We start from the raw sequence: 57,319 nt of genomic DNA on the forward strand, positions 1-57,319 counted from the left end.
CCCGGGACTGCTCGGCGCGGCGCCGGGCCCGCTGGGCGGCCACCTCGCGGGCGTGCCGCTCCGCCTTGGCGGCCCGCTCGAGGGACTCGGCGCGGCCGGCGATCGCGCGAACCCGCTCCTCCACGGTGCGCAGCACGAGCCGGGCGTCGGTCTCCCTGGCGCGGGCGGCGGTGGCGGCCGCCGCCGTCTCGTCCCGAGCACCGGTTGCGCCCTCCAGATCGGTGGCCGCCTGGTCCGGTTCCCGCTGGGCGTGCTGGAGCCGCTCGGCGATCTCCGCCAGTTCCTCGGCGTACGTGGTCCGCTTGGCCTCGGCGGCTTCGATGGCCGGCCGGATCCGTTCCGCCTCGGCGGTGGCCGCACGCAGCGTGGAGCCGTGCTGGCCGAGCTTCTCGGAGACCGCGGCGAGCTGGGCGTCGGAGTCGTGCAGGGCGTTCAGGGTGTGGTCCGCCTCGGCCCTGGCGTCCGCCTGTGCCTGCGTCGCCGGACCGAGCGCGAACCGGGTCTGCTCGGCCCGGGCGATCGCGGCCGTGAGCTCGGTGTGCGCCTCCTCGCGGGCGGCGTGCACCTCGAGCACGCTCGGACCGCCGGCGCTGCCGCCGCGGGCGTCGGTATGGCTGAGCACGTCGCCGTCGCTGGTCACCACGACCAGTGCGGCGCCGTCGGGCTCGTCGTGGCCACCGGCGCCGGCCAGCGCGGCTCGGGCCGAGCGGAGGTCATCGACCACCACGACCCCGTGCAGGAGCCGGGCGACGGTCCCGGCCATCGGCCCCTCGACCCGCACGAGTTCACTCGCCCACCGACCACCCGCGGGCGCCGGGCCCGAGGACGTCAGCGAGCCGGCGCCGTCGGGCAGGTTCGGCGCTGCCGCGATCATGAGCCGGGCCTGCCCGGCGTCCTGCTCCCGGACGTGCCGGAGCGCGTCGACGGCGACGTCCACCGACTCGACGGCGGCCGCGTCGGCGAGCTGGCCGAGCGCGGCGGCGATCGCGTTCTCGAAGCCTGGTTCGACCGTGAGCAGGTCTGCGAGCGAGCCGAGCACGCCCGGCACCGGGTTCCCCTCGAGCAGCGAGCCGGTGCCGTCCTTGCGGGTCAGGGACAGGTCGAGGGCATCGCGCCGCGCGGTCCAGGTGGCGCGGGCACCCTCGGCCTCCCGCTCGGCCTCCTGCAGTTCGCGGACCTTCTCGGTGGCGACCTCGAGCGCGGCGAGCGCGGCTTCGTGGGCCTCGTCGAGGCCCTCCTCGCCCTCCTGGGCGCCGACCGCCTGCTGCTCGAGGCTCGCGAACGCCTGCTGCGCGGTCTCCGCGCGTTCGACGGCGGAGTCCAGGTTCGCGCGCAGGCGCTGCATTTCGGCCTCGGTCGCCTCGAGCCGGCTACGCCGGGCGCCGACCTGGCCGGTCAGCTGGGCGAGGCCCTCCCGGCGGTCCGCCACCCCGCGGTGCACGGCGGCGAGAGCACGTTCGGCCTCGGCGGCCTTCTCCTCGACGTGCCGGCGCTCCGTGGTCGCCGCCTCGAGGTCGGCGCGAGCCTTGCCGATCTCGGTGTCCAGGTCGGCCTCGGCCTGGCGGGCGCGGCGGGCCTGGGCGTCCAGGTCGTCGGGATCCCGGCGCTGCTGCTCGGTCTCGACCGGACCGCCGAGCAGCCGGCAGCGTTCGGCGGCGAGGGTGTGCGTGCCGCGCAACCGTTCGCGCAGGCTGGACAGCCGGTACCACTGCTCGGTGGCGTCGGACAGGTGCGGGGCCGCGGCCGCGGCGGCCGCCTCGAGGTCGGTGAGCCGGGCCCGGGCCCGCTCCTGCGCGGTCTCCACCTCGGCGCGCTTGGCCCGCAGCGCGGTCTCGTCGGCGACCTCCTGGGCGAGGGTGGAGGTGAGCTGGACGAGGTCGTCGGCGAGCAGCCGGGCGCGGGCGTCGCGCAGGTCGACCTGCACCACCTGGGCCCGTCGGGCCACGTCGGCCTGTTTCGCCAGCGGTCCGAGCTGGCGCCGGATCTCGGTGGAGAGGTCGCTGACCCGGGCGAGGTTCGCAGCCATCGCCTCGAGCTTGCGGAGCGCCTTCTCCTTGCGCTTGCGGTGCTTGAGGACCCCGGCCGCCTCCTCGATGAAGCCCCGACGGTCCTCGGGACTGGCCTGGAGCACGGAGTCGAGGCGGCCCTGCCCCACGATCACGTGCATCTCCCGGCCGAGCCCGGAGTCCGAGAGGAGGTCCTGGATGTCCAGGAGCCGGCAACCGGAGCCGTTGATGGCGTACTCGGAGCCGCCGTTGCGGAACAGCGTCCTCGAGATGGTGACCTCGGAGTACTCGATCGGCAGGGCGCCGTCGGTGTTGTCGATGGTCAGCGACACCTCGGCGCGGCCCAGCGGCGGGCGCGAGGAGGTGCCGGCGAAGATGACGTCGGCCATGTTGCCGCCGCGCAGGGTCTTCGCACCCTGCTCCCCCATCACCCAGGACAACGCATCCACCACATTCGACTTGCCCGACCCGTTCGGTCCGACCACGCAGGTGATACCCGGCTCGAGGTGAAGCGTGGTCGCCGACGCGAAGGACTTGAATCCTCGCAGGGTCAGCGTCTTCAGGTGCACCCCCGCAGCCTAACGCCGGGCCCGCGCCGGCGGAGATCCACCCCTAGACCTCGGGGACCCGACGCCATAGAGTCGAGTTCGTCCGGACATATGGACATGGCACGGTCGGGGAGGACCGAGAGCAGCATGCGGCAACACGGGGGAACTCACTGGGGCGGCACCGTCATGCCGACGCGGGGGTCGGGTTCACCGCACATCATCAGCACCGCGGCGCCCGGGCGACGTGGACGATTCTCGGAGGATCGAGCATGAGACGGAACTTGGCAGCGATCATCGCCGGCACGGCCGCGGCGGCCCTGGTGCTCGGCGCGTGCGGCAACGACGGTGGGTCGGACGACCCTACCGACGGCGGCGGTGACACGGGCGGCGACGGCCCAGTCACCCTGACCATCACCCTGAACGCGATCGCCGGCGGCAAGAACGCCGCCGAGGCGGACTGGATCGAGAACTGGGTGATCCCCGAGTTCGAGGCGGCCATGGCCGCCGACGGCACCGAGGTCACGGTCGAGTTCGAACCCCAGGGCGTCGACGACGAGGACTACAAGACGAAGATCTCACTCGACCTGCAGTCCGGTGGCGGCGCCGACATCATCGGCATGGACGGGATCTGGGTCGGCGAGTTCGCCGAGGCCGGGTACATCCAGCCGCTGACCGCGGTCGGCGGCGCGGCCGTGGACGACTGGGACGGCTGGGACCAGATCTCCGAGGCGGTGCAGAACGCCCTCTCCTTCAACGGCGAGCGGTACGGGATACCGCAGGGCGCGGATGGCCGGGTGCTCTACTACAACAAGGACCTGTTCGCCGCGGCCGGGCTGCCCGAGGACTGGCAGCCGACCAGCTGGGAGGAGATCCTCGAGGCCGGCCGCGCCCTGGCCGACTCCGGCGTGCCGATCCCGCTTCAGATCAACGCCGGCACGGCCATGGGCGAGGCGACCACCATGCAGGGACTGCTGCCGTTGCTCGTCGGCACCGGGGCCGAGGTGTACGCCGACGACCAGTGGATCGGTGGCACCGACGAGCTCCGCGAGGTGCTCGAGTTCTACCGCACGGTCTACGTCGACGAGCAGCTCGGTGACGCCGTGCTCCAGCAGGAGGCCTCCGGTCGGGACACCTCGTTCGCGCAGTTCGCGGCGGGCGAGATCGGGGTCCTGCTCGAGGGCGACTACTTCTGGCGTTCGGTGATCAACCCGGCCGAGGGCGTCGGCACCGCCCCGATGGAGAACCGCGACGAGGTAGTCGGCTACACGCGGATCCCGGCGACCGAGCCGGGCAGCGGCATCAACGGCCAGGACTTCGTCTCGATGTCCGGTGGGACCGGACGGGTGCTGAACCCGAACAGCGAGAACCCCGAACTCGCCTGGGAACTGCTGGCCTTCATGAACTCCCCGGAGGCCTTCGAGGCTCGGGCCGCGGGCACGCTGAACATCACCCCACGTGACGACGTCAACGCCGAACTCCTCTCCAGCGACCCGATGCTCACCTTCGTCAGCGACGAGGTGCTGCCGATCACGGCCTACCGGCCCGGTCTGGCCGCCTACCCGGAGGTCTCGATCGCCCTGCAGGAGGCCACCGAGGCCGTCGTGGCCGGAGACCCGGTCGACGACGCCCTCACGGACTACGCGGACGCCGTCGCGGGCATCGTCGGGGAGGAGAACGTCAACAATGACTGACGCTCACCGCCCGGCCGGCCACCGGCCCACGCGTTGAGCGCGACCGGCACGGCGGCGGGGCCCGGGCTCCGCCGCCAGCCGGGCCGTCGCCGTCGCGCCGACGACGTCGCCGGGCTCGGACGGGTCCGGGCCGGCCTGTTCGTCGCCCCCGCGCTCGCTCTGATCGGACTCTTCCTCGTCTTCCCGGCGGTCTGGACGATCTACCTGGGCATGACCGACTACCGGCTCACCGGCCTCGCCGCGGCGAACCCGGAGTTCGTGGGCCTGGACAACTTCGCCACCGCGCTCGGTGACGACGAGTTCTGGCACTCGCTGTGGCTGACCCTGATCTTCGTCCTCGTCTCCGGGGTGATCGGGCAGACCCTGCTCGGGTTCTCGGTGGCCTGGGCCCTGCGGCGGGTGCGTGGCTGGGTCAAGTCGGTCATCGAGACGCTGGTGCTGGCCGCGTGGGTGGTGCCGGCGTCGGTCGCCTCGTTCCTGTGGCTGGCGTTGCTCGACCGGCGCACCGGCACCCTGAACGCGTTGCTCGGCACCGAGGGCACGGCCTGGCTGATCGAGTACCCGATGGTCGCCATCATCGTGTTCAACGTGTGGGTGGGCACGGCCTTCTCGATGCTGCTGTTCTCGTCGGCGCTGGCCGCGGTGCCACCCTCGCAGTTGGAGAGCGCCCGGATGGTCGGTGCGGGCTCCTGGCAGCAGTTGCGGGACGTGGTCCTGCCGAACATCCGCGGGCACATCCTGACCAACACGCTGCTGATCACCCTGTGGACGTTCAACACGTTCACGCCCTACCTGCTCACCGCCGGCGGCCCGCGCGATGAGTCGGCGATCCTCGCCGTGTACATCTACACGACCGCGATCCCGGGCGGGCAGCTGGGCATGGGCGCCGCGATCTCCCTGATCATGCTGTTGATCAACCTGGTCATCGCGCTCGGCTACCTGCGCGTGGCCCGGGCCGCCTCGGGAGGCAGGAGATGAGCGCTCCCCCGCCCTCCCTCGGCCGCCGAATGGTGCGGCACTACCTCTCCCGCGTGCTGTTCGTGGTCGCGATGGGCCTCGTGCTCGTGTTCTTCGCGCTGCCGATGCTGTGGCTGGTCACCGCCCCGTTCGACGCCGATCCGTCGCTCACGGTCGGCTGGCCGGACTGGACCCTGGCGAACTTCGCCCAACTCGCCGAGAACCGGTACGCCCTGGGATCGCTGCGGAACTCGCTGATCCTCGGCGTGGGCACGATGGTGCTGGTCCTCGCACTCGGCTCGTTGGCGGCCTATGCGCTGTCGCGGGTGCGGATCCCGGGCCGGGACGGGCTGCTGTACGCGCTGCTGCTGCTCTCCTCGATCGTGACCGGCACCGCCGCGATGGTGCCCACCTTCCAACTGATGACCCAGATCGGGCTGATCAACACCCAGATCGGGGTGATCCTGGTACTCGCCGGTGGGGTGCTGCCGACCGTCGTGTTCATCCTCAAGGACTTCATGGACTCGATCCCGAAGTCCTATGAGGAGTCCGCGCGGCTGTACGGGGCGAGCCCGCTGCAGATCCTCACGCATGTGGTCGTACCCACCGCCCGCCCGGGTCTGGCGTTCGTGGCGGTCTGGACGGTCGTGCAGGTCTGGGGCAACTTCCTGGTGCCGTTCCTGCTGCTGCGCACGCCCGAGTCCCAGCCGGCCGCGGTGCTGATGTACACGTTCTACACCGAGGGCGGCCAGCCCGATCTGCGGCTGCTCTCGGCCTTCTCACTCGTGTTCTCCGTCCCGGTGATCGCGATGTACTTCCTCGTCAACCGCCGGTACGGATTCCGGTTCCACGGAGGGATCAAGTCCTGATGGCAGCCATCACCACCACCGCCCTGGTCAAGGAGTACCCGGGCGGGGTCCGCGGGGTCGACGGCGTCGACGTCACCGTCGCCGACGGCGAGTTCTTCGCGCTGCTCGGCCCGTCGGGCTGCGGCAAGACCACCCTGCTCCGCTCGATCGCGGGCCTGGAGTCGATCACCGAGGGCACCCTGCAGATCGGCGACCGGGACGTCACCCACCTGGAGCCCGGCGAGCGCGGCGTGGCCATGGTGTTCCAGGACTACGCACTGTTCCCGCACATGGACGTCGCGGACAACATCGCCTACCCGCTGAAGATCAAGCGGGTCGGCAAGGGCCCACGGCGCACGACGGCCACCGAGGTCGGCGAGGGGCTGTCGCTGCACGGGCTGATGCAACGCCGGCCGGCTCAGCTCTCGGGTGGGCAGCAGCAGCGGGTGGCGCTGGCCCGCGCCGTCGCCACCCGTCCGGAGGTGCTGCTCCTGGACGAGCCGCTGTCCAACCTGGACGCCCGGCTGCGACTCGAGGCGCGCACCTTCCTCAAGGAGCTCCAGCGCGAGCTCGGCGTCACGACCGTGTTCGTGACGCACGACCAGGCGGAGGCGCTCGCCCTGGCCGACCGGATCGCGGTCATGAAGGCCGGCCGGTTGCAGCAGGTCGGCACGCCCCGGGAGGTCTTCTCCCGCCCCGTGAACACCTTCGTGGCCGGGTTCATCGGGTCCACCCCGATGAACCTGGTCGAGGCCGAGACGGCCGACGGCGGGGTCCGGGTCGCGGGGGCCATCGCGCCGTTGCCCGTGGGTGCGCAGGGCGCGGTCGCCGACGGCGCGCCGGTGGTCTGGGGCGCCCGCCCGGAGTACCTGCGCTGGTCGACCGAGCCGGTGGACGGCGGGATCGAGGCCGAGGTGAGTGTCATCGAGAACCTCGGGGCGTCCGTGCTGGTCTCGGCGCACAGCGGCGAGGTCCGGCTGCAGCTGGTTGTGGCCGAGGACGACGAACCCAGCCCGGGCGACCGTGGCTGGGTGGTCGCCACCCCTCGCCGTAGCCTGCTGTTCGACTCCGAGTCCACCGACCTGATCGGCTGAGCCTTGACGACCACGCACCGCCTGCACCTGACCATCGACGACCAGATCGCCGGCCGTTACCACCCGGTCGCCTTCGAGGTGGCGCCGGGGACGGAGTCGGTGGAGGTCCGCCTGGACTACGACACCTCCGCCGGCGTCCTGGACCTCGGCTGTGAGGGTGCGTCCGGGTGGCGCGGCTGGTCCGGCGGGGCCCGGAGCCGGTTCGTGATCGCACCGACAGCGGCCACCCCCGGGTACCTGCCCGGCGAGCTCGAGCCCGGCGAATGGCACGTGATCCTCGGCCTGCACCAACTGCCCGCCACGGGTCTCGACGTCGTCCTCGAGATCGACATCCCGGCGACCGGCGCCGTCGAGACCGAGCCGCGTGCCGCCGTCGGGCAGGGCGCCCCACGCGGGTCCACCCGCGACCTGCCCGCACCGGACGGGCTGACCTGGTTCGCCGGCGACTTCCACGCCCACACCCTGCACTCCGACGGCGCGGAGAGCATCGACCAGCTGGGCGCCCGGGCCGCCGCCGCCGGCCTGGACTTCCTCGCCGTCACCGACCACAACACGGTCAGCCACCACGCGCACCTGCCCGGCGTCGGCACCCGGCACGGCGTGACCCTGCTCCCGGGCCAGGAGGTCACCACCGCCCGCGGGCACGCGAACGCGTTCGGGGACATCGGCTGGATCGACTTCCGCGGGAGCGCGCAACGGTGGGTCGAGACGGTCGCCGCCCGCGGCGGGGTGCTCTCGGTGAACCACCCCGTCGACGGCGACTGTGCCTGGCAGCACCCGTTGACCACGTTGCCGAGTGCCCTGGAGCTGTGGCACATCTCCTGGTTCCGGGATCTGACCGCCTCGTTCCCCTGGGCGTTCTGGGCGCGCTGGGGTGATGTGGTCCCGATCGGAGGTTCGGACTTCCACAAGCCCGGCCAGGGCTGGACCCTCGGCACCCCGACCACCTGGGTGGCCGCGCAGGAGAACACGCCGGAGGCCATCCTCGCCGGCGTCCAGGCGGGCCGCACCTCCATCAGCGTCGGGGTGCGCCCGGACGCCACGCCCGACCCCCTGCACACCCCGATGCTGCTGCGCCTGGGCGATGACCTGGTCGCGCTGGCGGCCGAGGGTGCGGTGCTCGTGGACATCGAAGGCGCCCGACGGCGGATCACCGGTCCGTCGGTCACGGTCGCCTCGGCCTCGGGCGCCGGCCCGTACCGGCTCGAGGACCCCGACCGGCGGGTGCTGGCGATCTGCGCCTGAGCGTCGCTCAGATCGTCGTGGACGCGCGCACCCGGAGCGTCGGCAGCAGCACCTGACGGCGCGGGCTCAGGGCCTGCGCGGCCGGTGCGTCCAGCTCCGCGAACCGGTCGGCGCACATGCGCACGGCGAGACGCCCGAGATCGCGCTTGGGCGGCGCGACGGCCGTGAGCGGCACCGTGGCGTCCGCGGCGCGCTCGTCGTCGTAGGCGACGATCGCGAGGTCCTCCGGGACCCGGAGTCCCACCGCAGGCGCGGCGTCGGCGAGGTCGACGGCTTCGTGGTCGGAGAGCACCACCACGGCGCTCTCGCCGGCCGCACCAACCGAGTCCAGGACCTCACGCAGACTCCGGGTGTACTCCTCGCCGGTGCCCGGGCCGACGGTGTGCTCGAACGTCTGGACCGAAGGCCCCGCCTCGTCGCGGGCGAGCGCCATCCCGGCCCGCAGCCACGGTCCGGTGGGATTGCGCGGGCGCATGACGAGCCCGATCCGGCGATGTCCGAGGGTGATGAGGTGGCGCATGGCCGTGGCCATCCCGAGCGCATGGTCGGTGTGCACGGACTCGATGCCGGAGAACGGATCGGGCACCTCGCGCTCGACCAGCACCACCGGCATCCGGGCGTCGGCGAGCAGGCGGTAGATGCGGGCGTCGGCGGACTGCGTCCGGGCCGGCGTGACGAGCAGCGCGTCCACGCCGCGCGCGAGCATCCGCTCGACCAGGGTCACCTCGTCCTCGCGGGAGTAGTCGGACACCCCGAGCAGCAGCCGGAGCCCGAGCCGGTCGGCCTCGTCGTGGGCGCCGTCCACGACGGCGCGGTAGTAGTAATCCCGCGCAGGCACGACGATCCCGACCAGGGCACCCTCGCCGTCGTGAGCCGTCTCGCGAGGACTGCGAGCCCTGCGAGCACGCGACCGCTCCGGGGCCGCGCCGGCCGGCTCCCGGACCGCACCACCGCGCACCCGCCGCGACGGCGGCGAGGAGGCGACCACCGACGCCAGGTCGCGCCGGATCGTGATCACGCTGACGTCGAACCGCTCGGCGAGCTCGCGGACCTCCACGGCGCCGCTGGCCCGGAGCTCCGCAGCGATGCGGGCGCGGCGTTCCTCGGTGAGCACCCCACAGGAATAGCGGGTCGGGGGCGCCATCGCAACGTGACCGGTTCTGATCGTTTCTCCGCCACGGCTGGACCGGGCCGATCACGTGGCGCAACGCTGAGCGCCGATCGATGTAACGACGCATCGGCTGAGGCAACGGAGGCTTCGAGTGAGGACAGTTCGAGCGAGAGTCGTGACGTCGGTCGCGACCGCGTTGACCATGGTCGCCACGTCGCTGGCCGTGGCCGGGACCGCAGACGCCGATCCCGGCTTCACGCCGGAGGCGCCGGAGAGCGTCGTCGACCTGGTCCGCACCGACCACCCACGACTGATCCTCGACGATGCCGCCCTGGCCGACGTCCAGGGCTGGATCGCCACGGACGACGACGCCGCGGCTCTTGCCGATGACGTCGTCGGGCAGGCCGAGTCGCTCCTGGCCGCGCCGGTCACGATCTATGACTTCCCGGACGGGCGCAGCCTGCTCACCCCGGTGCGGACGATCCTCAACCGAACGTACGTGCTCGCCCTCTCCTACCGGCTGACCGAGGACACCCGTTTCCTGGACCGGGCCTACGCGGAGCTGGCCGCGGCGGCACAGTTCCCGGACTGGAACCCGGAGAGCTTCCTGTCCGTGGCCGAGATGCTGCACGCGTTCGCGATCGGTTACGACTGGCTGTATCCGGCCCTGACCGCGCAGCAGCGGGGCGTGCTCGAGACGGCCATGGTCACGCACGGCTTCGAGCCGGCCCAGGCGGGCTACGACGCCGGCGCGTCCTGGACCACCACGACGAGCAACTGGTCGATCGTGTGCACCAGCGGGATCGGCATCGCCGCGCTGGCCCTCGCCGAGATCGAGCCCGAGCGGGCCGAGTCGCTGCTGCAGCTCGGGCTCTCGCACGTCGGGCCGGCCCTCGACGAGTACGCCCCGGACGGCGGCTACCCCGAGGGCCCGACCTACTGGGACTACGCCACCCGCTACCTGGTGCCCTATCTGGCCAGCCTCGGCACCGCCGTCGGCGATGACTTCGGCATCTCCGACGCACCCGGGCTGTCCGGGACGGTCGACTTCTCGATGTACATGGCCGGCCCGTCCGGACGCACATTCAACTACTCCGACGCGTCCTCGACCTACGGCGGCCCGCCGGCCGCCTACTGGTTGGCGGACCGCTACGACCAGCCCGGGTACGCCTGGTGGGCCGACGAGGGGCTGCGCACGCCCACGAATCCTCAGGCCCTGCTCTGGTACGGCCTGTCCGAGCGGGCCACCCCGGCGCAGACCGAGATGCCCCTCGACCGGTACTTCAGCGGCACCGAGACGGTCCTGTCGCGCTCGGCGTGGAGCACGCCGACGGCGTTGTTCACCGGTTTCAAGGCCGGCGACAACAGCAACAACCACGGCGACCTGGACATGGGCACCTTCGTCCTCGACGCCCTCGGTACCCGCTGGGCGGACGAGCTCGGCGCCGACTCCTACAGCCTGCCCGGCTACTTCAGCACCGGACCCGACGGCGACCGCTGGACCTACTACCGCAAGCGCGCGGAGGGCCAGAACACCCTGGTCATCAACCCCGGATCGGGACCGGACCAGTCCGTCGCGGCGGCCGGGCGGATCATCGCCCAAGAGGGCTCACCCGCGGGCGCGTTCGCGGTGGCGGACCTCACCGAGGCCTACGCCGACCAGGGCGTGACCTCCTGGCAGCGCGGTGTCGCGATGATCGACGACCGCTCCCGGGTGGTCGTCCAGGACGAGCTGAGCGCCACCACCCCGGTCGAGGCGTGGTGGTTCATGCACACCTCGGCAGACGTCGAGATCGCGACGGACGGACGCAGCGCCGTGCTGACCATCGAGGGCCGGCACCTGCTCGCCCGGTTCCTCGACGCCCCGGCCGGGGCCCAGTTCTCGGTGATGGCCGCCGAGCCGCTGCCGACGTCACCGAACCCGGACGGACAAGCGGCCAACGGCCAGTCCAAACTGACCGTGCGCCTGCCCGGGGTCACCGACCTGCGCCTGTCCATCCTGCTCGAGCCGCTGCCGGTCGGCGGCGAAGGCGAGCCGGCACCGGTCGTGACCGCCCTCGCGGACTGGACGGTGCCCGCCCCCGGGGCGTCCACGCTGAGCGACCTCACCCACGACGGCGTGACGATCCCCGGTTTCTCCGCCGACACCCGCACGCTCGTGCTCGAGACGACGGACCTCGGCGAGATCGAGGCGGTCCCGAGCGCCGCGACGGACCAGGTCGACGTGCAGATGCCGGACGCACTGCCGGGCACCGCCGTCGTCTGCGTCGGACCCGCGGGGGACGAGTGCCGGACCCGGTACCGGGTGCACCTGACCCGCCCGTACAGCGGTCCGCTGACCGGAAGCATCGTCGGCACGAACCCGACGTCGAACGCCACCGACGGCGATCTCGGCACGTTCTGGTCTGCACAGGGAGACGGTCAGTGGCTACGCGCCAACCTCCCCGCGACGACGACCGTGGACGGCGTCCGGGTCGCCTGGAGCATGGGCAGCACCCGGGTGTACAGCTACGACGTGCAGACCTCGCTGGACGGCGAGCAGTGGTCGACCGTGTGGTCCGGCGCGAGTTCGGGGACCACGCTTGACCTGGAGGACGTCGCCTTCGACCCGGTCCAGGCCTCGTACGTGCGGATCCTCGCCCACGGCAACAGCGCGAACATGTGGATGAGCCTGTCCGAGCTCCGGGTCAGAACCGCGCAGGGCGAGTGGCCACAGACCGAACCCGCCGCCCCCGACCCGGTCGCGATCGCGATCGGCTCCGGTGCCCTGAACCTGCACCCGCGGACGGTGGACACCCCGGGGCTCACCGTCACGATGAGTGACGGATCAACGGTCCCACTGGATCTGACCACGGCGTCCGTACGCTCCTCGGACGCCGAGGTCGCCGAGTTCACGAGCGACGGCGTGGTGGTGGCCCGGTCCGTCGGATCGACACTCCTGACGGCGCTCTGGCGCTCACCGACGGGGACGCTGGTGGGCGGACGTGCCGCCGTGTCGGTGACCGATCCCAGCACCACCACCCTGGCCGCCGCCCGCGACGGGTACGTGCGGGACGGTACGTACGCCGATACGTCCTACGGCTCGGCCACCTCGATGACGGTCAAACGCGACCCGAGCGGCAGCAACGCCGGCTTCAACCGGGAGACCTATCTCGCGTTCGACCTCGAACCGGCCGACGGACGCGAGCTGGTGGCCGCCGAGCTGGTCATGACGGCCGGCGTCACCACCGACCGCACCATGGTGGTCGACGTCAGCACTGCCGGCGCGGACTGGACCGAGGCGACCCTGACCTGGAACTCCCGCCCCGCCGTCGGCGTCCCGGTCGCACAGTTCACGGCGGGTAGCGAGCCGGCACCGGTGAGCGTCGACGTGACCGACGCCGTCGCGGCCGTTCTGGGCGCGGACGAGGCGAGTCTGGGATTCGCGCTACTGCAGAACGCTCAGGACCGGCAGGCCTTCGGCACCTCCGTGTGGTCCCGGGAGCGGGGCGCGGGCGGCCCCACGCTCGTGCTGCACTGGGCCGAGGCGACCGCGTGCTCGTCCACGGTGACCGGCTCGAACTCCGGGGCGGTCACCCTGACCGGGCCTGTGGCCTGCCTCGTCGACGCAGACGTCCGAGGGCCGGTGACAGCCACGGGCGGGACGTCGGTCCGGATCGAGCGGTCCACGATCGCCGGTCCGGTTACGGTGCCCGCCGCAGGCACGGTGGTTCTGACCGACGCCACCATCAACGGTCCGGTTCAGCTGTCCGGCGAAGGTGCGGTCATCTGGGTGGCGTCGAGCACGATCCGCGGCCCGCTGACCGCGCTGACCCCCGGTGGCACGCTGGCCATGCTCGAGTCACAGGTCGTGGGCACCCTGACCTGTTCCGAGGCGGCCGGCTCGGTCCTCATCGAGACCGAGGTCCGCGTTCTCGACCCGGCCTGCGAGTGAGCCGGCGGACTAGATGCCGAGCTCCCGCATCCGGCCGATCACCGCGTCAACCCGCGCCAGGTCGGGACCGGCGTCGCCGGTGAGGCCGAGTTCGTCGACGATCCGACCGTCGATCATGAAGACCACGCGGTCCGCCCGGGCGGCCACGCGCACGTCATGGGTGACAACGAGCATCGTGGTGCCGTCCCGGTTGAGCTCGGTGAGCAGGTCGAGGATCTGCTCGGCGGACTCGCGGTTGAGCGAGCCGGTGGGCTCGTCACCGAAGACGATCCGGGGCCGGCGCATCAACGCCCGGCAGATGCCGGCCCGCTGCAGCTGACCGCCCGACACCTGGGCCGGCATCCGTGCGCGTAGGTCCCAGATCCCGGCCCGGCGCATGAGTTCCTCGGCCCGGGACACCCGGTCCGCGGGCGTGCCGACCCGGTCGAGGGAACTGGTCAGGACGATGTTCTCCAGCAGTCCGAGGTCGCGCAGCATCGTGGGCTGCTGGAACACGAAGCCCATGTGCTCGCGTCGGTGGTCCGCGAGCAGGTCGGAGGTCAGGGCGGTGAGTTCCACCTGATCGAGACGCACGGTGCCGGCGTCGACCGCGTCCATCCCGGAGAGGCCGTAGAGCAGCGTCGACTTGCCGGAGCCGGAGGGTCCCATGACGGTCACGAACTCACCGTTGGCGATGCTCAGGTCGACGCCGTGCAACACCTCCACGGCCCGGCCGTCCACGGTGAAGCTCTTCGTGACTGCGTGGGCGCTCAGGAGCGCGGTGTCGGAACCGGTGGGCGAGACGGTGGTGATCATCATCGGTCCTAGTCCTTGATGGTGGTGGAGATGGCGAGGTGGGTGTCCGGACGTGTGCTGACGGCCGTGGCCAGAGCGACGACGAGCAGCAGGGCGAGCGGGGATGCGGCGTAGGCGAGCCAGGGGCTCGCGACCAGGCTCAGGTCCGACAGGCCGACGCCCGAGAGGAACAGGCCGGCGAGCCCGCCGCCGAGGAATCGCGCGCCGACCGCGCCCAGGAGGACACCGACGGCGAGCACGACCGCGGAGCGGACCAGGTACTGGACCTGGACCTGCCCGTCGCGGAAGCCGAGCGCCCGCATCACGCCGATCCCGAAGGCGTCGCGCACGATGAGCAGCCGCATGAACAGGACCGTGATGAGGGCCGCCACGGCCAGCCCGATCCCGAGAGCGGCGATAGCGACGGCGCGCAGGGCGTCGATGGTGCCGCTCATCGTCGCGACGATGTACTCCCGCACCGAGCTGACCTCGAGGTCGGGATAGGCCGCGGCGTAGTCGGCGATCGCGGTGGGCACGTCCACGCCGGGGTCGAAGTCGGCGTAGACGGCGGTCCACATGAGGTCGGCAGCGGTGTGCGGGGCGACCATCTTCGCGGTGTGCCCACCGTTGGTGATGTCCTGGTAGATGCCGGTGACGGTCAACTCCAGCGACACCCCTCGGTCCCGGTCGGGCGCCACCGGCGTTACCATGACCCGATCCCCGATCCCGGCGCCGAGCACGTCGGCCTGCAGCCGGGACAGGGCGATCTCGGTGTCGGCGCTCGGTGCGACACCGTCGGCATAGGTCAGCGGGAACGCGGCCAGGTCCCCGGACTCGATCTTCACGGTCACGGGCGCGCCGTCGGCGTCGGCGGCGGTGTAGGAGGCCGTGGCGAGCACGGCATGGGCGGCCACCCGCGGGTCCTGCGCGAGCCGTTGATCCAGGTCGGCGACCCGGTCGGCGGAGTCGCCCTGGGCGTCGACCCGCACGTCGCTGACCCCGGCACCCATGTAGGTGACGAATCCCGGTGCGGTCACCGTGGTGTGCAGGTTCTGCGGCAGGATCAGGATGAAGGCTCCGAGAGCGTAGATCACGAGCGGCACCACGTACAGCGTGGGCCGCCGGAGCACGTCCCGCAGGCCGAGGCGCACGGACGTCGCCGGACGGTCACCCAGTGCGGATAGCAGTCGTGCCGGGCGTCGGCGCGCGGTATCGGCCACGGGGGCGCCGGTGCGGATCGCCTGAACGGGCGAGACGGTCGCGAGACGGCGAAGGGTGCGTCGCACGGCGAGCACCACGACCGCGACGATGAGCGCACTCAGCGCGAGGCCCAGGAACAGCGACGGGATGGTCCGTCCGGTCGGTCCGAGGTAGCGCTGGACATCGGCGAGCAGCACCGGGCTCAGCGCGAGCGACCCCGCCAGCCCGATGACGGCGCCGATCGCGGCGAGCACCAGGTACCTGCGCAGGTAGAGCCGGCGGAGTTCGCGGTCACGCACACCGATGGCCTTGAGCACGCCGATCTCGCGGTAGTCCCGTTCGAGTGTGGTGAGCAGGGTGAACCGGATGCAGAGCAGCGCGATGGCGACCAGCAGCACCGTCACGAGGATCACGACGGCCGCGGTGATGCCGCCGGAGAGCGAATTGACGAGGGCGAACAGCGTCCACGTGAGCGTCGGCCCGTTGGCCTCCAGCCCGGCCGTCCGGTACTCGGCCTCGAACTGGCTCACGGCGGCGACGTCGGCGAGCCGGAACTGGATGAGGTACTCGATGGCGCCGGCCTGACCCACGACGCCGGTCAGCTGCTCGAGGACGGCCGGTGCGACGAGCAGCCGCTTCGACGAGGCGTAGGAGTAGTTCATCTGGGAGTCCCGCAGGAATCCGGCGACCTCGAGGTCAACGGCGCCGTCGGGTCCGGTCACGGTGAGCGTCTGCCCCTCCTCCAGGTCGAGCAGGTCGGCGTAGTACAGCGGTAGCCAGACGGTGCCGGGCTCGGGCTCGATCACCGCGCCGTCGGTGTCCAGCAGCAGGTCGAACTCGGCGTTCTGGGTCACGAACGAGTTGTCCTGCAGGCCCGGGGCGAGCGTCGTGTCGGTGCCGGCCCCGGTGACCCGGATCGTCGAACCGTCCACGTTCAGCATCGGAACCACCGCGAACTCCTCGACCCGCTCGTTCTCCGCGGCGAACGCGGCCATCCGCTCGGAGTCGACGGTCCCAGCGTGCATCTGTAGGAAGTGCGGGGTGCGCGCCTGCTCCATCAGTGAGGCACTGGCCCCGGTGACGGTCACGATGAGCGCACCAGCCGAACTCGCGAGCGCGGCCGACAGTGCCACGAACAGAACGAGCACGACGGCGGTCGTCGGGTTCCGGCGAACCGCGTTGCGGGTGAGCCGTCCCAGCACCGTGCGCTGACTGGGGTTCATGGCTCAACCGTTGCCGAACCGCGAGCCTGTGGGTATCGGTGGTCGCCCTGAGCAACCCCTGATCGCGACCGGGACAGGTCAAGGTGATCCCGTCAGGGTTCGCCCGGACCCAGACGGACAGATGTTCAGTCTTCCCCGGTGTCCGAGTCCTCGTCCGGCACCACCACCGACTGGTCGATCACATCGGCCTCGCCGGCCCGGTCGTCGAGGTCGGGGCGCGCGGTACCGGGGCGGTAGTCCTCCCCCGCCGTGTGCTCGGGGTGCGTGGCCTCCTCGACGAGGTTCTTCGGGTCGGTCTCGTCATCCTCCACGAGGCCGGCATCGCGCCAGGACTCGTGACCGGGAAGTGTACTCATGACTCCTCCTCGACTCGGGTCTGCCCATAGTGGCCCGGCGGCGGGTGCCGCGCCACTACTCGCGGCGCCGGCTCGACCTGGCACCGCGGCGAAGGACCACCACGAAGACGACGACGCCCACCGCACCGCAGCACAGCACCCCGCCCGCCCCGTAGCCGATCCCGTCCGCGCACACGTAGTCCCCCGCGGGGCCGGCCGGTCCGCAACCCAGGTGGAACACGTCCCGGGCGAGCGGGAGACCGATGAAGAACGCGAGCAGGCCCGTCGCGATGGCGGCGAGGATGGCGATGGCCTGCGACCGCAGGACGATGTCGACCCACGCCGGACCCGGGCGAGCGCCGGTGGCAGCGGTGCGGCCGCCGTCCTCGTCAGGCCCGACCCGTTGCACGTGACGTCACCCGCGGAGCTGCCGCTGACGGTAGGCGTCCGCCGGATAGACGCCGAGGACCTTCACCTCGGTCGTGAAGAACTCCAGCTCCTCGAGGGCACGGGACAGCCCGACGTCATCGGGGTGTCCGTCCACCTCGGCGAGGAACTGCGTGGCGGCGAACTCCCCGCCGACCATGTAGCTCTCCAGCTTGGTCATGTTGACGCCGTTGGTGGCGAAGCCCCCGAGTGCCTTGTAGAGGGCGGCCGGCAGGTTGCGCACGTTGAAGATGAAACTCGTCACGACCGGGCCGTTGCTCGACGGGGCACGGACCAGTTCCGGGGACAGGACCACGAACCTGGTGGTGTTGTGGTCCTCGTCCTCGACGTCCGTGGCGAGGATCTCCAGTCCGTAGACGTCGGCCGCGAGCGGCGGTGAGATGGCGGCCATCGTCGGGTCACCGGCCTCGGCGACCTCCCGCGCCGCGCCCGCGGTGTCCCCCGAGATCACCGGCGTCAGGTTCAGCGCCCGGATCACCTTGCGGCACTGCCCCAGCGCGTGGACGTGGCTGTGCACCGTGCGGATCGTGTCCAGCGACGCCCCGGGGATCCCCATCAGGTTGAACCGGATCCGCAGGAAGTGCTCGGCGATGATGTGCAGGTCCGACGTGGGCAGGAAGTGGTGGATGTCCGCGACCCGGCCGGCCAGGGAGTTGTCGATCGGGATCAGCGCGAGGTCCGCCTCACCGTGCTCGACCGCCGCGAACACGTCCTCGAAGGATGCGCAGGCCACGGCCTCCCAGTCCGGGTAGTGCTGCTTGCATACGATGTCCGAGTTCGACCCCGGCTCGCCCTGATACGCGATGCGTCCCTTGCTCACGACAAGCAGTTTCCCACGTCGGCGCACCAGCGCCGGAGCGCGGGTGCGGTCAGTGCCTGGGCTCGGACGGGAACGCGAGCGAGGCCGCGGGCCGCAGGGCGCTGTCCGGCCACCGGCTGGTCACGGCCTTGGCGCGGGTGTAGAAGTTCAGACCCTCCCGGCCGTAGATGTGGGTGTCCCCGAACAGGGACGCCTTGCGCCCGCCGAAGGAGAAGGAACCGGCCGGCACCGGGATCGGCACGTTGATGCCGACCATGCCGGCCTGAACCTCTCGCTGGAACTTGCGCGCCGCCGCGCCGGAGGACGTGAAGATGGCCGCGCCGTTGCCGTAGGGTCCCTCGTTCACGATCCGGATGGCCTCGTCGACGTCGGCCGCGCGCAGCACCACGAGCACCGGTCCGAACACCTCCTCGGTGTAGGCCCGTGAGGACCGGTCGATCCCGGTGATCAGGGTGGGCCCCACGAAGTAGCCCTCGGCGTGACCCGGGACGGTCAGGTCTCGGCCGTCGAGCACCACCTGGGCGCCCTCGGCCTCCGTCTCACTGATGATCGAGAGGATCCGGTCCCGGGACGCGGCCGTGATGACAGGCCCCATCTCCGAGTCCTCGTCGGTCGAGGGCCCGACCACCACGGCCTTGCCCTTCTCGGCGATCGCCTTGATCAGGGGGCCGGTCTCCTCCTCGGAACCGACGGCCACGACGGCGGAGATCGCCATGCATCGTTGCCCGGCGGACCCGTAGCCGGCCGCGACCAGGTGGTCGGCGGCCTCGTCGACGTCCGCGTCCGGCATCACGACGGCGTGGTTCTTCGCGCCGCCGAGGGCCTGCACCCGCTTGCCGTGCGCGGAACCGCGCTCGTAGACGTGCTTGGCGATCGGGGTGGAGCCCACGAACGAGACGGCCTCGATGCCGGGGTGGGCGAGGATCGCGTCCACCAGGGCCGGCCCGCCCTGCAGGACCGAGAACACGCCGTCGGGCAGTCCCGCCGCGGCCCAGAGCTCGGCGAGCTTCAGCGAGGCGCTCGGGTCCCGCTCGGACGGCTTGAGGATGAACGCGTTGCCGGCTGCGATCGCGATCGGGGCCATCCACAGCGGCACCATCGCCGGGAAGTTGAAGGGTGTGATCCCGGCACACACGCCGAGCGGCTCCCGGTAGGCGTAGGTGTCCACCCCGGTGGAGAGCTGGTCGGCGTAGGAGCCCTGGAGCAGCTGGGGCAGCCCGCAGGCGAACTCGATGATCTCCAGGCCGCGGGTGATCTCCCCCGCGGCGTCCGGGCGGGTCTTGCCGTGCTCGCGGGAGATGATCTCCTCGATCTCCACGCGCCGGCTCGCGACCTGCTCCCGGAACGCGAACAGCACCCCGGCCCGCTTCGTCAGCGACGTCTGGGACCACTGCTCGAACGCCACCTGCGCAGCCGCGACGGCCTCGTCCAGTTCGGCCTGGCCCGCCGCCGGGATCACGCCGATCACCGCGCCGGTGGCCGGGTCGGTGACCTCGATCGGGTCACCGCCGGTGCTGCTCCGCCGGCCGTTGATCACGTGCTCCACCGTGGGTGCGCTCATGGGGTCCTCCTCGTCGGGGTGTCCCCCAGTTCTACCCGTCGCGGCGCCCCGCGTCACCCCCTTCGCCGGGTCAGCGCCCGGGGAACCAGAGCCCGATCTCGCGTTCGGCGGACTCCACGGAGTCGGAGCCGTGCACCAGGTTCTGCTGCACCTTCAGTCCCCAGTCCCGGCCGAGGTCGCCTCGGACCGTCCCGGGCAGGGCGGCCGTCGGGTCGGTGGCACCGGCGAGCGCACGGAATCCCTCGATGACCCGGTTGCCCTCGGCGATCGCCGCCAGCACGGGGCCGGAACCCATGAACTCCACGAGCGGCTCGTAGAACGGCTTGCCCTCGTGCTCGGCGTAGTGGGCGGCCAACAGACCGTCGTCGGCGGTCCGCAGTTCCACGGCGGTGAGGGTGTATCCCTTGGCCTCGACCCGGCGGAGGATCTCGCCCACCAGGCCCCTGCGGACGCCGTCGGGCTTGATGAGGATCAGGGTGCGCTCGGTGCTGGTCGTCATGGCACTCACAGTAGCGGCGTCACGATGGCGAGGCGGAACGCTCGGCGCGCAGCCGCTCGAGCCGTTCCGCGTCGATCTTGCCGCCCAGCCACACGCCCGTGACCCAGATCGCCGCGAACACGATGCCGATCACGAGCATCATCGGCACCAGGATCCCGGAGAGCAGGAGGAGTGCCTGGACCACGTACCCGGCCACCAACCCGAACGGGTACTTCTGCAGGTAGGTGGCGACGAGGCACAGCAGCATCCCGGCGCCGCCGACGGCCCAGACCAGGCCGGGCTCCGACAGCCGCAGCCCGAACGCCACCAGGGTGGCGAAGAACACCACGAAGATCTCGAGCGAGAGCACGGTCAGGCAGAAGATCAGCCGTGCCGAGCGCTGCGGGCGGGCAGGGGCTCGGCTCGGCTCGGGCTCGGGGGTGGGACGTGTGCTCACCCTCCAAGGCTAATGCGGCTCAGCGGGCGTGGGCGCCGTGGGAGCCCGGCCGCTTCGAGCCCGGATCGGGGCGACCCGGAGCGCTGGGCGCCCCCGGCCCGCCGGCGGGATCCGGCTCGTCCTCGTCGTGGTCGGCCACGTGTCGCCCGTGCCAGTGCCCGTGGTCGTGCGGCGGCCCCTCGACAACGGCCTCGCCGCGGGCCACCATGCCGGCGGTGTCGGAGAGCTTCACGTCCCTCAGGAACAGGGTCAGCACGAACCCGAGTGCGAGCAGCGGCACGAACGCCCAGAACGAGGCCGTCAGCGACTCGGCGTAGCTGTTCACGACGAGTTCCTTGAGGGCGTCCGGCAGCCCGTGGACCGCCTCGGGCGTGAGCGTGTCGATCCCCAGTCCCTCGGCCGGTACCTCCTCGGGTGGCACCGTGGCCAGTCCCTCGGTGAGCCCGACCACGAGGCGGGTCGTGAAGATCGTGCTGAACAGGGCGGCTCCCACGGCCGCCCCGATCTCCCGGAAGAAGTTGTTGGCGCTGGTGGCGATCCCGATCTCGTGCGGATCCACGGTGTTCTGCACCGCGAGCACGATGGTCTGCATCACGAGACCGAGGCCGAGGCCGAGGGTGAAGATCATCGCCCCGAACAGCACCATGGACATGTCCCCGGTCAGCCGGGTCAGCCAGATCAGGCCGAGGGTGGCGATCGCCATGCCGGCGATCGGGAACACCCGGTACCGGCCGAGCTTGGTGATCGCGAGGCCGGACCCGATCGTGCCGATCACGACGCCGACCATCATCGGCAGCAGCAGGAACCCGGACTCGGTGACCCCGGCTCCCGTGGCCATCTGCAGGAAGGTGGGCAGGAAGCCCAGCGCGGCGAACATGCCGGCGCCGATGATCAGCCCGACGGCGGTCGAGATCGAGAACGTGCCGTTGCGGAACAGGTGCATCGGCAGCAGCGGCTCCGAGACCCGGTTCTCGATGATCACGAAGGCCACCGTCGAGACCACGGTGCCGATGACCAGGCCGAGCAGGAGCGGGTCGCTCCAGTCGTAGTGATGGGCGCCGCTCCAGCTCTCCCAGCTGGTGACCAGCACCAGCCCGGAGGTGGCGAGCACCAGGAACACGATGCCCCCGACGTCGATCCGCCGGCCGGAGCGGTGGCTCGGCAGTTTCAGTGTGAACCACGCGACCGCGAACGCGAACAACCCGATCGGGATGTTGATCCAGAAGCACCAGCGCCAGTCCGCGTTCTCGGTGAACAGGCCACCGAGAAGCGGACCGACCACGGCGGAGATGCCGAACATGGCACCGATCGGGCCCATGTACTTGCCGCGGTCCCGGGCCGGGACGATGTCCGCGACGATCGCCTGCGCGAGGATCATCAAGCCGCCGCCGCCGAGGCCCTGAACCCCTCGCCAGAGGACGAGCTGGTTGAAGTTCTGCGCGAACCCGGCTCCCGCGGAGGCGATCGTGAACAGGGCGATCGCCACCAGGAACGGCCATCGCCGGCCCCAGAGGTCACCGAACTTCCCGTACAGCGGCATCACCACCGCGAGCGCGAGGATGTAGATCGTGACGAGCCAGCCCTGATGCTCCACGCCACTGAGCTCGCCGACGATGGTCGGCATCGCGGTGCCGATGATCGACTGATCCAGGGACGACATGAACATCCCCGCCAGCAACGCACCGAAGATCAACCAGACGGTCCGTTGGTTCAGGACGATCTTCGGCTTGTCGTCGGTCAGCGTCGGGGCCAATGCCATGGATTCCTCGGGGTCGGTCGGTGCGGCTGCCGGGCCGGGCGCGGGCGATCACCTCAATGGTGCGGGATGCCGGCCACCCCTGGATCCCCCGAGAAGCTGACGCCGCGCCCCTCGGGTCCGCCCATGGGTGCATCAAACGGCACGTTCGGCGTCCGCGCAACGTGCCGGGAACCGGAGTGGCGCTCCCCACCCGGGCCGACGGTCGCCGGCGCACCGGGCACCTCACTCCTCGCCGAAACCGGCCTCCACATCCGCCACGATCGCCTCGACGGCCTGTGTGGCCTGCGGCCCGGTGGCCCGCAACCGGACCTCGGCGCCCCCGGTGAGACCGAGCCCCATCAGGGCCAGCACGCTGGCCGCGTCGACGCCGTTGAGGGTCACCTCGGCGTCGAAGTCGGCCGCCTTGCGGGCCAGGGTCGCGGCCGGACGAGCATGCAGCCCGAGCCGGTTGCGGAGCACCACGGAGCGCTCGACGGCGTCCGCGGACTCCGCGGCGACGCCACCGTCTGCTGTGGTCGCGTCGTCCGGCGCCGAAGCGCCGAAGGCACCGACCGCCGTCCGCGCGGCGGCGCCGGTCGCGGCGGCGTCCGCCCCGGACTGGGCGGCGACCGCGGCCGCGACGGCCCCCTCCACGAACGGGGCGTCGACGACGACCACCCGGTCGTCGTCGAGGATGTCCACGACCGACTCCGCGGTGAGTGCGGCCGAGCCCAGGTCGGTGAGGATCACGACCGCGGTGGCGCCGCCGTCGAGCAGGTCGGTGACGACCCGCTCCACGAGGTCGTAACTCGTGCCGATGCGCCCGTCCTCGGTGCCGCCGGCGGCCCGGAGGGCGACGTCGGGGGCCATCTGCTGGGCGACCTCGACCGTGCCCGCGGCCAACTGCGCGGAGTGGGAGACGAGCACGAGGGCCGTGGCGGTGTTCATTGTGCCGACTCTGCCGACTCGGCGGCGTCGGCGGCCACCTCGAGCAGCAGCGCCGAGGACTGCGCACCCGGATCCCGGTGCCCGATCGCCCGCTCCCCCAGGTAACTGGCCCGGCCCTTGCGGGCCACCAGCGGATCGGTGGACTCGGCACCGGTGCGGGCCGCCGTCGCCGCCGCGCGCAGCGCCTGCGTGGCCGTCCCACCGCCGTCGGCGACCTCCCGTGCGGCCGCGGCGGCGGGTGTCCACGCGTCCACCATGGTCTTGTCACCCACCTCGGCCTTGCCGCGCGCGACGATGCCGCCGACGGCGGCGTCGAGCAGGTCCGCGACACCGGCCGCATCCACCGTGGCGCCGTCGGCCGCCTTCGCAGCACGCAGGTACGCGGTCCCGTACAGCGGGCCGGCGGCGCCGCCGACGGTGGACATCAGCGTGGTGGCGACCAGTTTGAACACGTCACCGACGGTCTCGGGTGGCGCGGTGTCCGGGTTGTCCAGCTTGACCAGCACCGCCTTGAAGCCGCGGTCGAGATTCTCGCCGTGGTCGCCGTCGCCGATAGCGCGGTCCAGGTCGATCAGCTCCATCCGGTGCTCCCCGACGGCGGCGGCGCTCGCCCGGACCCACTGCGTCGCCCAGGCGACGCCGATCACGTCGGCCATCACAGGCCCCACCGCAGCGCCGGGGTGTGCACGGGCGCGTCGTAGAGGGCGGTGAGTTCGTCGTCGAGGCGCAGCACGGTGATCGAGGCGCCCTGCATCTCCAGGGAGGTGATGTAGTTGCCGACCAGCGAGCGGGCCACGGTGGCGCCCTTCGCCTCGAGCTGGGTGCGGGCGTGGCGGTAGACGATGTACAGCTCCGACGAGGGCGTCCCGCCCATGCCGTTGACGAACAGGAGGACCTGGTCGCCGCTGCTGACGCCGAGGTCCTCGACGATCGGGTCCAGGAGCAGGTCGGTGATCTCGTCGGCGGAGGCGAGTGGGATGCGCCGGCGGCCGGGTTCCCCGTGGATGCCGATGCCGATCTCGATCTCGTCCTCGCCGAGGTCGAACGAGGGCTTGCCGGCGTGCGGCACGGTGCAGGCGGTCAGCGCCACGCCCATCGAGCGTGCGTTCGCGTTGACCCGGGTGGCGATCTCGGCGACGGCGTCCAGGTCGTCGCCGCGCTCGGCGGCGGCGCCGGCGATCTTCTCGACCAGCACGGTCCCGGCCACCCCGCGGCGGCCGGCCGTGTACAGCGAGTCCTGCACGGCGACGTCGTCGTCGGTGACGACGGCCCTGACGGTGATCCCCTCGGCGTCGGCGAGTTCGGCCGCGGTCTCGAAGTTGAGCACGTCCCCGGTGTAGTTCTTCACGATGTGCAGCACGCCTGCACCACCGTCGGCAGCTTTCGTGGCGGCCAGGATCGGGTCCGGGGTGGGCGAGGTGAACACCGGGCCGGGGACGGCCGCGTCCAACATGCCGACGCCGACGAAGCCGGCGTGCAGCGGCTCGTGCCCGCTGCCGCCGCCGCTGACCAGACCCACCTTGCCCTGGACCGCGCCACCGGCCCTGGACACGAACAGTTCCTCGGGATTGTCGCCGGCCACGACGAGGTCCGCGTGCGCGGCCACGAAGCCCTGAACGCTCTCGGCGACCACGTTCTGCGGGTCGTTGATCAACTTCTTCATGACTGCTCCTTCGCATCTGCGCCCCGGCTCTGAGCCGACCGGGCGGGCATGGGACTGGGAGGGGACACTGTGCTGCCAACTCTGTACCCCTCGGCACGCCTTTGCCTAGCGATTGGACCAACGTGCGCGCGGCGCCCGGGCTCGTGAGCCGAGGTCGCGGGCGGCATACTGTGCTCGCGATGCCCCTCATCCTCAGCCCGGCGCAACAGGGCGCCCTCGCGTACGTGGCGGCGCGGTCCGTCGGGCCGCCGCTCGCGGCCGATCTGCGCGTGACGCTCCAGTTCCATCCGGACCGGCGGGTCGCGGATCGGTCGATCCTTGCGGCGATGGCCGACGACGGCCGGTACCGGTCGCAGTTCGAGACCGGCACGAGCAACGGTGGCCTGACCGCGCACCCCGGTGGGGACCGCTGGGGCTGGGAGAGCCGCCTCTTCGGCGGCGCGTACGACGGCGCACCCTCCGCGCAGCGGCCGGTCTACGGGGCCCTGAACCACCGCCGTCGGGCCGTAGGAGGCGCACAGCGCTTCGGCTCCGCGCACTTCCGGCTGACCGCCGAGGTCAACGCCCGCAGCACGTTCTGCTACCCGGACAGCGTCCTCAAGCCGGTGGACTTCGGGGTCGCCTCCCGGATGCCGCTGATCGCGATCGCGGACGCCGATTCGGCCGACCTGCTCGACGACGGCATCGAGGCACACGTGCACGGGCCGGTTCGGCTCCCGGTCGATGTCGAGGCCCTGGTCCTGGACCCGTGCTTCCGGGGCACCGCCGTCGAGGCCGACGCGGCCGCGCTCGGGTGCGCCCTCGAGTGGCATCCCGGGTTCCGGATCACCACGCACGAGCTGACGGCGCACCCGACCTACCGCGGGCAGCGGTTCGTCGACCTGGGACTGCGCCTCGCCGTCGACGGCGTTCTGGACGCGGCCATGATCGGCGCCGCCGCCCGCAGCGGTGACCACGACGAGCAGGACCTCAAACGGGTCTGGCACCTGCTCGCGCGGTTCGGTCAGCGATGAGGCTCAGGGCGTGAGCGGGCCCTCCACCGGCAGCCGGTCATGCTCGACGAGCACCCGCACGGACTCCAGGATCGCGGCCTCCGGCTCGTACGCGGGCCGGTAGCCGAGCCGCTGCTGCGCCTTCTCGATGCTGAGGTACTGGCTGCGATGCAGGTGACCCCAGCTCGCCTGCGCGTGCTCGGGCGTGGTGCCCGCCCGGAACTGCTCCCAGGAGACCGGCTCGAGGTGGGCGGACCGACCGAACCAGCCGGCCGCGATCTCGGCGTAGCCACGCACGGTCAGGGCGGACGGCGCCACGGCGTGGAAGTCCTCACCCGAAGCAGCGTCACGCCGGGCGACGGCCAGCTCGAAGACCTGGGCCACATCATCGGCGTGGACGTGGTGCAGGGTCTCGGCGCCGCTGCCGGGGATCCGGAGCGTCCGGCCCGCGGAGAGCGCCGCCCACACCGACGGGTCGAGGTTGCCGAGCGGGTTGATCGGCGCCCAGCCGGGCCCGACGATATGCCCCGGGTGCACCGAGGTGGTCACCAGCCCGCCCGCACGGGTCTCCTGTTGCAGGTAGCGGGCGATCGCTTCCTTCTGGGTGCCGTACTCGTCGATGGCCCGGGTGCCCTCTCCCTCGCGGATCGGCAGTTTCAGGCTCGGGCCGTACCGCCAGATCGAGCCGCAGTGCAGCAGGTGGCCAGCCCTCCCACGCAGCGCCTCCACCAGCGCGGTCGTGGACGCCAGGGTGAAGCTGACGAGGTCCACGACGACGTCCGGGTCCTGGGCGAGGACTGTGGCACCGAACCTGCCGTCGGCGTCCTGCTGTTGCCGGTCGGCCACGACCTGGGTCACGTCGCGCCACTCGGGCGAGTCCGTGTAGGGGGCCTGGGTCCCGCGGCTGACGGAGACGAGGTCGTGGCCGGCTCGGACCAGCCGCGGGACGAGGTAGCTTCCGATGTGGCCGCTGCCTCCGACGACGATGATGCGCATGCTCACTCCTTGGTCCGGGGACCCCCAGCCTCTCGCAGGGCACCCGTCACGGCGAGCCGCGCACCCGGCCCGCTAGCGTCGAGTCGCCGTGAGCAGCAGGTACTCCCACTCCATCACGAAGGAGCCGCCGACCTCGCGCCCGTACTGCTCGCCGAGACCTGCCAGCGCGGTGTCCAGCGCTACGACCTTCTCGGGGTCGGCAGCGATGGCGCGGTAGATCGCGATCGTCGGTCCGTACGTCTGCTTGAAGTAGTCGCGGAACGCCGCGCCGCCGGTGAACGCGTCGACTACCAGCGTGCGCCGTTGCGCGCCTCGGATCTCGGCGCCGTCTGCGAACAGCGCGCGGACGTGGTCCTCCCGGCCCCAGAGCGGCGGGGGCTGGGCTCCGGGCGGAGCCGGTGGGGCGAACGGCTTCATGGTGGCGAACATCTGGCCGATGAATCCTTCCGGGGTCCAGGAGAGCAGGCCGATGGTTCCGCCCGGCCGGGTGACCCGGAGGAGCTCGTCGGCGGCATCCTGGTGGTGCGGCGCGAACATGACGCCCACGCAGGAGATGACGGCGTCGAACGCGCCGTCGTCGAACGGCAGCGCCTCGGCGTCCGCCTCCTGCCAGTCCAGGTGCAGGCCGGTGCCGGCGACGGACCGCTCGCCGATCTCGAGGAGGGCGGGCGTGAGGTCGCTCGCCACGACGTCGGCGCCGACGCGGGCCGCGGGGACGGCGGCGTTGCCGGTGCCGGCCGCGACATCCAGGACCCGCTGCTGCGCGGTGATGCCGGCGGCCTCGACGAGCACGGGTCCCAGGGACGGGATGATCTCGTCGGCGACCCGGTCGTAGGCGCCGAGGCCCCACATGGTCCGGTGCTTCGCCTTGAGTTCGCGGTCGGCAGTGGTGCCGGTGGTGTCGGTGGTGATCTGTTGTGCCATGGTTCCGAGCTCCTTCGTAGGGGAGTTCCCAGGGTGCGGCCGGCGGACCCGCACCTCCAGTGCCAACTCTGAACCGGCGCTGGTTCACGATCTGTACTGGTCAGCGTGGTCGCAGCAGGCGTCTAATTGGCGCAGGACGAGGAGGTCGCGATGGCGACGTACGGTCAGTTCTGCCCGGTCGCGAAGGCGATGGAGGTGCTCGACGAGCGCTGGACGCTGCTGATCATCCGGGAGCTGATCGCCGGCAGCAGCCACTTCAACGAACTGCGGCGTGGGCTGCCGCGGATGTCACCGGCGCTGCTGTCCAAACGGCTCCGGAGCCTGGACCGCGCCGGGCTGGTGCGCCGGGTCGAGGTCGGCGGCAGAGTCAGTTACGCCCTGACCGAGTCCGGGCTGGATCTGCAGGAGGTGGTCGAGGCCCTCGGCGTCTGGGGCCTGCGCTGGGTCGGCGACCTCGGCGAGGAGGACCTGGATCCGCACCTGCTGTTCTGGGACATGCGCCGGACGATCCCGCTGGCGGCGTGGCCGCGCACGCGCACCGTCCTGGAGTTCCGGTTGTCCGACGTCCCGCAGCGCAGCGGCGGCTGGTGGTTGGTGGTCGCCGGGGACGAGGTGGACGTGTGCGACTACGACCCCGGCTTCGAGGCGACCGCGACGGTCCGGACCACCTTGCGCACGCTCGTCCGGCTGTGGCGTGGGGACACCGGGTGGGACGATGCCCTGCGCTCGGGAGACGTCCGGGTCGAGGGACCCACGGACGTCAGGCGGGCGATCCCGGCCTGGCTCGGGCGGATGCGACTGGCGGACTTGGCCGCCGCCCGTGCCGCGGTCCCCGGGTGACCGGCAGGGTGTCCCCGGGTAGCCCGCAGGGTCGGTGGAGCGAGCCGAGGCCGCCCCATGGGCGTGGCGAGTGGAGCAGGCCCGGCCCGGCGTGATCCCCTGGCCGCATGTCGACGCCGCTCGAACCCCTCACCCTGACAGGCAGTCTGGTCCGGCTCGAGCCGCTCTCGGCCGGGCACCACGACGGCCTCGTCGACGCCGTGCGGGACGGGCAGATGTGGGACCGCTGGTACACCTCGATCCCCCGGCCCGAGGACATGGCGGGTGAGATCGAGGGCCGGCTCGCTCGGCAGGAGCGGGGCGAGATGCTGGCGTTCACGGCGATCCGAACGACGGATGACGTGGTGCTGGGGATGACCACCTACTACGACTGGGACGCGGCCGTGCCCCGGCTCGAGATCGGCTACACCTGGAATCGGGCCTCCGCGCACGGGACCGGGACGAACGCCGAGTCGAAACTGTTGCTGCTCACGCACGCGTTCGAGACCCTCGGTTGCGAGTGCGTGGGATTTCGCACCCAATGGGTGAACCACCAGTCCCGGGCCGCGATCGAGCGCCTCGGAGCGAAGCAGGACGGCGTGCTCCGGGCGAACCGGCGCTACCGCAACGGTGCCCTGCTGGACGCGGTGCTCTACTCGATCGTGCGCGCGGAGTGGCCCGCGGTCAGGGCGAACCTGGAGCACCGGCTGCGGCACCGCGTCGCGGGCTGAGCCGGTCCGATAGCTGCTCCGCATCGAGGTTCGCGCCCTCCAGGGAGCGCCCGAGTAGCCGGCCGGGCTCAGCGGTCCACTCGCACCAGGATCAGGTCGGTGAGCGGTTCGCTGACGGCGACCAGCTCGGGCGTGCCCCACATGCCGGCCGGCGACGTCAACTTGGCCCAGAGGCTCAGTTTCTTGGGGTTCGGCGCGTCCGCGGCGTCGACGGTGAGCGCGAAGTCCGCGTCACCCACGCCCGCATCCACGGCCACCCCGGCGAGGACGTCACCGTCGTGGCCGACCAACTTGATCGTGAAGACCGAGCCACCGGGCAGCGCGATGCGCTCCCGGATGCCGACGGTGCCGTTGACGGTGACGATGTTCGAGACCATCGCTCTACCGTAGATCAGAGCGCCCGGCCTTCGCGGAGCGCGGCGATCGCCTTGTCGACGCGGCGCGTCCGGGTCTCGTCGGTCTTGGCGTCGGCGATCGGGAGCGTGAAGCGCTTCTGCTTGCTGGCCGAGAGCGACTCGTAGAAGGTCTTCGCGCCGGGATCCTCGGCAAGGGCCGCAGCGAGCTCGGGCGGTACGTCGACCACCCGGGGCTCGGTGTCGAGCACGACGTCGACCTCGACGTCGTCACCGCCCGCGACACCCGCGGCCGCGCGGTTCGCCGCGCTGAGGGAGATCATGAACTGCCCCTCGTAGGACACCGCCGAACTGCGATAGGTGTGCCCGTTGATGGTCACCACCACCAGGTGCCGCTTCCCGGGTCCCAGTGCCGCCATCACCTCCTCCGGGACCGGAACGCCGGTGTTGTTGCCGGTCTGATGGATGGTCGTCGGGTAGCGCATGCCCCCAGTGTGCCGATTCGAGCGCCGGCCGGCCAGGGTCAGAACGGCGGTGGCGCGTCGGGTGGACGTGGTGGGTGCAGGGTGCCGTAGACCACGTGGCCGAGGAAGGTCCGGGTGCCGTCACGTTCACGGCGGTAGCGCAGTCCGGCCGGGGTGGTCCACTCGAAGAGCCCGGGCTCGGCCTGCTCGACCCGGAACCCGCCGTGCGTCTTGATCAGGTGCTCACGCGTGCACATCGGGCCGAGGTTGTCCTCCGACGTGGTTCCGCCCGCGGCGTCACCGGGCTCGTCGGCACCTTCGGGCGAGTGGATCCAGGCCACGGTGTGGTCGAGATCGCACCCGGACGCCGGGCGCGAGCAGCCGGGACCCACACAGGTCCGGTCGCGCGCGACGATGTGGTCGGCCAGCTCCTGCGTGGGCCGGTAGCGGGTGTGACCCAGATCGAGCACCGCATGCGTGAGCGGATCGGTGACCAGTCGACGCCAGATCCCGCCGGCCGCGATCGCCCTCGCGGCGGTCGGCGTGATCGGCACGTACCCGGTCAGGATCGGGACGGTCTCAGGATCGATCGAGGTCTTGGGTGGGCTCGGATGGGTGTCGTGGATCTGCTCGGCCCGACCGCCGCGCCCGCTCCACGGACGACGACCGACTCCGAGCGCTTCACCCGTGCCGATCGCCCCATCAGGGCAGGGCTGCGCTCCACGATCGGCGCCAGGCCCGGCGTTGCCGGACCCGTCGGCCGCAAGGAGGTGCTCGAGCGCGACTGTCACATGGATCTCGGGTCGGCGCCCGCCGTTGGACGCGAGGTCGGTATCGGTCCCGGGAAACCGGCCGCCGGCCAGGGCGAGCGCCCCGACGTCGGTCAGGATGTCGAAGCGCAACTGGTCCAGGGTGCGTGGATCGCCGGCGGTTCGCGCCGCCCGTGCGGCACCGTCCAGGGCCACATCCAGAGTGAGCACCTGGTCGGCGGGGCCGGACACCCACACCGAGGCCTCCCCGTCCGGCAGGGTCCTGGGGCGGGTGACCTTCCTGGACCTGGCCCGGCGTTGGGCGCGAGCCTGTGCCTGCGCCGGGTCGACGCTGATCAGTGCCTTCGCGACATCCGATCGCACCTGTCCCGGGGTGCGGTCGGGCGCCTTGGGCAGCACCAGGTCCTCCACCGCCATGGCCACCTCGCCCGGCACGTCCACCAGCGACTCCGCCATGATCTTCGCCTTGGCCGGATCGATCCGGCCGACGGCGAGGGCGGCGCCGGTGCCGACCAGTATCGACGTGAACATGGTCCCCTGACGTATCAGCGACAGGCACTCGTTCCGCGTGGTCGTCAGCCGCATCGCCAACTCGTCACCGGCGGTGGACGTCTGCCCCTGCGTGAACATCTCCAGGGCGGGCTGGTTCATCGCGGCTCGCTCGGCAAGGACCGCAGCGGCGCGGGTCAGGGTATCGTGCGCGGCCGCCTCGAGCCGCCGGGCAGCGGCCGCGACCTCCACCAGGACCGCTTCGTCGACGGTGTCGAGGTCGAGCTCGGCGAGTTCGCCATCAGTTCCGGCGAGGGTGGCATCTGCGCGAGCCGCTGCACCAGCGGCGGGTTCTCGAGGCCGGCCAGGAACGCGGCGAGCTCCGTCTCGAGCAAGGTGTCCGACGGGTCCGACGCGTCCAACCGGCCCGCAACTGCAGAGTTGCCCACGGCACCGAGTCCCACCCCGTCAGGTGCAAGCAGGACCTCCCACTCCCAGGCCAGGCGCACCGTGGCGACGTCCGCGGCAGGGAAGATCTGCACCCGGGCAGGGTCGAGACCCCCACCCTCGGGTGGCCCGCCGACCGACTCCGTTGCCATACCCACTACGCTACGACCGACCCCTGACATCGCCTCGAACACGGGCCTCGCCGGGGAATCCCTGCACCTCTGGACCGCAGCCTCGACCTCAGCCTCCCGACCTTGAGCGGCGGCGGATGCGAGTCAATCCACTTGATCGCGAGGCGGGTGACTGCCACGGTGCCCTCATGCCTGCCGCGGTCGCACCGACGCCAGCCGATCTCCCCCGCACGGGCCCGATGCGTCTGGTCCTGCTGGGCGGCGCGCCCGGCGTCGGGAAGTCCACCGTCGCCCGCGAGTTCCTGAGCCTCGCGGCCGACGGCTCGGTCCTCGTGCAGTGGGTCGATGTCGACTCGCTCTGGGCGCACCAGCCCTGGGAGGTCACTGAGCGGACGACCGCCATGGTCCAGGCGAACCTGCGCGCCGTGATCGCCAACGCGGACGCCGCCGGTATCGAACTGCTGCTGGTGACCTGGGTGTTCCAGGACACCAGCATGCAGGACCTGGTCCGTACCCTCGCGCCACCCGCGCTCCCAACGGTCAGCGTGCAGCTGCATGCGGAGCCCGAGACCTGGCGACACCGGTTCGAGAGCGACTCGGCACGTCCCGAACTCGACGACTTCTATCGGCGCCGCTACATCGAGGCGCAACGGACGCCGTCGGACCATGTGCTGCACTCCGACGGAAAGGATGCCCGTGCGCTAGCGCGCGAACTGGGGCAACTCCTGACGGGCTGCTGACCGAGTTCCGACCGGTCAGTCCATCTCGGGAAATGCGACGTAGAAGGACGCGTCGAGATCTTCGCCGAGACCCACCAGGTAGTGACTCTCGAGCACCTTCCCGGTGGCCGCGCTCGCTGCGTCAAGGTCCGCGATCACCAACAATCGCTGTTCCTCCGGGCCAACCTCCTGGAACTGCTCGTACAGCTGCGTGGGCGGTGCGTCGCCGTCCGACACCACGCTGCCGTCCGGATTGGTGGCTGCCTCGGTGGCGGCGTCATCGGTGAACCCGGGCACGCCCGCCGACTCCGACCAGCCGACGAAGACGCAGTAGTACAGGACGTCGACCGGCAGGCACCACGGTTGGCCGGCGTCGATCGCCTCCGTCATCGCGGTGAGGTCACCGACGCTCACCTGATCGTGGCCCTCGGTGAGGGCTTCGAGCACGACGTCCCGGTCCCAGGTCCGCGCCGTGGTGGTCGCGCTCGGCGCCGGGGACGTTGTCTCCTCCCCCGTGTCCGCCCCGCTCACGGTGCACGCCGCGAGAGCCGACGCCAGCGACAACACCCCGAGTCCTGCCATCCGGCCACGTCCACGCCGCATCGCGGTCCCTAGTCCCCTCAACCCGATATCCGCCAGGGACAATACCGCTCGGTGTCCGCCCCGCGCAGTCAGCTGCGCTCGAGGATCTGCCCCCGCCGGTCCGCCCAGGCGAGCGCGGAGGCGATCGCCTCCTCCAGGGTGAGTTCGGCCCGCCACCCGAGCAACGCCGTCGCCCTGTCGACGTTCGCGAAGGCCCCGACGGCGTCGCCCGGTCTGGGTGGGGCCGTCACCGTGGGCACCTCGGTTCCGGCGACCCGCTCGAACGCGGTGACCAGTTCGCGCACCGTGACGCCCGAGCCGGTGCCCACATTGATGATCACGCTCGGGGCATGGACTCCCGCCAGGACGTCGTCGAACGCCTCGACCGCGCGCACATGGGCGCGCGCCAGGTCCCAGACGTGGATGTAGTCGCGGATGCCGGTGCCGTCGCGAGTGGGCAGGTCGGTGCCGGTGATCGTGAAGGCCTCCTGTTCGCCGCGGGCGGCGAGCACGAGCTGGCCGAGCACGTGCGAGGGCTCCTTGTCGTAGATCCCGCTGGTCAGGTCCGGGTCGGAGCCGATCGGGTTGAAGTACCGCAGGATCACCGCGCGCAGGTCGGTGGCGGCGGCGAGGTCCTGCAGGATCTGCTCCATGATGCGTTTGGTGCGCGCGTACGGGGACGTCGGCTCCAGCGGGTCCGCCTCGGTGACCTCGAAGCCCTCCTTCGGCGCATACAGCGACGCGGACGAGGAGAACAGCACCCGCGGCTTGCCGAGCGCGGTCAGTTCGTCGAAGAGCTCCAGCGACTTCGCGACGTTGTCCCGGTAGTACAGGTACGGCTGCGCCACCGACTCCGGGACCACGATCCGGGCCGCCAGGTGGATGGTGGCCTCGAGGTCCGGGTGCTCGGCGACGATGCGGCGGAGCAGGTCACGGTCGGCGACGTCGCCCTCGTAGAAGATCCGGCCGGTGGTGAACACCCGCGGGCCGCTGAGCAGGGAGTCCAGGATCACCGGGGTGTGCCCGGCCTGCTCGAGCGCCGTCGCGGTCACCGACCCGATGTAGCCGGCCCCGCCGGTGACCAGGATCTTCATACGCGCGAGCCTACTGGCCGGAGTCCGGACCGGTCCCCGGAGGGTCGGGTCGCCCGGCGCGTCAGGGAAGCACTCCTGAGGGCCGGTCCAGGTGCGCCCCGGCGCCGACCGCGTACGCCGCCGCGACCCAGCCGGCGAACTCCTCGTCCAGCTGGGTGAGCTCGTCCACCCGGAAGTGGTGCACGAAAAGCCGCCTCGTGTACGGCGCGGCGCTGCGGATGCGCGGGTCCTCCACCCGCCGCTGCAGGTCCAGGTAGCCGACCAGCTGCCCACGGTCGGTGGGCCGGGCACCGGCGAAACCACGGCGGACGCCCTTGAACGTGATGGTGGTCTTGGAGACGGCGTACGTGAACGGGCCACAGCCGGCGACCAGTTCGACGAACCGTTCGTAGAGGGCGACCCCCTCGTCGGGCTTGCCCCGCAGATGGTCGGCGACGGTCCACTCCACGATGTCCACCGGAGCAACCTATGCCCTCATGTGTCCCGCCGGAACAGCGCCCGCGCCTCGGCGGCGAGGATCACCGAACCGGCCACCAGCACGCCGGTGCCGGAGGCGATCTGGTCGGCGTCACCCTGCTCGGCCAGGTCCGCGGCGAGGGCCACGGCCTCCCCGACGTGGTCGGCCACGTGCACCCGGTCGGAGTCGAACACGTCCCGGGCCAGATCGGCGAGGTCGTCGATGTCCATGGAGCGCATCGACGTGGACCGGGTGATGACCACCTCGTCGAGGGCCGGCTCGAGGACGGACAGGATGCCCTCGGCGTCCTTGTCCGCCATGATCCCGACCACGCCCACCAGCCGGTGGAACGCGAACGCCTCCTCGAGCGCCTCGACGAGCACCTGGGCGCCGGCCGGGTTGTGCGCGGCGTCGACGAGCACGGTGGGGCTGCGTCGGACCACCTCGAGGCGCGCGGGCGAGTCCACGTCGGCGAACGCGGCCTCGACCACCGAGCCGTCGAGGGCTCCCCCACCGGTGAACTGCTCGACCGCCGCGAGCGCGAGGAGTGCGTTCTGGGCCTGGTGGGCGCCGTGCAGGGGCAGGAAGACCTCGGTGTAGAGGCCGCCGGTGCCGCGCAGGTCGATCAGCTGGCCGCCGACGGCGACGGTCCGGTTCACCACCTCGATGTCGTAGCCCTGCGCGATCACGCGGGCGCCGCGGGCCCTGGCGGTGTCGGCGATGATGACGGCGGCTTCCTCGGGCTGCTCGGCGGTCACCACGATGGCACCCGGGTCGAGCGCCTTGATGATGCCGGACTTCACGGTGGCGATCTCCGTGATCGTGTGCCCGAGCCAGCGCTCGTGGTCCCGGGAGATCGGCGTGAACACCGCCACCTCGCCGTCGACGACGTTGGTGGAGTCCCATTCCCCGCCGAGGCCCACCTCGACCACGGCCACGTCCACCGGGGCGTCGGCGAAGGCCGCGAACGCGAACCCGGCGAGCACCTCGAAGAAGCTCAGCCGGGACTGCCCCTTCTCCGCCAGTTGGGCATCCACGATCGCCACGTACGGCTCGATGTCGCGCCAGACCTCCACGAACCGCACCGCGGAGATCGGCTCACCGTCGATCGCGATCCGCTCCCGCACCGTGTGCAGATGGGGGGACGTGAACCGACCCGTGCGCAGCCCCAGCTCCCGCAGCAGCCGCTCGACCATCCGGGACGTGGACGTCTTGCCGTTCGTGCCGGTGAGGTGGATCGCCCGGAACGACTTCTGCGGGTCCCCCAGCAGCTCGACCAGAGCGGCGACCCGGTCGATGGTCGGGTCGATGTCGTGCTCGGGGGCCCGGGTCAGGATCTCCGAGTAGATGGCCTTGGCCTCGGCCTCGGCGGCCACCTCCGCGGCGCGCTCGGCCGGGGTGACCTTCCGCTCCTCGTCCTTGCCGAAGCCGTACCGGTGACTGGTGGTGTTCATGCGGTGACCTTCTCCAGATCGATCCCGACGCCGTGGTCGCCGTCATCCGAGACGACCGGCGACACGTCGACGGCGACCGAGAGCGCGAGCGTCTCGCCGGCGATGAAGTCCTTGCGGTCGGTGACGGCCTGCACCCACTGCCCGGGCACGGACAGTCGAAGCGAGATCCGGTCGGCCACGTGCAGGTCGGCCGCCTTGCGTGCGTCCTGCACCTGCCGGATCACGTCGCGGGCGTAGCCCTCCCCGATCAGGTCGTCGTCCAGCTCCAGGTCGAGCACCACGAACCCGCCGCCGTCGAGCACCCCGGCGGCGATGGCGTCGCCGAAGCGGTCCTCGATCTCCGTGCTCAGCGAGTACTCGCCCTCCTCCAGGACGATCCCGGAGACCGTGACGACGCCGTCGGCGGACTGCTCCCAGGCCCCGGCCCGGGCGCCGCCGATGACCTTCTGGACGTCCTTGCCCAGGCGTGGCCCGGCCGCCCTGGCGTTCACGGTCAGTTTCGTGTACACGCCGTAGTCGGCGGCCGCGCCGTCGGCCAGGTCGAGCACCTGGACCTCCTTGACGTTGACCTCCTCGGCGATCAGGTCCGTGAACCGCGCGAGCGCTGCCGTATCGGAGACCACGGCGCGCACCTTCCGCAGCGGCTGGCGCACCCGCAGCTTGTTCGCCTTCCGCAGGCCGTGGGTGGTGGAGACGACGTCCCGCACCGCCTCCATGGCCGCGACCAGCTCGTCGTCGGCCAGCAGCGCCGCCGCGGTGGTGTCTGCGGCGTTCTCCGGGTCGGGGAAGTCGGTCAGGTGCACCGACCGGCCGCCGGTGAGCCCCCGCCAGACCTCCTCGGTGACCAGCGGCGCGAGCGGCGCCATCACCCGGGTGAGCACCTCGAGCGCGGTGTAGAGGGTGTTGTAGGAGCCTTCGTCCTCGTCCCAGAACCGCTGCCGGGAGGTGCGCACGTACCAGTTCGTCAGCATGTCCAGGTGCTCACGGACCCGCGCGCACGCGCCCGGGATGTCGTTGACCTCCAGGTCGGCGCGCACGCCGGTCACGAGCGTGCGGGTCCGGGCGAGCAGGTACCGGTCCATGACGTCGAGCCCGGCCACCGCCTCGGGCGAGGGTGCGTGCGCGTCCAGCCCGGCGCCGTCGTTGCAGGTGTTCGCGTAGAGGCTGAAGAAGTACCAGGTGTTCCACAGCGGCAGCAGGATCTGGCGGACGTTCTCCCGGATCCCCTCCTCGGTGACGATGAGGTTCCCGCCGCGCAGGATCGGCGAGGCCATCAGGAACCAGCGCATCGCATCGGACCCGTCCCGGTCGAACACCTCGTTCACGTCCGGGTAGTTGCGCAGCGACTTGCTCATCTTGCGCCCGTCCGAGCCGAGCACCACACCGTGGCACACGGAGGTCCGGAACGCGGGCCGGTCGAACAGGCCGGTGGCGAGCACGTGCAGCAGATAGAACCAGCCGCGGGTCTGGTTCACGTACTCGACGATGAAGTCGCCCGGGTAGTGATGCTCGAACCAGTCCGCGTTCTCGAACGGGTAGTGCACCTGCGCGAACGGCATCGACCCGGAGTCGAACCAGACGTCCAGCACGTCCGGGATGCGGCGCATCGTGGACGCCCCGGTCGGGTCGTCCGGGTTCGGCCGGGTCAGTTCGTCGATGTAGGGGCGGTGCAGATCGGTGACGGCCACCCCGAAGTCGGCCTCGAGGTCCGCGATCGAGCCGTACACGTCCACCCGAGGGTAGGCGGGGTCATCGCTCACCCACACCGGGATCGGCGTACCGAAGTACCGGTTGCGCGAGATCGACCAGTCCCGGGCATTCGCTAGCCACTTGCCGAACTGGCCGTGCTTGATGTGCTCGGGAACCCAGGTGATCTCCTCGTTCAGCTCCACCATCCGGTCCCGGAACTCGGTGACCCGAACGAACCAGGAGCTCATCGCCTTGTAGATGAGCGGGTTCTTGCAGCGCCAGCAGTGCGGGTAGGAGTGGTCGTAGGTCTCGTGCCGCACCACCACGGGGCGCACCTGCGGCGCGAACTGCCCGACGGCGCCGCTTCCGTTCTTGAGGTCGGCGATCGCCTTGGGGTTCGCGTCGAAGACCTGCAGCCCGGCGTAGTCGGGCACCTCGGCGGTGAACTTCCCGGCCGCGTCCACCGGCACCACCGGGGTGATCCCGGCGGCGTCGCAGACAGCCATGTCGTCCTCACCGAACGCGGGCGCGAGGTGCACCAGGCCGGTGCCGTCCTCGGTGGAGACGAAGTCCGCGGCGAGCAGCCGGTGGGCGTTCTCGTGACCGGCGAAGTACGGGAACGGCGGCGTGTAGGACCGCCCGGCCAGCTCGGCACCGGTGAGCCGTTCCAGCACCTCGGGCTCGTCACCCAGCTCCCGGGCGTAGGCGCCGAGGCGGGAGTCCGCGAGCAGCACCTTCTCCCCCGCGAGCGCGCCCTCGGCCGGGCGCACCACGACGTAGGAGATCTCGGGCCCGACGGCGATCGCCAGGTTCGAGGGCAGCGTCCAGGGGGTGGTGGTCCAGATGAGCGCGAGCTCCCCGGTCTCCAGCCGCAGCCCGACGGTCAGGGCCGGGTCCTGGCGCATCTGGTAGACGTCGTCGTCCATCCGCAGCTCATGGTTGGACAGCGGCGTCTCGTCGCGCCAGCAGTACGGCAGGACGCGGTAGCCCTCGTAGGCCAGGCCCTTGTCGTAGAGGCGCTTGAACGCCCAGATCACCGACTCCATGTAGGTGACGTCGAGCGTCTTGTAGTCGTTCTCGAAGTCCACCCACCGGGCCTGCCGGGTGACGTACTCCTCCCACTCCTTGGTGTAGCGGAGCACGGAGTCGCGGCAGGCCGCGTTGAAGGCCTCGATCCCCATCTCCTCGATCTCGGCCTTGGTGCTGATGCCGAGGATCCGCTCCGCCTCGAGTTCGGCCGGCAGTCCGTGCGTGTCCCAGCCGAACCGGCGCTCCACCCGCTTGCCCAGCATCGTCCGGAACCGGGGCACGACGTCCTTGACGTACCCGGTCAGCAGGTGCCCGTAGTGCGGCAGTCCGTTCGCGAACGGCGGCCCGTCGTAGAAGACGAACTCGTTCGACCCGTCCTCGCCGGCCGGCCGCTGGTCGATCGAGGCCTGGAACGTGCCGTCGGAGTCCCAGTACGCGAGCACCCCCTCTTCGAGCTCGGGGAAACTCGGGGAGGGCGCTACGCCGTCGGCCCGGGTGTGGCGGGGGTAGTGCTGCTCGCTCGGCTCGGTGGACATCTGCGCGGATCCTTCGTAGTACGGACGTGCCTGCCGTACGAGGACGATGCGCACCCGGGTTTGGGGCGTACCGCGGTACCACCTCGCTTGCCGGCCGCCCGAGGGCACCCGACCGCTCCTTGCGGGCTGTGACGGGCCCACCCGTTCGGTTCTACTGGGCCGGCCCGCGGGCGGGTCGGCCGTTCTTCCGAAGGCTCACCGGTGATGGCCGGGTCGATGCCTCTGGGGCGAGTCTAGCGCCGACGTCACGCTGATTCGTCAGCCCCTGTCACCGCCCAGGTGCTCGGACGCCGCGCAGCACGCCTGGGCCGAGGTCACCGATCGACGTGCATCCGGCCAGCCCGAGCGTGATGTCGAGCTCGGCGAGGATGTTCCGGATCACCTCGCGCACACCGTCCTCGCCGGCGACGCCGAGACCGTAGGCGTAGGGCCGTCCGATCGCGACGGCGGTGGCGCCCAGGGCGAGCGCGATGACGGCGTCCGATCCGTGCCGTACGCCCGAGTCGAACACGATCGGCACCCTTCCGCCGATTCGGCGCGCGATCTCCGGCAGCACGTCGAGGGTCGGCACCGACCGGTCGACCTGGCGTCCGCCGTGGTTCGAGACCCAGACGCCGTCCACGCCCGCGTCGAGCGCCCGCTCGGCGTCGTCCGGGTGCACGATGCCCTTCAGCAGGATCGGCAGGTCGGTCCACGCCCGCGCCTTCGCAAGATCGTCCCAGGTGAGCGTGGGGGTCGAGAACACCTCGAGGAAGGTCTCGACCGCGGCACGCGGCAACGGCGAGCGCAGGTTCTCGCGGATGCTCCGCGAGCCCGTGACCGGTGCCCCCTTGCGTGCGATCCGGACACCCGCGGCGACCGCCCTCGGGGTGATCCGGACCGGCGGCTGCTCGTCCGCGCTCGCCGGACCCGCGGCCGCGCCGGCGCGCTCACGCACGAGGTCCTTGAACACCGGGTCGCTCGTGTACTGGGCGATGCCCAGCCCGCGCGTGAACGGCAGATACGCGAGGTCCAGGTCCCGGGTGCGCCAGCCGAGTAGATGGGTGTCGAGGGTCACGACGATCGCCTCGCAGCCGGACGCCGCGGCCCGCCGCAGCAGGGAGGCGTTGAGAGACTCGGACGCCGACCAGTAGAGCTGGAACAGGCGTGAGCCGCCGGGCGCGGCGTCGGCCACCTGCGCCATCGGGAACGACGCCTGGCTCGACAGCGTGTAGGGGACGCCGAGCGAGGCGGCCGCTCGCGCGACCGCGAGATCCGCCTCCGGATGGGCCAGCTCCATGACCCCGAGCGGCGCAAGCAGCAGTGGTGTCGGGCGGCGCCGGCCGAGGAGGTCGATCGACAGGTCACGGACCGACACGTCGCGCAGGGGCCGCGGCCACACCTGCCATCGATCGAACGCCGCCAGGTTGGCCGCCACGGTCCGCTCGTCGCCGGCACCACCGGCGAGGTAGGCGAACGCCTCGGGGCTGAGTGCCTTGCGGGCGGCCGCCTCCAGGGCGACGGCGCCGACCGGCACGCGCGGTCGCGTACCGCTGATGCCGGCACGGAAGATCTCGGACTGGGTGCGCCGACCCACGCCGTCGGGGCGGGCTGTGCCGCTCACCTGCCGGCCACCGGGCCGGTCACCGCCCCTGGTCGGGGTCGGGCCAGTGCACCGAGGAGTCGTAGTCGTGATGGCGGCGCACGTAGGCGGCGATGAACGGGCAGTAGGGCACAATCGTCTCGCCGCGGGCGACGGTGTCGTCCAGAGCGCCGCGGGCCAGGGCACTACCCAGGCCCTGACCTCCGAACTCCTCCTCGACGACGGTGTGGCTGAACGCGGTGCCGGCCGCCTCGGAGTGGAACGCCGCGATGCCGGCCCTGGTCCCTCCCACCCAGATCTCGTACTGTCCCTCCGCGTCGTTGCGGACGATCGTCGGTACCTCGGTCTGGCTCACCCGTGGTCTTCCCCTCGTGACGTGATGACCCCGGGCGTCCCTGCCCGGGCGTGTCTGCCTGCCCCGCGATCCACCGTATCAACGAGCGGGCCGGGCCCGGGTGATGGACCGCGGCGCGGCCGCCGAGCCGAGTTGGTCGCGGGCCCGCCCGAGGAGGGTCTCCTCGTCCAGTTCGGCGCCGCTCACCTCGACCCGCAGCACCCAGCCGAGGCGGGGGTCGGGCACTGCCTGCACGACGGCGTCGGTCACCTCGTGCTGGCGCTGGAACCACTCGCGCACCTCGCCCAGGTGCACGTTGTGACCACCGACCACGACGACGTCGTCCGCGCGCCCGGCCACGAACAGGCGGCCCGTGCCGTCCAGGTGGCCGAGGTCGCCGGTGGGCAGGTAGCCGCCCGGCGTGTCCGCGGCCCGCCACGGCGAGCGGACCCATAGGTGCCCCACCACGCCGTCGGGAAGATCCACGCCGTCCTCGTCCCCGACCTTCAGGCGGACCCCGGTGGCGGGTCGCCCGACCGTGCCCGGTGCCTCCCGCAGGTCGGCGGCGGTGGCGATCGTGGCGGTTCCGGTCTCGCTGGTGCCGAAGAAGTCGAGCAGGGCGTCCGGGTAGAGCGCCTCGATCCGGGCGGCGAGGTCGACCGGCAGAGGCGCGGAGCCGGCCGCGATCCGGCGTAGCGGGGGGCGGTTGGCGTGCGCTTCGAGGGCCCGCGTCAGACCCAGGAGTTGGCCCGGGACGCCGAGCACGGCCCCGACCCGGTGGATCCCGATCAGCTCGACCCAGCGCTCGGGCGGCAGCCCGTGCCCGAGCACGATCGGGGCGCCGATCACGAGCGCCGCGGAGAGCGCACTGAGTCCGTGCCCGTGCGACAGTGGCGCCGTGACCAGGACGGGCTCGCCCCGGCGCAGCCCGAGCGCCGCGAGCAGGCTGAGCACCGTGCCCAGCTGGCCCCGGCGCACACCCGGCCGGGCGGTCGGGTGCGGGGTGTGCGTGGTCCCGGAGGTGAGCAGGTGCAGGGTGCCGGCCCGGCGTCGCCGCCACCGGGGTCCGAGCCGCACTGAGGGCGTGATGGTGGCCGGAACTGAGGCCGGGATGGTGGCCGGGACGGCGGCGGCCGTTGGGGTGCAGTCGAGCAGCCGGATGGCTGGGTCGGGAGCCGCGGCCAGCCCGGGGGCCGTGGCGTCGTCATGGACGATCACGGCAGGCCGGGTCCGGTCGATGATCGTCCGCAGCCGCTCGGCGCCGACGCTCGGTCCGACCAGCACCACGTCCACTCCGAGGGCACCGGCGGCCAGTACCGTCGCCACCTGTCCGCGGTGATCGCGGGCGTGCACGGCGATCCGCGGCCGGCTCCCGGTCGCCGGCAGTGCCTGGGCGAGCCTCACGGCGGCGACCTCGACCGCCAGGGCCAGCCCGTCGCCGTCGAGCGGGCCGAGTCGGTCCACGAGCACGGGAACCGTCCGGCTGCGCCTGGCCGCGGCGAGCGCAGCCCCGGGAAGAGTGGCGCCGTAGCGCAGCAGCGGGCCCAGCGCGGGCAGGTCCGCCGGCCGGGGCCCCATCGCGCGCAGCACGGCGGCGCCCTCGCCGACGACGTGCCAGGTGGAGCGGTGCCTCACCACAGGCCCCGGAGCACGGTGCCCAGAAGTCGGTCGGAGGCCGCCGGTGCGAGCGCACTCACCGCACCACCCAGCCGCGCCCACCACGGTGAGATCAGCCGTGGCCGGTCCACGATCGCCCGGCACACGAGCGCGGCCGCGTCGTCCGCGCTGAGGCCCGGCGCGGTGGCGTAGCGCGCGGTGGGGGCGCTCATCGCGGTGTGCACCAGCGGCAGGTGGACCGAGGTGGTGGCCACGCCGTCGGCGGCCAGCTCGGGGGCGACGGCCCGCAGCCACGCCTCGAACGCGGACTTGCTCGCCGCGTACGCGGAGTAGCCCGGGCTCGGCACGTCCACGCTCGCGGACGCCACGGAGATCAGGTGACCGGCGCCGTCGGCCGCCATCTGCCGCAGCAGGGGGAGCAGCAGGGCGACCGGACCGAGGGCGTTGACGCCGGTCACGCGCTGCACGTCGTGGAACCGGTCGGTGTAGTCGGCCAGGTTCCGGCGGATGCTGTGCCCGGCGTTGGAGACGACGACGGCAGGGGTGCCGTGATCGGCGAGGATCCTGATGCCGGCGGCGCGCGCCGCATCGGTGTCGCGCAGGTCGACTCGGAGGGTGTTCGCCCGGCCGCCGAGGGCGCGGACGGCGTCGGCGACGCCGTCGAGCGCGTCACCGCGGGCGAGCAACACCACGTGGGCGCCGACGGCCCCGAGCCGGATCGCGATCCGCTCACCGACGCCGCGGGAGGCGCCGGTGATCAGCACGGTCCGCCCGGCGACGACCCTGCGGACGGCCTCCGGTCCGGGACCGAAGCCGGCCATGCCGAGCAGCGCTCGCACGCCGACCGGCCAGGTCCACTCTCCCCCCATGGTCGCCGAGCCTAGCCGCCGCATCTGGTCGACTAGGCTCGACGTGACCGGGTCGTCGAGGCGTTGGGAGTGCGGCACGCATGCTGGAACTGCCGCCGATACCGCGGCTACGGCCGGAGGACCGGGCCGCCCGGCGGAGCGGACTGCTGGACCTGTTCGAGAGCCACGTGTACGGCCGGACACCGGCGGGTGGCCACCTCGATCGGGTCGCCGTCCGAACCGATGAGCCGGTGGACGGCGGGCGCCGGGTCGAGCTCGACGTCACCGTGGCCGGCCCGCGCGGCGAGCGCACCGTGCCGGTGCTGGTGCACGTTCCCGAGGGTGCTCCGGTTGCGGTGGTGGTGGCCCTGAACTTCGCGGGCAATCACGCGACCACGCCGGCGCCGGGGGTGCGGATCGGACGCAACCGGGACGTCGCCCGAGGTTCGAGGGCGTCACGATGGCCGTACCGGGCGATCCTTGGCCGCGGCTATGCGGTCGCCACCGCGCACTACGAGGACTTCGAGATCGACTCCCCCGGTCACGCCGTCGAGGGTGTGCGGGGCCTGTTCTCACACGATCCGAGAGACCCGCACGGCTGGGGCGCGATCGGGGCCTGGGCCTGGGGGCTGAGCCGGGTCTTCGAGGCGATGGCCGGGGTACCGGGATTCGAGCCGGGCGCGGCCGTCGCGCTCGGGCACTCGCGGCTCGGCAAGGCCGCACTGTGGGCGGGTGCGCAGGACGGCCGGTTCGCCGCCGTGGTGGCCAACGACTCCGGCTGCGGCGGGGCCGGGCTGCACCGGCACCGGGCGCCCGGCAAGGAGACGATCGCGGCGATCACGGCGAGGTTCCCGCACTGGTTCGCGCCGACCTTCGCCGGGTACGCCGACCGCGAGGCGGACCTGCCGGTCGACGCCCATGAGTTGCTGGCACTGATCGCGCCGCGCGCCGTGCACGTGGCCAGCGCGGTCGAGGACCTGTGGGCGGACCCGCTCGGGGAGTACCTGGCCACGGTAGCCGCGTCCCCGGCGTACGAGGCGTTCGGTCTCACCGGCACCCGTTCCGTCGACGAGGGGTCGGCGGTGCTGCCGACGCTCGGGCAGCGGGTCGGGGGCCGGCTGTCCTATCACGCGCGGCCGGGCGGGCACGACCTCACGGCGCAGGACTGGGAACTGGCGCTGGACGCCGCCGACGACGCGTTCACGGCCGAGGCAGCGCCCTCCTAGCCACCCGGACCTCAGCCGACGAGGGGTGCGAGTGCTCCGGTGACGGCGATCTCATCCGGACGCAGCCACGGCGCGACGATCTCGGCGACGGCCGAGACGTGCGCCGAGTCCGCGACCACGAGGTGGATGTCGAGCAGTCCGCTCACACCGCTACCGGAGGAGAGCACGCCGAGGTCCTCGCCCTCCGCCGTGAGCGCGTCCTGCGCGGCCCGGATCTCGGCCCAGGTGGGCAGCTCGGACGTCTGCACACACAGCGGCCCGGCGTAGATCTCCCGGAAGTCCACCCGGGCCGACGCCGCGTCGCCGGAGACGAGCACGTTCATGACGTCGCCGCCGCCGGAGACGTAGCTGAGGACGTACCCGTCGTGGGCCTCGAGGAACATCATCAGGTCCGACTGCTGGCTGATCAGGTCCGTCCCCGCGAGACTCCCACCGGCCCCGGCCGCGGGGTCGTCGCACAGCTGCGGGAACTCGGACGGTTCGTCGGTGGACGGTTCCCACCCGGTGGGCGGTTCCACGGAGACCGGCTCGGTGAGGGTGAACGACGTCCCGTCGTAGGTGCCGACCACCCAGGCGTTCCCCCAGGTCCGCCCGCTCGCCGACTCGTGTTCGATGCCGTCCCAGCCCTCGAACCCGACCAGCTCCGGCCCGGCGCACTGTGGCGGGTAGGAGGTCAGGACGGCGCCGAGGCAGATCTGGGCCGGTTCGCCCTCGAGCTGCATGATCGTGCCGGCGCCGACCAGCAGCTCACCCGGGCCACCGGTCGAGGGCGGTGGCCCTCCGCCCGGCGGCCCGCCGACCCCGCCGCACGCCGCGAGCCCGAGGCTCGCCGTCACGGCCAACACCCCACCCAGGACCGATCGCCTCATCGTGGTCTCCCCTCGTCCTACCGTGACTGTGTCGCGGCAGGCCGTCGGCTTGCACGCGCGGCACCGGCCACGCTCCGGTAGATGATCGGCTGGGCGGCCACCCCGTTCGCCCGGAAGTTCGCGAGCACGAAGGACCGGAAGCTCGGCCGCAGGAGCAGGCTCGGCAGGAACGTCCGATAGTGCGGCCAGCTCGCGAAGTTCACGAGTCCGTAGTCGCCGGACTCGCCGTCCAACGGCCGCAGCAGCACGGAGTTCGACAGCGACGTACGCTCCTGGAACCAGCCGGCCGTGTACCGCCAGACCTCGATCAGGGTGTCCCGGTCGTCCGCGTAGAAGAAGTTGAACAGCACCGGCCGCCCGTCGGCGTGCTCGACGTCGTCGATCCGGGCCGCGTTGCTCGCGGCGATCGTCAGGACCCGGTGCGCACCGGAGCCGACCCGCTGGGCCAGGTCCCGGACCTGGGCGTCGTCACGCAGCGTCCGGGCGTGGTCGGGATCGACCGTGCGCACGACCACGACGAGGTCGAACCGGGCCGCCGAGCGGCCCCGATCGCGCAGCAGGCGCCCACCCTCGCCCGGTGGGCGCAGGACCGCACGGAAGACGGCGACGGACTCGATGTCCGGTCGCCCCTCGAGCTCCGCGGCGGCTCGGATGACGGCGCCCTGGCGTGCCCGCAGGCTTCGTGCCGGGATTGCGAACGGGCCCGCCCAGCGGCCGATCTCGGCAGCGATGACGAGGTAGCCGTTGGGCTGCGGAGTCCGCAGCCGCGCCCGGGCCGCGCGCGTGTCGTTGACGATCTGCATCGACGATCCCTCCGGTTCGGTGGTTGGTCGTGCGAGGCCTGCGAAACTTCTGCACCATCCCCTTAGGCCAACGCTTGTTGACTTCGACCGTAGCCAGGTCGTGTCACGAAGTCAACGCCTGTTGGCATAGGCTGTCCTCGTGAGGAGATCAGCAGCGGAGACGAAGGAATCCATCCTGCGCGCAGCGCGGGAACGGTTCGCCCTGGACGGTTACGACCGCGCCACGATCCGGGCGATCGCCGGGGAGGTGGGCATCGATCCGGCCATGGTGATGCGCTACTTCGGCTCCAAGGAGCGGTTGTTCGCCGCCGCGACCGAATACGATCTCTCGCTTCCGGACCTGGTGGCCGGTCCCGCGGATCGGCTCGGTTTCGTGCTCGCCGCGCACTTCGTGGACCTCTGGGAGGGCAGCGAGGCCCTGCAGATCCTGCTCCGCAGCAGCGCGACCGACGCCGGGCTCGCCGAGCGGATGAACGACATCTTCGCGACCCAGCTCCTGCCGGTGGTGGCGGACCTGACACCGGACCCGGATGAGGCCGCCCGGCGGGCCGGGATGGCAGCCGCGCAGGTCTTCGGCGTCGCGCTGTGCCGGTACGTGCTGCGCCTGCCGCCCGTCGTCGCGATGGACCGGGAGGAGATCGTCGCCTGGATCGGTCCCACCCTGCAGCGCTACCTGTCCGAGGGCGCCGCGGTCACCACGACCTGACGACGACCGCCCCTCACCCCAGCAGGTCGGGCGCGAAGGCGACCAGGATCTTGCTCGCCGGGTCCGAGCCGTCGGCCAGCCCGGCGAACGCGCCCTGCGCCTGCTCCGGTGCGACGACGCGTGAGATCAGCGGGGCGAGCTCGGGGCCGGCACCGGCCGCCCAGGCGGCCGTGTCGGCGAAGTGGACCGGTGCGTAGCAGAACGACCCGACCAGGGTGCGCTCCGCCGTCGAGATCGCGTAGGCGGGCACTTCCACGGTCGGCGCTCCCATGCCGACGAGCACCACGGTCCCGCCGGCCGCCGTCGCGGCCAGGGCCGTCTCCAGGGTGGCGCTCACACCGACGGCGTCGATCGCGGTGTCCACGGCGCCGACGGCCTCGGGCAGCTCGTCGGGATGGACGACGGCGAAACCGAGTTCCGCGACGAGCGTCCGGCGGGCCGGGTGCGGCTCCGAGACGAGGACGGACGCCGCCCCGAGACGTCGGCAGGCGATGGCGACGGCCTGACCGATCGGGCCACCCCCCACGACCAGCACCCGCGAGGACGCGGCGACACCGCCGCGCAGGGCCGCGTGGTAGCCGACCGCGAGGGGTTCGACCAGCGCGCCGAGGGCGACGTCACCACCGAAGCCGATCAGGTTGGCCGCCGGTGCGGCGAGGTAGTCGGCGAACCCGCTCGAGATGGTGGGGTCGACCCCGATCACGCGGCGCTGGGCACAGATGTGGGCGTTGCCCTCGAGGCATCGGGCGCACGATCCACACCCGAGGTTCGGGTTCAGCACGACGACGTCGCCCACGGCCGGCCCCGTCGCCCCCTCCCCGAGTGCCACAACCACCCCGACCGTCTCGTGGCCCATCACCTGACCCGGCCGGCGGCGACCGTTCTCACCGGTGTAGCCGTGCAGGTCGGAGCCGCAGATCCCGGTCGCCACGACGCGCACCAGCGCCTCGCCCGGCGCCGGCCCCGGAGTCGGCCGCTCCTGGACCTCGAACCGGCCGAAGTCGGCGAGCACGAGGGCACGCATCTGAGCTGGGATGGTCGCGAGCATCGATGCCTCGTTCTCCGGGTGCACGGGTGGGCTGGGTCCCGACCGAACCTACTGGGCGCGCGCGGCCGGTGTCGACGGACCCGCCAGTCACCCGATGTCAGGGGCGAGTGACACGATGACGCCATGCCCCCGACGACCGTGCGCGTGCCGTTCACGCCCCCGCTCGATGCGGACGCCCTCTGGGACTATCTGGCCGCGCGGATCATCGGCGGGATCGAGGAGATCGACGCACACACCTACCGCCGCACGCTCTCGCTGCGGCACGGGCCGGGCGTGATCGCGATCGCGCGACCGCGAGCCGGCGAGTCGTCGCTGGCCGTGGCGGTGACCGCAGCTCCGGCAGACCTCCAGGCGGCGGCCGACGCCGCCGGTCGGATCGCGGACGTGGGCGCCGATCCCGCGGTGATCCTGGCGGGCCTCGGCGAGCACCCGTGGCTCGGACCACTCGTGCGCGAGCGGCCGGGAGTGCGCGCGCCTGGGCAGGCCGGCGGGTTCGAAGTGGCGGTGCGGGCCGTGCTCGGCCAGCAGGTGTCCCTGGCCGCCGCGGGCACGCACACCTCGCGGCTGGCGCGGGCGATCGGAACCCCACTCGCCGAGCCGGACGGCGCCCTGACCCACCTGTTCCCGACGGCGGCCCAGCTCGCCCGGGTGGACCCGGACGACGGTGGGACGCTCGCGATGCCGGCCGGACGCCGTCGGGCCCTGATCGCGCTCGCCCGGGCCGCCGACGACGGACTCGACCTGGACGGCGGGCTCGATCCCGACGAGGCCGAGCGCCGTCTGCTCGCCCTGCCCGGGATCGGGCCGTGGACCACCCAGTACGTGCGCATGCGCGCCCTGGGCGATCCCGACGCCTACTGCGGGACGGACCTGGTGCTGCGCCGTGCCGCGGAGCGGCTCGCGGGTGGACCGGTCGACCCGGCCGGCGCGGCATTCGCGCCCTGGCGCACCTATGCGGCCCATCACCTGTGGCGGCAGGCCCACCTGGAGGCAGCATGACCGAGACGACCGTGGTGAGCAGCTACCGGCACGACGTGGACTCCCCGATCGGGCCGCTGGTGCTGCTCGCCGACGCGGACGGGGCGCTCACCGGTCTCCTGTACCCGGGGCACCGGACCATCACCCTGGCGGAGGGATCCGTCGCCGACCCCGCTCCCTTCCGGCCGGTGCAGGGCCAGCTCGAGGAGTACTTCGCGGGCGAGCGCACGGACTTCGACCTGCCGATGGCACCCCGCGGCACCCCGTTCCAGCGGGAGGCGTGGGCGCAGCTGCGGCTGATCCCGTACGGGCAGACCCGCACCTACGGTCAGATCGCCGCGAGCCTCGGCCAACCGGGCGCGGCACGTGCGGTCGGCCTGGCGAACAACCGCAACCCGATCTCGATCATCGTGCCCTGCCACCGGGTGATCGGGTCCACCGGCGCCCTGACCGGGTACGGGGGCGGCATCGAGGCGAAGAAGTACCTGCTGGACCTGGAGTCGCGGGGCTCGACGCTGTTCTGAGCCTCAGGTGGTGACCAGGTAGTCCTCGGCGTCGTCGTCCCAGCGCAGGCTCACGACGCCCGCCTCGGCGGCCGCCCGGCAGAACTGCAGGAAGTTGCGGTACCCGAGCGCCTTCTCGGAGAAGTCGGGGCGGCGCTTGCGCAGGTGGTTCTTCAGCCCGGAAAGTGCGGACGGCCCGTCGGAGGCGGCGACGACCGCCGCGAGGAGGGCGAACGCGTCGCCGGCCTCGTCCCGCTCGGGCAACGAGACCTCCGGGTCCCCGGCGGCCGGGCCGGTGCCCAGTTCGACGATGCCCCGCTCGGCCAGGTTCCGGAGCACCTCACCGAACGTGCGGTAACCGTGGTCGGACTCGCTGAACGTCGGGTCCTTACGCAGCAGGGTGCGCTTCAGGACCGAGGCGGTCACCGACGCGCCGGTCGAGGACTGCAGCCCGGCGAGCGTCTGCGCGACGAGCACGTCCAGGGCAGCGGCGTCGCCGGCGGCCTCGTCGTCATCGGCCTCGTCCGGGACCTCGGGTGACGGCACCGGGTCGGGGGCCGCCTTGAGGCGGGTCTCCCGGCGGGTCGTGGGCGCCTGCTCGGCGCGCCGAGCAGGCGTCGGCTCCGGCACGTCCACACCCTCGAGCCGGTCGTAGAACAGGAACTCGTCGCACGCCGGCGGCAGCAGCCGGGACGTCGACTTCTCCACGCCCACGCCGATGACGCGCTTGTTCAGTTCTCGCAGCTTGTGCACCAGCGGAGAGAAGTCGCTGTCCCCCGTGCACATGACGAACGTCGAGATGTAGTCGCGTTCGAACGCCATCTCGATCGCATCCACGACCATCTTGATGTCGGCGGCATTCTTGCGGGAGGCGCCCATGCGCTGCGGCATCTCGATCAGTTCCACCTGATGCCGGGTCAGGGAACGGCGGTCCTCGTCGAAGTAGGACCAGTCGGCGTAGGCCCGGCGCACCACGACGCGGCCGCGCACCGCCAACGCGTCGGCGATCGGACCGAAGTCGAACGCCATCCCACCCAGATGTTCACGTGCACCGAGAGCAAGGTTCTCGTAGTCGAGGAAGACGGCCAGGCGTTCTTCGGAGTCCATGGCCGTCAGCCTAGGTGCGCCCGGTCAGGTGCGCCGGTCCGGGCCCTGCCGGCCGGGTGCGTGGGGTGTGGCAGGGTGAGTGCCCATGACCCGGTTCAGCGATTTCGTCAGGGCGGGGAACCAGGGCGCGGACCCGGCCACCTACGAGATCGAGAACGCGGCCATGGACCCGGACGGCACGCTCTGGGCGCACCTGTCGAGTGTGGCGCCGTGGGCCGGCCGCCGTCTCCTCGACCTCGGGTGCGGCAGCGGCTTCTGGTTGCCCCGGTATGCCGAGGCCGCCGAGGTGATCGGGGTGGAGCCCGATCCCGAGCTCCTGCCCCTCGCGCGGGCCAGGCCTGGTGGCGCCCGGGTGCTCCCTGGCTCGGCCGAGCACCTCCCGCTGCCCGACGGTTCCGTGGACGTGGTGCACGCCCGGTTCGCCTACTTCTTCCCCGATCCCGACTTCGACCCCACGCCCGGCCTCGTCGAGGTCCAACGGGTCCTCGCCACCGACGGCGCGCTCGTGGTGATCGACAACGACCACGACGACGGCGAGTTCGCTGATCTGCTCGCCGTGAGCCCTTGGGCCGCGAAGCAGGGCACCGGCCCTCACATCCGGCGGTGGTGGCGTGAGCGCGGCGCCACCAGCGAACCGGTCCTGAGCAGCTGGAACTTCGAGAGCCGGGCCGACCTCGAGGCGGTGCTCCGCCTGGAGTTCCCGGCTGAGGTGGTCGACCCGTGGCTGACGGCGCATCCGCACCGGCTCGGCCTCAGCTACGGGTACGTGGTGCACACCTGGCGCCCGCGGGGGCCGGGCCGGCACCTGGCCTGAGCGGCTCTTTCGCGGGCGTCATCGTCGGGCTGATCACCACCGGCGCACTCGACGCGCACCTCGGCACCGTTCAGGCGGCCATCAGCAAGCGTCACCAGGTTCGGGTGCGGGATGCGTCCAACCAGGCGGCCGCACAGCTCCGGGTCGGTGATCGAGTCACCCTGACCGAGCAGATCCGGCCGTTGTACCTCAAGGGAGCCACGGGGACAGTGACCGGCTGTGCGTCCCGGAACGCCATCGTCCATCTCGATCAGCCGAGGGGTCGCTTCGACGGCGCCGAGATCCGCTGCCCACCGCTGGGACTACGGCGCCTGCAGGCCTAGCTTCCCGCGCCGACCGCGGAGGTCTCGCGCAGGTCGGCCTCGCGCTGGTCGTAGTCCGCGCGGGCCCGGGCGATCTCCTCCTGGTGCGCCTCGGTCCACACCACGAGCGACTTGATCGTCGCGTGCAGTGTGCGCCCGAGCGGGGTCAGGGCATAGTCGACCCGGGGCGGCACGACCGGATGGACGGTGCGCTCGACCAGTCCGTCCCGCTCGAGGTGACGCAGCGTGCGGGTCAGCATCCGCTGGCTGATGCCGTCGATCTCACGCTTCAGCTCGGTGAACCGCAGGCTGCGGCGGTCGAGCAGCGCGATGGCGAGCAGCGACCACTTGTCCGCGATCCGGTCCAGGATCTGGCGGACCTCACAGTCCTCGCGGGCATCCCACTGCCAGACGTCGTAGTCGGTGTGGCGGTCCGTCGTGAGCGCGGTATCCGCAGAGGAACCGAGGGACTGAGAAGTGCCTTCTTCCATGGCAGTCCATCGTGCCGCAGGCTGGGCGAGGTTACAAGAAGTAACCGACCAGCAGTCGGGGAACCACTCGGGTCGACCCGGCGTGAAGCGGACGGACGCAGCGATGGAACAACGGACCGCCACCAGGATGAGCGCGCGCGACCTCGGGGTGCTGGTGGTCCTGTGTGGGGCGATCTTCCTCGAGGGCAGCGACGTCGCGATGCTGAACGTGGCCCTCCCCGCGATCCGTGCCGACCTTGGCCTGACCACCACCGAGCTGAGCGGGGTCATCACCGCGTACGTGGTGGGCTATGGCGGGTTCATGCTCCTCGGTGGGCGCGCGGCCGATGTCTTCGGGCGGCGCCGGATGTTCCTGACCTGGCTGGTGGTGTTCCTGCTGTTCTCCGGTCTCGGCGGGTTCGCGACCGAGGGCTGGATGCTGCTCCTGGCCAGATTCGTGACCGGCGTCGCGGCGGGCTTCCTGACGCCGGCAGGGATCTCGCTCATCACGACCTCGTTCGCCGAGGGCCCCGCGCGCAACCGGGCCCTGATCATCTACGGAGCGGCCGGCGCGGCGGGGTTCTCGCTGGGTCTGGTGGCCGGCGGGCTGCTCACCGCGATCGGCTGGCGGTGGGTGTTCTTCGCCCCGGTGCTGATCGCCGCGGTGCTGCTCGCGCTGGCGGTCCCGCTGCTCACCGAACCACCCGTCGTGGGGCGCCGCGGCCGGCTCGGGTTGGTGGCGGCGCTCACCCTGACGGCTTCGATGGTGCTGTTCGCGTTCGGGCTGACCCTCCTCGAGCGGGTCCACGAGATGGGGGTGCAGGCGCTCGGCACGCTGCTCCTGGCCACCGCGCTGCTGGTCGTCTTCGCGCTCGGTCAACGCCGGGCCGCGGACCCGCTGATCCGGCCGGGCCTGCTGCGCGCACCGGGTCTGGCCGCCGCGAACGTGACCGCGCTGGCCTTCGCCGGCTCCTTCTACGGGTTCCAGTTCCTGACCACCCTCTATCTCCAGGAACTGCGCGGCTGGACCCCGCTGCAGACCGGGCTCGCCATGCTGCTGATGGCGCTCGATGTGGTCCTCGCACCGACGCTCGCGCCGCGGCTCGTGCAGCGGTTCGGAGTACGCCGGGTGATCGCAGCCGGGCTCCTCGCGGGCCTGCTCGCCTACTCCCTGTTCCTGCGCGCGGACCTGGACTGGGCCTACGCCGCGATGGTGCCGACGATGGTTGGCATCGGCTTCATGTTCGCTCTCGTCTACGGCCCGCTCGCGATCGCCGCGACCGACGGGGTCGCGGGGTCGGACCAGGGGGTCGCCGGAGGCCTGCTCAACACGTCCCTGCAGTTCGGCGCCGCCCTGGGAATCTCCGCCGCCACGGCGGTGCAGGTGGCGGCGGCGGGCGCGGCAACGGGACCGGAGGCAGGGCTGGACGCCATCCGCACGGCACTCGGCGTGCCGATCGTGTTCGTGTTGCTCGGTGCCGTGGTGATCACCGTCGGCGGCCGGCCGCGCTCCGGGCGGCGCGCCGCCCGGAGCGGTCAGTCGACGGTGGCGGAATCCGTGTCGGGCGCGACGCCGGCGGCGTGCTTGCCCCGGGACCCGGAGTCCGCGGACCCGTCGGATCCGGCGGCCTCGGCACCGGGGACCCGCTGACCTTTCCGGCGCTGCTCCCGGCGGGCCACCCGTCGCTCCCTGCGGCCCTCGACGAGCGAGTACAGCACCGGCACCAGCAGCAGGGTCAGGAACGTCGAGGTGATCAGTCCGCCGATCACCACCAGCGCCAGCGGCTGGGAGATGAACGCGCTGCCACCCGTGAGCCCGATCGCCATCGGGGTCAGCGCCCCGATCGTGGCCAGCGCGGTCATCAGGATCGGTCGCAGCCGGTGCCGGGCACCCTCCACGATGGCCTCCCGTAGCGGCCGCCCCTGCCGCCGGTACTGGTTGATCAGGTCGATCAGCACGATGGCGTTCGTGACCACCACGCCCACCAGCATCAGCGCCCCGATCAGCCCGGCCACCCCGAGCGGGGTGCCGGTGACCAGGAGCATGCCGATGGCGCCGGTGGCGGCGAACGGGATCGAGATGAGCAGGATCAACGGCTGCACCAGCGACTTGAACGTCGCGACCATCACCAGGTAGACGATCGCGATCGACAGCAGCAGGGCCAGGCCGAGGTTCGCGAACGCCTCCTCCTGATCGGCGATGACGCCGCCGATCTCGGCGGTCACGCCCTCGGGCAGGTCCAGGTCGTCGAGCGCCGCCTGCAGATCCGCGCTCTGGGTGGTCAGGTCCGCGCTCGTGGTAGCGGCGGTGATGGTCGCGCTGCGGCGGCCGTCGAGGCGGGTGATGGTGGCCGGCCGGTCGATCTGCTCCACGGTGGCGATCTCGCCGAGCGTGGTCACGCCGCCCGCGCCGGCGACCGGCAGGGCGCGCAGCGCCTCCACGCTCGTGGGGGACTCCCCGACCCGCATCACGATGTCGTTGGTCCCGGCCTCGGTGGTGAGGGTGCCGAGCGTCGCGCCGCTGAGCGCGGTGCGCACGGTCTGACCCACCATGGCCTCGGGGATGCCGAGCGCCGCGGCGGCGTCGCGGTCCACGACCACCTCGACGGTGGGCAGGTCCGCGGCGAGGTTCGAGGCCACGTCGGTGGTCCCGTTCACTCCGGCGACGGCCTCGAGCACCTGCGCGGAGGCGGTCGCCACGTCGTCGCCGTCGGGTCCGGTGACGACGACCTCGAGGCCGGACGAGAAGCCCGCCTGCCCGGCCGCGACGGTGACGGTCCCGGCTCCGCTGAGCCCGGCGACGCCGTCGCGCAGTTCCTCCTGCACGGCCGCGGTGTCCGCGTTCAGGTCCAGGGTGATCGAGATGGTGGTGCCGCCGCCGCCGGCGATCGCAAGGAGTCCCTCGGCGGAGCCGCCGGATACCTGGTAGGTCTGAACACCGTCGATGCCTGCGATGACCTCCTCGACCTGCGCGGCGGCGGCATCCTGCGCCGCCAGGGAGGTGCCTGGGGGCAGTTCCTGGGTCACGGTGAGGGTGTTCTGACCGGTGTCCCCGATGAACTCGGTCTCCAGCTGCGGTACGAGCGCCAGGGTGCCGCCGAGGATCGCGACGGCACCGATGACGGTGACCACCGGCCGGGCCAGGACCCCGCCGAGGGTCCGGACGAAGCCCCGCTGGAGGAGGCCGCGGCGCTCCTTCTGCTCCGCGGCCTGCCGGGCCCGCGCGGCGTCCGCCACGTCGGTGGGCACCGGGAGGAACCACCAGGCCAGGACCGGCACGATCGTCAGCGCCACCAGAAGGGAGGCGAGAAGTGCGAGGGCGACGGTGAAGGCGAACGGTCGGAAGAGCTCACCGACCAGGCCGCCGACCAGGCCCATCGGGACGAACACGGCGGCGGTGGCCACGGTGGAGGCGGTGATCGCGCCGGACACCTCACGAACGGCTCGCAGGATGGCGGTGCGCTTGTCCTCGCCGTAGGACAGGTGCCGTTCGATGTTCTCGATGACCACGATGGCGTCGTCGACCACCCGCCCGATGGACACGGTGAGCGCGGCCAGGGTGAACAGGTTCAGGGAGAAGCCGCCCACCTTGAGCCCGATCAGGGCCACCAGGAGCGAGAGCGGGATGGACAGTGCGGTCACCCCGGTGGGCCGCCACGCCCGTAGGAACAGCAGGATGACGACGATCGCGAAGACCAGTCCGAGCAGGCCCTCGGTGGTGAGGTCCTCGACCGACTGCTCGATGAACGGCGCCTGGTCGAACACGATCGAGATCTCGGCACCCTCCCCCAGGGCTGCCTCGAGATCGCCGAACAGATCCTGCACCGCGTGGGAGATCTCCACGGTGTTGCCGTCCGGGGCCCGGGTGATGGCGATCCCGAACGACGGCGCTCCGTTCGTGCGGGCGAAGGAGGTGGCGGCCGCATCGTCGAGGCTCACCTGCGCGACCGAGTCCAACGGGACCGGGCCGGTCGGGGTCAGCAGTGGGAGCGCGGCGACGTCCTCCACGCCGGCCAGCCGCTGGCCGACCTCCACGCTGAGCGTGGTGTCGCCCTCGGTGAGCGAGCCGGCGGGTATGACGATCCCGTTCGTGGTCAGGGCCGTGTTGATGGCGTCCACGCCCACGCCCGCGGCGGCCAGAGCCGCCGGGTCGACGGCAATCGTCACCACCTGCTCGGCGGTACCGGTCAGCGTGACGTCCCGGACGCCGTCGACCGCCTCGATCTGCGGAACCACGGACTCCGCGAGCACGGCCGCGGTGGCATCCGGGTCGGCGTCCGCGGTCACCGCGAGCTGGAGCACCGGCAGGTCGTCGAGGCTGCCGGCGAACACCTGGGCGTCCGCCTCCTCCGGCAGGC

At 72.0% G+C, this 57,319-nt stretch carries 51 protein-coding genes (1 of these 51 cut by a window edge); 16 read left to right on the top strand and 35 right to left on the bottom strand.

Going from position 1 to position 57,319, the window contains the following annotated elements; translation table 11 throughout:
* The coding region (locus tag EXU48_RS02865) for a chromosome segregation SMC family protein (protein WP_133106100.1) at positions 1–2,575 on the bottom strand (2,575 nt) is incomplete at its 3' end.
* Between the two features lie 248 nt (positions 2,576–2,823).
* On the opposite strand from EXU48_RS02865, the gene EXU48_RS02870 reads away from it, so the two are divergent.
* Genes EXU48_RS02870 through EXU48_RS02890 form a run of 5 tightly spaced genes read left to right on the top strand, consistent with a single transcriptional unit; the run spans position 2,824 to position 8,389 of the window.
* Complete coding sequence (locus tag EXU48_RS02870) at positions 2,824–4,245, top strand: extracellular solute-binding protein (RefSeq protein ID WP_133106101.1); 1,422 nt, start codon at positions 2,824–2,826, stop codon at positions 4,243–4,245.
* A gap of 33 nt (positions 4,246–4,278) precedes the next feature.
* Positions 4,279–5,223: a carbohydrate ABC transporter permease gene (locus EXU48_RS02875; RefSeq protein ID WP_133106102.1), complete on the top strand. Its 945-nt coding sequence runs from the start codon at positions 4,279–4,281 to the stop codon at positions 5,221–5,223.
* Positions 5,220–6,071, top strand: coding sequence for a carbohydrate ABC transporter permease (locus tag EXU48_RS02880; RefSeq protein ID WP_133106103.1), 852 nt, complete (start codon positions 5,220–5,222; stop codon positions 6,069–6,071). The genes EXU48_RS02875 and EXU48_RS02880 overlap by 4 nt, the downstream gene beginning before the upstream one ends.
* Entirely contained in the window at positions 6,071–7,144 is a 1,074-nt protein-coding gene (locus EXU48_RS02885) for an ABC transporter ATP-binding protein (RefSeq protein ID WP_133106104.1), read from the top strand. Before EXU48_RS02880 ends, EXU48_RS02885 begins: the two co-directional genes overlap by 1 nt.
* A gap of 3 nt (positions 7,145–7,147) precedes the next feature.
* A complete protein-coding gene (locus tag EXU48_RS02890; protein WP_133106105.1) occupies positions 7,148–8,389 on the top strand; it encodes a CehA/McbA family metallohydrolase in 1,242 nt (413 codons plus the stop codon).
* Positions 8,390–8,396: 7 nt separating this feature from the next.
* Here EXU48_RS02890 and EXU48_RS02895 read toward each other — a convergent pair whose 3' ends face one another.
* Complete coding sequence (locus EXU48_RS02895) at positions 8,397–9,533, bottom strand: substrate-binding domain-containing protein (protein WP_133106106.1); 1,137 nt, start codon at positions 9,531–9,533, stop codon at positions 8,397–8,399.
* 142 nt (positions 9,534–9,675) lie between these two features.
* On the opposite strand from EXU48_RS02895, the gene EXU48_RS02900 reads away from it, so the two are divergent.
* Complete coding sequence (locus EXU48_RS02900) at positions 9,676–13,434, top strand: CBM96 family carbohydrate-binding protein (RefSeq protein ID WP_133106107.1); 3,759 nt, start codon at positions 9,676–9,678, stop codon at positions 13,432–13,434.
* Between the two features lie 9 nt (positions 13,435–13,443).
* Here EXU48_RS02900 and EXU48_RS02905 read toward each other — a convergent pair whose 3' ends face one another.
* From EXU48_RS02905 to dhaK, 12 genes are all read right to left on the bottom strand, one after another.
* Positions 13,444–14,232 carry an ABC transporter ATP-binding protein gene (locus EXU48_RS02905; protein ID WP_207947607.1) on the bottom strand — a complete coding sequence of 263 codons (789 nt, stop codon included), beginning with the start codon at positions 14,230–14,232 and terminating at the stop codon, positions 13,444–13,446.
* Positions 14,233–14,237: 5 nt separating this feature from the next.
* Entirely contained in the window at positions 14,238–16,631 is a 2,394-nt protein-coding gene (locus tag EXU48_RS02910) for an ABC transporter permease (RefSeq protein ID WP_133106108.1), read from the bottom strand.
* Between the two features lie 125 nt (positions 16,632–16,756).
* Positions 16,757–16,987, bottom strand: coding sequence for a hypothetical protein (locus EXU48_RS02915; RefSeq protein WP_133106109.1), 231 nt, complete (start codon positions 16,985–16,987; stop codon positions 16,757–16,759).
* Positions 16,988–17,042: 55 nt separating this feature from the next.
* Positions 17,043–17,375 carry a hypothetical protein gene (locus EXU48_RS02920; RefSeq protein ID WP_133106110.1) on the bottom strand — a complete coding sequence of 111 codons (333 nt, stop codon included), beginning with the start codon at positions 17,373–17,375 and terminating at the stop codon, positions 17,043–17,045.
* A gap of 6 nt (positions 17,376–17,381) precedes the next feature.
* A complete protein-coding gene (locus tag EXU48_RS02925; RefSeq protein WP_133106111.1) occupies positions 17,382–18,233 on the bottom strand; it encodes a prephenate dehydratase in 852 nt (283 codons plus the stop codon).
* 49 nt (positions 18,234–18,282) lie between these two features.
* A complete protein-coding gene (locus EXU48_RS02930; protein WP_133106112.1) occupies positions 18,283–19,794 on the bottom strand; it encodes a CoA-acylating methylmalonate-semialdehyde dehydrogenase in 1,512 nt (503 codons plus the stop codon).
* A 70-nt stretch (positions 19,795–19,864) separates the two neighbouring features.
* The gene (ndk, locus tag EXU48_RS02935; protein WP_133106113.1) at positions 19,865–20,293 is read right to left on the bottom strand and encodes a nucleoside-diphosphate kinase; all 429 of its coding nucleotides are present in this window, start codon (positions 20,291–20,293) and stop codon (positions 19,865–19,867) included.
* Between the two features lie 19 nt (positions 20,294–20,312).
* On the bottom strand, positions 20,313–20,729 hold the full coding sequence (locus tag EXU48_RS02940; protein WP_133106114.1) for a DUF4233 domain-containing protein: 417 nt from the start codon (positions 20,727–20,729) through the stop codon (positions 20,313–20,315).
* 19 nt (positions 20,730–20,748) lie between these two features.
* The gene (locus EXU48_RS02945; RefSeq protein ID WP_207947608.1) at positions 20,749–22,488 is read right to left on the bottom strand and encodes an MDR family MFS transporter; all 1,740 of its coding nucleotides are present in this window, start codon (positions 22,486–22,488) and stop codon (positions 20,749–20,751) included.
* A 222-nt stretch (positions 22,489–22,710) separates the two neighbouring features.
* Complete coding sequence (gene dhaM / locus EXU48_RS02950) at positions 22,711–23,415, bottom strand: dihydroxyacetone kinase phosphoryl donor subunit DhaM (protein WP_133106115.1); 705 nt, start codon at positions 23,413–23,415, stop codon at positions 22,711–22,713.
* Entirely contained in the window at positions 23,412–24,071 is a 660-nt protein-coding gene (gene dhaL, locus EXU48_RS02955) for a dihydroxyacetone kinase subunit DhaL (RefSeq protein WP_133106116.1), read from the bottom strand. Before dhaL ends, dhaM begins: the two co-directional genes overlap by 4 nt.
* Positions 24,071–25,078 (bottom strand): dihydroxyacetone kinase subunit DhaK, encoded by a 1,008-nt coding sequence (dhaK, locus tag EXU48_RS02960; protein ID WP_133106117.1) that lies wholly within the window; start codon positions 25,076–25,078, stop codon positions 24,071–24,073. Before dhaK ends, dhaL begins: the two co-directional genes overlap by 1 nt.
* 179 nt (positions 25,079–25,257) lie before the next feature.
* On the opposite strand from dhaK, the gene EXU48_RS02965 reads away from it, so the two are divergent.
* Positions 25,258–26,091 carry a DUF3626 domain-containing protein gene (locus tag EXU48_RS02965; protein ID WP_165962667.1) on the top strand — a complete coding sequence of 278 codons (834 nt, stop codon included), beginning with the start codon at positions 25,258–25,260 and terminating at the stop codon, positions 26,089–26,091.
* Between the two features lie 3 nt (positions 26,092–26,094).
* On the opposite strand, the gene EXU48_RS02970 is transcribed toward EXU48_RS02965, so the two are convergent.
* Both EXU48_RS02970 and EXU48_RS02975 read right to left on the bottom strand, forming a co-directional pair.
* Complete coding sequence (locus EXU48_RS02970; RefSeq protein ID WP_133106118.1) at positions 26,095–27,066, bottom strand: NAD-dependent epimerase/dehydratase family protein; 972 nt, start codon at positions 27,064–27,066, stop codon at positions 26,095–26,097.
* A gap of 72 nt (positions 27,067–27,138) precedes the next feature.
* Positions 27,139–27,990, bottom strand: coding sequence for a class I SAM-dependent methyltransferase (locus EXU48_RS02975; RefSeq protein ID WP_133106119.1), 852 nt, complete (start codon positions 27,988–27,990; stop codon positions 27,139–27,141).
* A gap of 150 nt (positions 27,991–28,140) precedes the next feature.
* On the opposite strand from EXU48_RS02975, the gene EXU48_RS02980 reads away from it, so the two are divergent.
* Both EXU48_RS02980 and EXU48_RS02985 read left to right on the top strand, forming a co-directional pair.
* Positions 28,141–28,830: a winged helix-turn-helix transcriptional regulator gene (locus EXU48_RS02980; RefSeq protein ID WP_133106120.1), complete on the top strand. Its 690-nt coding sequence runs from the start codon at positions 28,141–28,143 to the stop codon at positions 28,828–28,830.
* A 107-nt stretch (positions 28,831–28,937) separates the two neighbouring features.
* Positions 28,938–29,540, top strand: coding sequence for a GNAT family N-acetyltransferase (locus EXU48_RS02985; RefSeq protein ID WP_133106121.1), 603 nt, complete (start codon positions 28,938–28,940; stop codon positions 29,538–29,540).
* A 68-nt stretch (positions 29,541–29,608) separates the two neighbouring features.
* Here the strand turns inward: EXU48_RS02985 and EXU48_RS02990 are convergent, their stop codons facing one another.
* Genes EXU48_RS02990 through EXU48_RS03005 form a run of 4 tightly spaced genes read right to left on the bottom strand, consistent with a single transcriptional unit; the run spans position 29,609 to position 32,215 of the window.
* Positions 29,609–29,917, bottom strand: a complete 309-nt coding sequence (locus EXU48_RS02990) for a YbaY family lipoprotein (RefSeq protein ID WP_133106122.1) — start codon at positions 29,915–29,917, stop codon at positions 29,609–29,611.
* A gap of 14 nt (positions 29,918–29,931) precedes the next feature.
* The gene (locus tag EXU48_RS02995) at positions 29,932–30,378 is read right to left on the bottom strand and encodes a YdeI/OmpD-associated family protein (RefSeq protein WP_133106123.1); all 447 of its coding nucleotides are present in this window, start codon (positions 30,376–30,378) and stop codon (positions 29,932–29,934) included.
* A 38-nt stretch (positions 30,379–30,416) separates the two neighbouring features.
* A complete protein-coding gene (locus EXU48_RS03000; protein ID WP_165962668.1) occupies positions 30,417–31,868 on the bottom strand; it encodes an HNH endonuclease signature motif containing protein in 1,452 nt (483 codons plus the stop codon).
* Positions 31,814–32,215: a hypothetical protein gene (locus EXU48_RS03005; protein ID WP_133106125.1), complete on the bottom strand. Its 402-nt coding sequence runs from the start codon at positions 32,213–32,215 to the stop codon at positions 31,814–31,816. Before EXU48_RS03005 ends, EXU48_RS03000 begins: the two co-directional genes overlap by 55 nt.
* Before the next feature lie 167 nt (positions 32,216–32,382).
* Here EXU48_RS03005 and EXU48_RS03010 point away from each other — a divergent pair, with 167 nt between their 5' ends.
* Positions 32,383–32,934, top strand: coding sequence for an AAA family ATPase (locus EXU48_RS03010; RefSeq protein ID WP_133106126.1), 552 nt, complete (start codon positions 32,383–32,385; stop codon positions 32,932–32,934).
* A 15-nt stretch (positions 32,935–32,949) separates the two neighbouring features.
* On the opposite strand, the gene EXU48_RS03015 is transcribed toward EXU48_RS03010, so the two are convergent.
* From EXU48_RS03015 to EXU48_RS03055, 9 genes are all read right to left on the bottom strand, one after another.
* Positions 32,950–33,495, bottom strand: a complete 546-nt coding sequence (locus EXU48_RS03015) for a hypothetical protein (protein ID WP_133106127.1) — start codon at positions 33,493–33,495, stop codon at positions 32,950–32,952.
* An 89-nt stretch (positions 33,496–33,584) separates the two neighbouring features.
* Complete coding sequence (gene galE / locus EXU48_RS03020; RefSeq protein ID WP_133106128.1) at positions 33,585–34,589, bottom strand: UDP-glucose 4-epimerase GalE; 1,005 nt, start codon at positions 34,587–34,589, stop codon at positions 33,585–33,587.
* A gap of 61 nt (positions 34,590–34,650) precedes the next feature.
* Positions 34,651–35,046 (bottom strand): DUF5655 domain-containing protein, encoded by a 396-nt coding sequence (locus tag EXU48_RS03025; protein ID WP_207947609.1) that lies wholly within the window; start codon positions 35,044–35,046, stop codon positions 34,651–34,653.
* A gap of 17 nt (positions 35,047–35,063) precedes the next feature.
* Complete coding sequence (locus EXU48_RS03030; protein WP_133106129.1) at positions 35,064–36,500, bottom strand: bifunctional folylpolyglutamate synthase/dihydrofolate synthase; 1,437 nt, start codon at positions 36,498–36,500, stop codon at positions 35,064–35,066.
* Positions 36,497–39,754: an isoleucine--tRNA ligase gene (gene ileS / locus EXU48_RS03035; RefSeq protein ID WP_133106130.1), complete on the bottom strand. Its 3,258-nt coding sequence runs from the start codon at positions 39,752–39,754 to the stop codon at positions 36,497–36,499. Before ileS ends, EXU48_RS03030 begins: the two co-directional genes overlap by 4 nt.
* A 268-nt stretch (positions 39,755–40,022) precedes the next feature.
* Positions 40,023–41,357, bottom strand: coding sequence for an alpha-hydroxy-acid oxidizing protein (locus EXU48_RS03040; protein WP_133106131.1), 1,335 nt, complete (start codon positions 41,355–41,357; stop codon positions 40,023–40,025).
* A gap of 19 nt (positions 41,358–41,376) precedes the next feature.
* Complete coding sequence (locus EXU48_RS03045) at positions 41,377–41,691, bottom strand: GNAT family N-acetyltransferase (protein ID WP_133106132.1); 315 nt, start codon at positions 41,689–41,691, stop codon at positions 41,377–41,379.
* A gap of 78 nt (positions 41,692–41,769) precedes the next feature.
* Positions 41,770–43,305, bottom strand: a complete 1,536-nt coding sequence (locus EXU48_RS03050) for an AMP-binding protein (protein WP_133106133.1) — start codon at positions 43,303–43,305, stop codon at positions 41,770–41,772.
* Positions 43,302–44,156: an SDR family NAD(P)-dependent oxidoreductase gene (locus EXU48_RS03055; protein WP_165962669.1), complete on the bottom strand. Its 855-nt coding sequence runs from the start codon at positions 44,154–44,156 to the stop codon at positions 43,302–43,304. The genes EXU48_RS03050 and EXU48_RS03055 overlap by 4 nt, the downstream gene beginning before the upstream one ends.
* An 80-nt stretch (positions 44,157–44,236) precedes the next feature.
* On the opposite strand from EXU48_RS03055, the gene EXU48_RS03060 reads away from it, so the two are divergent.
* Entirely contained in the window at positions 44,237–45,361 is a 1,125-nt protein-coding gene (locus EXU48_RS03060) for a glucuronyl esterase domain-containing protein (protein WP_133106135.1), read from the top strand.
* An 11-nt stretch (positions 45,362–45,372) separates the two neighbouring features.
* Here EXU48_RS03060 and EXU48_RS03065 read toward each other — a convergent pair whose 3' ends face one another.
* Positions 45,373–46,230 (bottom strand): hypothetical protein, encoded by an 858-nt coding sequence (locus tag EXU48_RS03065; protein WP_133106136.1) that lies wholly within the window; start codon positions 46,228–46,230, stop codon positions 45,373–45,375.
* A gap of 17 nt (positions 46,231–46,247) precedes the next feature.
* Complete coding sequence (locus EXU48_RS03070) at positions 46,248–47,033, bottom strand: hypothetical protein (RefSeq protein ID WP_133106137.1); 786 nt, start codon at positions 47,031–47,033, stop codon at positions 46,248–46,250.
* 139 nt (positions 47,034–47,172) lie between these two features.
* On the opposite strand from EXU48_RS03070, the gene EXU48_RS03075 reads away from it, so the two are divergent.
* On the top strand, positions 47,173–47,739 hold the full coding sequence (locus EXU48_RS03075) for a TetR/AcrR family transcriptional regulator (protein WP_133106138.1): 567 nt from the start codon (positions 47,173–47,175) through the stop codon (positions 47,737–47,739).
* A 13-nt stretch (positions 47,740–47,752) separates the two neighbouring features.
* On the opposite strand, the gene EXU48_RS03080 is transcribed toward EXU48_RS03075, so the two are convergent.
* Positions 47,753–48,787 (bottom strand): zinc-dependent alcohol dehydrogenase, encoded by a 1,035-nt coding sequence (locus EXU48_RS03080; RefSeq protein WP_235856807.1) that lies wholly within the window; start codon positions 48,785–48,787, stop codon positions 47,753–47,755.
* 123 nt (positions 48,788–48,910) lie between these two features.
* Here EXU48_RS03080 and EXU48_RS03085 point away from each other — a divergent pair, with 123 nt between their 5' ends.
* The gene (locus tag EXU48_RS03085) at positions 48,911–49,786 is read left to right on the top strand and encodes a DNA-3-methyladenine glycosylase family protein (protein WP_133106139.1); all 876 of its coding nucleotides are present in this window, start codon (positions 48,911–48,913) and stop codon (positions 49,784–49,786) included.
* Positions 49,783–50,289 carry a methylated-DNA--[protein]-cysteine S-methyltransferase gene (locus EXU48_RS03090; protein WP_133106140.1) on the top strand — a complete coding sequence of 169 codons (507 nt, stop codon included), beginning with the start codon at positions 49,783–49,785 and terminating at the stop codon, positions 50,287–50,289. Before EXU48_RS03085 ends, EXU48_RS03090 begins: the two co-directional genes overlap by 4 nt.
* A 3-nt stretch (positions 50,290–50,292) precedes the next feature.
* On the opposite strand, the gene EXU48_RS03095 is transcribed toward EXU48_RS03090, so the two are convergent.
* Positions 50,293–51,375: a PIN domain-containing protein gene (locus EXU48_RS03095; protein ID WP_133106141.1), complete on the bottom strand. Its 1,083-nt coding sequence runs from the start codon at positions 51,373–51,375 to the stop codon at positions 50,293–50,295.
* An 85-nt stretch (positions 51,376–51,460) separates the two neighbouring features.
* Between EXU48_RS03095 and EXU48_RS03100 the strand changes: the two genes are divergently transcribed.
* The gene (locus tag EXU48_RS03100; RefSeq protein WP_133106142.1) at positions 51,461–52,189 is read left to right on the top strand and encodes a class I SAM-dependent methyltransferase; all 729 of its coding nucleotides are present in this window, start codon (positions 51,461–51,463) and stop codon (positions 52,187–52,189) included.
* A 319-nt stretch (positions 52,190–52,508) separates the two neighbouring features.
* On the opposite strand, the gene EXU48_RS03105 is transcribed toward EXU48_RS03100, so the two are convergent.
* Positions 52,509–52,982, bottom strand: a complete 474-nt coding sequence (locus EXU48_RS03105; RefSeq protein WP_133106143.1) for a winged helix-turn-helix transcriptional regulator — start codon at positions 52,980–52,982, stop codon at positions 52,509–52,511.
* Positions 52,983–53,085: 103 nt separating this feature from the next.
* On the opposite strand from EXU48_RS03105, the gene EXU48_RS03110 reads away from it, so the two are divergent.
* The gene (locus EXU48_RS03110; protein WP_207947610.1) at positions 53,086–54,612 is read left to right on the top strand and encodes an MFS transporter; all 1,527 of its coding nucleotides are present in this window, start codon (positions 53,086–53,088) and stop codon (positions 54,610–54,612) included.
* On the opposite strand, the gene EXU48_RS03115 is transcribed toward EXU48_RS03110, so the two are convergent.
* Positions 54,498–57,319: the 3' portion of an efflux RND transporter permease subunit gene (locus EXU48_RS03115; RefSeq protein WP_133106144.1), read on the bottom strand. 355 nt of this gene lie beyond the right edge of the window; only the last 2,822 of its 3,177 coding nucleotides appear in the window; the start codon falls outside the window, past its right edge; the stop codon is at positions 54,498–54,500. The genes EXU48_RS03110 and EXU48_RS03115 overlap by 115 nt on opposite strands.

The sequence above is a fragment of the Occultella glacieicola genome (assembly GCF_004353825.1).
Classification (GTDB): domain Bacteria; phylum Actinomycetota; class Actinomycetes; order Actinomycetales; family Beutenbergiaceae; genus Occultella; species Occultella glacieicola.

Bases quoted from the DNA above. Each gene is read 5' to 3' on its own strand.
- EXU48_RS02985 (WP_133106121.1), top strand. From the start codon at position 28,938: ATGTCGACGCCGCTCGAACCCCTCACCCTGACAGGCAGTCTGGTCCGG.
- EXU48_RS03065 (WP_133106136.1), bottom strand. From the start codon at position 46,230: ATGAGGCGATCGGTCCTGGGTGGGGTGTTGGCCGTGACGGCGAGCCTC.
- dhaK (WP_133106117.1), bottom strand. From the start codon at position 25,078: ATGAAGAAGTTGATCAACGACCCGCAGAACGTGGTCGCCGAGAGCGTT.
- EXU48_RS03100 (WP_133106142.1), top strand. From the start codon at position 51,461: ATGACCCGGTTCAGCGATTTCGTCAGGGCGGGGAACCAGGGCGCGGAC.
- EXU48_RS03080 (WP_235856807.1), bottom strand. From the start codon at position 48,787: ATGCTCGCGACCATCCCAGCTCAGATGCGTGCCCTCGTGCTCGCCGAC.
- EXU48_RS03110 (WP_207947610.1), top strand. From the start codon at position 53,086: ATGGAACAACGGACCGCCACCAGGATGAGCGCGCGCGACCTCGGGGTG.
- ileS (WP_133106130.1), bottom strand. From the start codon at position 39,754: ATGTCCACCGAGCCGAGCGAGCAGCACTACCCCCGCCACACCCGGGCC.
- EXU48_RS02975 (WP_133106119.1), bottom strand. From the start codon at position 27,990: ATGGCACAACAGATCACCACCGACACCACCGGCACCACTGCCGACCGC.
- EXU48_RS03095 (WP_133106141.1), bottom strand. From the start codon at position 51,375: ATGGACTCCGAAGAACGCCTGGCCGTCTTCCTCGACTACGAGAACCTT.
- galE (WP_133106128.1), bottom strand. From the start codon at position 34,589: ATGAAGATCCTGGTCACCGGCGGGGCCGGCTACATCGGGTCGGTGACC.
- EXU48_RS02915 (WP_133106109.1), bottom strand. From the start codon at position 16,987: ATGAGTACACTTCCCGGTCACGAGTCCTGGCGCGATGCCGGCCTCGTG.
- EXU48_RS03010 (WP_133106126.1), top strand. From the start codon at position 32,383: ATGCCTGCCGCGGTCGCACCGACGCCAGCCGATCTCCCCCGCACGGGC.
- EXU48_RS03090 (WP_133106140.1), top strand. From the start codon at position 49,783: ATGACCGAGACGACCGTGGTGAGCAGCTACCGGCACGACGTGGACTCC.
- EXU48_RS03015 (WP_133106127.1), bottom strand. From the start codon at position 33,495: ATGGCAGGACTCGGGGTGTTGTCGCTGGCGTCGGCTCTCGCGGCGTGC.
- EXU48_RS02910 (WP_133106108.1), bottom strand. From the start codon at position 16,631: ATGAACCCCAGTCAGCGCACGGTGCTGGGACGGCTCACCCGCAACGCG.
- EXU48_RS03060 (WP_133106135.1), top strand. From the start codon at position 44,237: ATGCTGGAACTGCCGCCGATACCGCGGCTACGGCCGGAGGACCGGGCC.
- EXU48_RS03105 (WP_133106143.1), bottom strand. From the start codon at position 52,982: ATGGAAGAAGGCACTTCTCAGTCCCTCGGTTCCTCTGCGGATACCGCG.
- EXU48_RS02965 (WP_165962667.1), top strand. From the start codon at position 25,258: ATGCCCCTCATCCTCAGCCCGGCGCAACAGGGCGCCCTCGCGTACGTG.
- EXU48_RS02980 (WP_133106120.1), top strand. From the start codon at position 28,141: ATGGCGACGTACGGTCAGTTCTGCCCGGTCGCGAAGGCGATGGAGGTG.
- EXU48_RS02995 (WP_133106123.1), bottom strand. From the start codon at position 30,378: ATGCGCTACCCGACGACCATCCATCAGACCGGCAACAACACCGGCGTT.
- EXU48_RS02895 (WP_133106106.1), bottom strand. From the start codon at position 9,533: ATGGCGCCCCCGACCCGCTATTCCTGTGGGGTGCTCACCGAGGAACGC.
- EXU48_RS02970 (WP_133106118.1), bottom strand. From the start codon at position 27,066: ATGCGCATCATCGTCGTCGGAGGCAGCGGCCACATCGGAAGCTACCTC.
- EXU48_RS02870 (WP_133106101.1), top strand. From the start codon at position 2,824: ATGAGACGGAACTTGGCAGCGATCATCGCCGGCACGGCCGCGGCGGCC.
- dhaM (WP_133106115.1), bottom strand. From the start codon at position 23,415: ATGAACACCGCCACGGCCCTCGTGCTCGTCTCCCACTCCGCGCAGTTG.
- EXU48_RS02990 (WP_133106122.1), bottom strand. From the start codon at position 29,917: ATGGTCTCGAACATCGTCACCGTCAACGGCACCGTCGGCATCCGGGAG.
- EXU48_RS03005 (WP_133106125.1), bottom strand. From the start codon at position 32,215: ATGGCAACGGAGTCGGTCGGCGGGCCACCCGAGGGTGGGGGTCTCGAC.
- EXU48_RS03030 (WP_133106129.1), bottom strand. From the start codon at position 36,500: ATGAACACCACCAGTCACCGGTACGGCTTCGGCAAGGACGAGGAGCGG.
- dhaL (WP_133106116.1), bottom strand. From the start codon at position 24,071: ATGGCCGACGTGATCGGCGTCGCCTGGGCGACGCAGTGGGTCCGGGCG.
- EXU48_RS02945 (WP_207947608.1), bottom strand. From the start codon at position 22,488: ATGGCATTGGCCCCGACGCTGACCGACGACAAGCCGAAGATCGTCCTG.
- EXU48_RS02930 (WP_133106112.1), bottom strand. From the start codon at position 19,794: ATGAGCGCACCCACGGTGGAGCACGTGATCAACGGCCGGCGGAGCAGC.
- EXU48_RS03070 (WP_133106137.1), bottom strand. From the start codon at position 47,033: ATGCAGATCGTCAACGACACGCGCGCGGCCCGGGCGCGGCTGCGGACT.
- EXU48_RS02905 (WP_207947607.1), bottom strand. From the start codon at position 14,232: ATGATGATCACCACCGTCTCGCCCACCGGTTCCGACACCGCGCTCCTG.
- ndk (WP_133106113.1), bottom strand. From the start codon at position 20,293: ATGACGACCAGCACCGAGCGCACCCTGATCCTCATCAAGCCCGACGGC.
- EXU48_RS02885 (WP_133106104.1), top strand. From the start codon at position 6,071: ATGGCAGCCATCACCACCACCGCCCTGGTCAAGGAGTACCCGGGCGGG.
- EXU48_RS03055 (WP_165962669.1), bottom strand. From the start codon at position 44,156: ATGGGGGGAGAGTGGACCTGGCCGGTCGGCGTGCGAGCGCTGCTCGGC.
- EXU48_RS03085 (WP_133106139.1), top strand. From the start codon at position 48,911: ATGCCCCCGACGACCGTGCGCGTGCCGTTCACGCCCCCGCTCGATGCG.
- EXU48_RS02880 (WP_133106103.1), top strand. From the start codon at position 5,220: ATGAGCGCTCCCCCGCCCTCCCTCGGCCGCCGAATGGTGCGGCACTAC.